Raw genomic sequence first — 57671 nt, forward strand, 5'->3', positions numbered from 1 at the left:
TATGCCGGCAAGGGCAAGATCGAGTTACAGGCACAGGGAGATGGGGCGGATCTGATTGCACGGAAGGATATTCAGATCATTTCTACGGAGGAGGCGGTGTATATCACTAGCCCGAAAGAAATAAATTTAACCGTAAATGGTTCGCAGCTTAAACTGAATGATTCGGGTGTTTTTTCGACTACCGGTGGAAAGTTTGAGGTGAAGGCTGGGCAGCATATATTTGAGGGTGGGGAGAAATCCAATTATATCTTACCTGAATTGCCAAGTATTCAATATGCTTATAGTAATAAGTTGGATGTTTATAACTTATTCTCAGAACTTGGTAATGTTAAATATTCAGTTTTATATCCAAATGGAGAAGTAAAGACTGGCTTTCTTGATAAATACGGAAGAACTGAAAGAATTAAATCCCAAAAGCAAGAAAAAGTTAAAATTATTATTGGCGGTAATGACTGGTATTACTATATTAATCGATTTGGTGGAACTATTGATGATAATACCTATATAAGATTTATTGATTTTTTGGGGGAACCTATTCAAAATTTAAAATTTAATCTTAGTAATGATCATAAAATATTAATTGAATGTAAAACAAATAGAAATGGTGAGGCAGTATTTAGGTGTCCTAAAGATGATTTTCCAATTTTGTCTGTCATGAATATGATAAGTGGAGAATTTAAGCCAATATTACGTGTAGAAAATAATTTTGTACGTGAAATAGTTCTTATAAGTCCTAAAATATTGAAAGAAGTCGAACTTTTTCAAGAAAGTGAAGAAAAAGGAGATTATTTAAGAAGTAATTATCATCAATAATCAAATGTTTAAATTAATTTTTTGAGTAATGGATATGACCAGTGAAAACAAAGACTCTCAACAAAAAGTAAACCAAAATGGAAGACCTGTTTTGGTTTTTACTAGAGAAAATCTTGAAATTACAAGTGATGCAGCCGCAAAGACCTCGGATATTTTAGGATATTTAAAAGATGGAACTTCTGTTATAGATGACTATAATTTTAGATGGGGGCTTGTTCATTCTAGAAATACTCCTATCCTTAGTAAGGAGAGATTATCAAAAATGAGAGACTTTAGATTCTATAAAGAAAATCCTGAAACAGGTCGAATTTTTAAGGGCAATCAGCACACTAAAGTTTTTGATACTAAAAAATTTGGTAGTAAGATTGATAAATTAGGATCAAAAGCAGGTAATTTTGCAGATGGAGTAGAGATAACATTAGCTGTAGTTGATAGAAATCCTGAAGAGTTTGCGACAAAATCTTCTACATTGATATTATCTAAAGCTGGTGAAAAAACAGGTGAAATAGCTGGGCTTGCTGTTGCAGGAAAATGTGCTAGAGTCGCAATCAAACGTTTAGATCCTAAAAAAGCTTCAGTTGTTGGTCTTACATGCGCAGGCGCTTCAATAGCTTTAAAATATATGTCAAAAGAAATAGGGGATCAACTAGGCCAAACAGTCGGAAAAACTAATAGTGCCAAACAGGTTGCTCAAGGTGTATTTGATGCACTAGATATTTTAGATAAGAATGAGGAAAAATTAGCAGACAAGAAGAATCAAGAGACATTAAAAATAAATCCAATGTTAGAGTGGCACATAGTTGGGGCAGATTAATCAGGAGGAGATAAATTATGATTTTAAAATATTTAGTAATTTTTTTAGTAATAAGTTCTTCTATGCTAAGTACAATTAGCTGTTCAAAATCTGACGTCAAAAAAAATAATTATCAAAATGAATCAAGTAGATTTTATGAGTTAGGTAGTAAATATTTTTTAGGCAAAGATACTCCCAAAGATTATGAAAAAGCTTTTTCTTATTTTAAGTTGGCAGCTGAAGAAAATTTACCTATTGCTCAAAATGATTTAGCAGGAATGTACTTCAAAGGGATTGGAGTTGAAAAGAATGAGGAAAGAGCCTATTATTGGTTTGATAAAGCAGCAAAAAATAATTTTCCCGAAGCTCAATATAATCTAGGGTTAATGTTTGATAATGGTTATTATGTAGGAAAAAATAGATCTAAGGCTTTATTTTTTTATAATTTAGCTTCTAATCAAGGGTATGCCAAAGCTCAATATAACTTGGCAAATGCTTATATTAAAGGAGATGGTGTTAATAAGAATATTGATTTAGCTATAAGTTTGTATGAAAAGGCGGCAGATCAAGATCTTTCTGAGGCTCAATTTAATTTAGCAAATATATATTCTGACGGAATTTTGATTGAAAAAGATAATAAAAAAGCTATTGATTTATATGAGAAATTAGCAAATAAAGGTATACCTGAAGCTCAGAATAATTTGGCTTATATGTATGCTAATGTTTATTCTGACTATAATAAAGCTAAATTTTGGTTTGAAAAAGCTGCTAGTAATGGCTATGAACCCGCAAAGAGAGCATTAAAAAATTTTTAAGACTTTCTTTTAGAGCTCAAGCTTAAGTATATTGTTAAGCCGATAATTACAATAATTATTAACTGAATTTCAAGAATAAAATTTATCATCCATGAATTTCTAAACGATAGATTCTTTTTAAGGATTAAAGCTTTTGCTTCTTTTGTTTTTGGTGAAATAAAAACAGAAACTTCATTATTCTTATTAATTTCTTTAAATAAAGATATGTTTCTGTTTTTTAATTCATTACAGTTTTCAAAAAAATTTAACCTATATAAAACTAAAAAGTCATTTTTTTTAAATTCATAAATATTATTTTTGTAATTATATCTTATTTTTACATTTCCTCGAGCACTTCTATCCATTCCTCTTCTCCATGGAGAGCTTGAACAATAAACTTTATAGTCTAGTATCTCAAAATTATTTATTTTTATCCAATTGCTGTGTGTAAAAATAAAAAAATTTGATTTAATGAAGTAAGATGATGTGATGATTAATGCTGTAAGAAAAATAAATGATAAAGTTAGAAAAAATCTCATAAAATATTTAACCACTGTTGTAAGATTGCAGGTATAACAGACCTTAATATAATTGAGTTCTTAGTCGAAATTTTATTGAATGCGTAACTATCTATCGATACTGGGTGGTTGTCAATCTTTTGATATATTTCGATATATATCGAAGAAACGGGATTTACTTTTCACTAGTCCTAAAATAATTAGTCCTAAGTGAAATTTTTTCACATTAAAAGAGGATACCAATTGGGTTTGAGGAGCGATCTTTGATAGCATAAAATTTAGAGATATTAGTACCATTTGGGCAGGATGAGTTATATCCGACTGTGTATCAGGCATAACCTGATACACAGTTAATGATTAGGGATTGGCTGCGCAACGAACTGAATTGTTTAAGTTAAGATCAAAGTAATATTTCTGATTCTTAGACTCTTTGACTAATTCAGGATCTGCCATCGGATCTATTGCATGTCTACTAATAGTTTTGCCAGTAAATGTTTGCAATGGTTGTCCATCTGCTGGTGCAGAACTTCGTACTACTTTTAAAGTTCCTATTTTAGGCCCTTGAGGATTTTTCTCTGGAGATTTGCTGTAGTATTCGGGATCATACCAGTCCAGCATCCACTCATAATTATCTGTAATCATATCGTATAGACCCAATGGTGTTGGTGGAAACTGACGTAATAGTGAAATATCTTTGTAAACTTTAAGTTTTTCTTGAGCTTGTTGTCTTTGGTCGAAACTCCAGACATTACGGCCATTATCAATTTTTCCATTATCCGTCGGATATAGAATATATTGTCCGCGGTTACGGGCTGCATATTCCCATTGTGCTTCTGTCGGTAAATCCATCTTTAAATTGAGTTGCGTACCAAGCCACTGGCAATAATTTCGAGCTTGCTGCCAGTTGGTCCCTGCTGCAGAAGAAGGAATACGATATTTTTTTGTTACTTCGTTAAAATTGCCAATAGGTTTTTGTCCTGTGACATCGGTATATACATCAAAATCGGCATAGGTGGCTTTGGTGGCACTTAAATAAAAATCATGCAGAGTGACCTTATGAAGCGGTTTGCTATCTCCATTACTGTCGTATGGGAGTTTATCAATACTATGTTCTGGTCCAAAGTCACCCATCTTAAAACTTCCACCTTTCACAAAGATCAGATTTTTTTTGGTTTTCTCAAGCAATTGTTGTAATTGCTTTTTTTGTTCAGAAGAAAGGTCTTGTTTGGTTACTGGTGTAGAAGTTTTTTGAGTAGCATCTGATTTGGCACATGCACTAAGCGAAAGGCTTGAAATTAAAAGAATTACAAGATTTTGTCTCATCATCTTTTTTATAAGTCATAACATTACGAATGTTGCATAAATTTTAAGTAAGATATGAATTCTTGAAAAGAAACTTTATGTTAAGTGATTAGAGTTAGCTGTATTTATCAATGAATAAGTTTAACAGCTTATAAAATGTCATTTAACTTTCTTTATTTGAGATAAACGGTTTTGATGAGTTCGATGCGCATCTGACCGCTGTCATGTCATTTGGGTTGAGATAATCTTTATCTGATTCATCAACTTTGGGTTCAGGATTTTCACCACTACGATAAATTGTCGTTACACTACCGCCAATTTTTAGATCTATAACACCAGCCTCCTGATAAGTACTTCGAACCGATTTGAGTGTTCCTGTCGCTGGACCTTGAGGGTTTTTCTCTGGTGAATGCTTATAATACTGAGGGTCAAACCAATCCGACATCCATTCATTCCCATCGGTTGCCATATCATAAAAGCCTAAAGGAGTGGGTGGGAATCTTCCTAAAATAGGAATAGGCATATCCACACCAACAGTTTTTTTAACTTTTTGTCGTTGTTCATCACTCCATACATTTCGTCCCGGTTCGTATTCACCATTATCCGTTGGATAGATGACATATTCTCCACGGTTTCTGGCAGCATATTCCCATTGCGCTTCGGTCGGCAGTGCCATTGGTATCCCCACTTGTTGGCCTAGCCATTGACAGTAATCGTGTGCTTGTTGCCAACTCACGCCTGCCGGAGAATTTTCTTGACGGAAAAATTTTGATACTTTTTGAGTACTGATTTTTGGCTGCATAGTCGCCTCAGTATAAATATCAAATTCATCAAAGGTGATTTTATACGCATTTAAACTAAAACTATCGAGGGTGACTTTATGTAAAGGCATGGTGGCATAAAGCCCCGTAATGGGTAATTTATCTTTACGTGTGACGTGACCAAAATCACCCATCATAAAGCTCCCGCCCTCAACAAAAATCATATTCTTTTTGGTTTTCTCAACGAGTTTTTGAATTTTTTGTTGTAATTCGGCTGAAGGCTGAGCTGCTTTGGTGGATGTTTCTGTCGATTTTGCACAGGCACTTAAAGCAAGAGTTGAAAATAGAAAAATTACAAGATTTTGTTTCATCATTTTTTTATAAGTCATAATGTTACACATATTGCATAAATTTTAAGTGGGATAGGAATTCTTGAAAAGAAACTTTATGTTAAGTGATTAGAGTTAGCTGTATTTATCAATGAACAAATTTAATCGCTTATAAAATATCATTTAACTTCTTTTATTTGAGATAAACGGTTTTGGTGAGTTCGATGCGCATCTGACTGCTGTAGAAAAATTAGGATTAACAATTTGATATAAATTATCATCCTTATCAAACTGAGGATTAGCTTCCTTACCGCTTCTATAAATTGTCGTTACACTGCCCCCAATTTGTAAGCTCTTTGCTGCACCTACTTGATATGTACTTCGAACCGATTTGAGTGTTCCTGTTGCTGGGCCTTGAGGGTTTTTCTCTGGTGAGTGTTTATAATACTGGGGATCAAACCAATCCGACATCCATTCATAGCTATCAGTTGCTAAGTCATAAAGGCCTAAAGGTGTCGGAGGAAACCGACCAAGTGTCGGAACTTTTACTCCATGAATATCGGGCATAAATTTAGTAAATTCATGTCTTTGTTCATCACTCCAAACATTTCGTCCCAGTTCATATTCACCATTATCCGTTGGATAGATGACATATTGTCCACGGTTTCTGGCAGCATATTCCCATTGCGCTTCGGTCGGCAGTGCCATTGGTATCCCCACTTGTTGGCCTAGCCATTGACAGTAATCGTGTGCTTGTTGCCAGCTCACACCTGCGGGTGCATTCGGAACGCGTAACTTTTTGGAAATTTCTTCCATTGCAATTTTTTTCTGCCCAGTCGCCTCAGTATAAATATCAAAGTCATCAAAGGTAGTCTTATACGCATTTAAACTAAAACTATCTAGCGTAACTTTATGTAGAGGCATCGTTGCATAAAGGCCAGTGATGGGTAATTTATCTTTACGTGTGACGTGACCAAAATCACCCATCATAAAGCTTCCGCCCTCAACAAAAATCATATTCTTTTTTGTTTTCTCAACGAGTTTTTGAATTTTTTGTTGTAATTCGGCTAAAGGCTGAGCTGCTTTAGTGGAGGTTTCTGTCGATTTTGCACAGGCATTTAAAGCAAGAGTTGAAAATAAAAAAATTACAAGATTTTTTTTCATCATCTTTTTATAAGTCATAATGTTACACGTATTACATAAATTTTAAGTTAGATGTAGGTGCTTGAACAGAGATTTTATGTTAAGTGATTATAATTTGAAGTATTGCCATAAATAGTTTAAAAGATTTTAACTATTTTTATATTAAACTCATATTTAGCATGTAGCTAAAATAGTTGAAATATATGTTCTTAAACTTACTTCAATTATCATAATTCACATAGGATTTTTTATCATTATCAGAAAAAATATCTGAAAGACCAGGTTCTGGTACTCCTAAAAAGCAGAATTTTTATAATAATTTTTAACTGATGATCGTGTTCTGATGAGTGTTATGAAATATCGAAAAAATCTCAGAGGAAAAGATCCTTATCCAGAAAATTATTTTGATCAAGAAAAGTAAGCCACCGTAGTGGCTTTTTTATGGATCTATTATTGAATTGGAGAGCCACCTAGTGCCTGCATGAGCGTGACATAGGCATTGTATTGGCTTTGTTTGGTATTGACCAAACTTAAGCGCGCAGTTCGCGTTGTTTGCTGCTGATCTAGTACATTTTTAAGCGCAATCGCGCCATTACGATAACGCACATCGGTCAGGCGTTCTGCTTTCTCTGCCAGTTCGAGATTTCGTTGCTGAAATTGAACTTGCTGATTCAACTCGGTACGGGCAGAAAGTGCATTTTCAACATCGGCAAAAGCCTGATACAAGGTCTGACGATACTGAATAATGGCTTTTTCATAATCGAGTTGACTAATGGCAATATTCTTCTTCATGTCATTATATTGTAAAAAAGGCAAACTCAAATTCGCACCAAGCGTCAACACTGGGTTTTTAATCAGCTCTGTGAGTGATGTGCTGCTTGAACCTAAACTTCCCGTTAGACTGATCGATGGATAATAACTGGCCGTGGTAGCATCTTTAGTTGCCAAGGTTTCGCGTAATCTCAACTCAGCTGCACGTAAATCCGGACGTCGTGACAAAATGCTGGCCGGCAATCCCGCTTGAATTTGCGGTAAATTGACCTGAGGCAAGCGCTGTGGTTCTTGGATATTTAATTGCTGTACAGGAATGTGCAACAGTACAGTCAACGCTGTGCGGGTTTCTACCAAGCTTTGCTGGATCTGGCTTAAGTTGGCTTTTTGGCTTTGGACCGATTGTTCGGCTTGTGTTAAATCCAGCCCGGAAACAGCACCTGCTTGGTATTGGGTATTCACCAAGCTATATAGTTTTTCAGAGGTGGCCAAGCTTTGTTGTGCGGTACTTAAGCTTTCATTTAAGTAAGCCAGTTGCCAATAGAGCTTCGTAGTGGTGCCAATCAGGGTTTGTGCAGTCGCTTGTAAATCTTGCGCTGTGGCCAATGCTTCCCATTTGGCTGCTTCGGTCTGACGCGCCAATTTACCAAATAAATCCAGCTCATAACTTACCCCGGCATTGAGCGAGAGGCCATTTGAACTTCTATCACCCGAGTTGACGTCAATATTCTGACTGGTCGAAACACTTGAATTAACGCGTGGGCCTTGCTGATCTGCAGCCAAGCCAGCTTTTAATCGAGCCTGCCGAAGTGTAATACCTGCAACAGCCAAATCAGTATTTTTGGCAATCACCTGATCGACCAGTTGATTGAGCTGTGTATCGCCAAATAATGTCCACCAGCGGTCGGCATAATTGGCATAATTTGATGTGGCTTGGGTCTTGTCGTATTGAAAGCTCGAAGGTGTTTGTACAGCGGGTGCATGATAGGGTGTTTTCACCATTGCAGCACAACCGACCAACGTCGAGGAGGCAACGAGCATGGCACACAGCGTAGTAAGTTTAGATGATGGCATGAGAGCTCCTCTTATTCTCTAGACAAGGCCGCAACAGGATCGAGCTGAGCAGCATTTCTGGCGGGTAAGAAACCAAAGACCACACCAATCAGGGTTGAGCAAACAAAAGCCGCAACAATCGAGGTGGTTGAATACGCCACTGCAAAATTCCCGGCGGCAACTTTGTTGATGAGTTGACCTAATCCCAAGGACAGTAATACGCCAAGCACACCACCGATTAAACACACCAGAATGGCTTCAATTAAAAATTGCTGCAAAATATCGCTTTGGCGCGCACCAACCGCCATGCGTACCCCAATTTCTTGAGTTCGTTCCGTCACAGAAACCAGCATGATATTCATAACCCCAATTCCCCCAACAACCAGTGAAATGACGGCAATGGCAGACACCAAAAGCGTCATGGTGCTGGTGGTTTTTTCAATGGTCTGACGGATACTGTCACTGTTCATGGTGAAAATATCTTGCTGACCGTGTCGCAAGGTAAGCAAGTTCACAATGGCATTTTCAGCAGCACTGGTGGAATACTGATCATTAATACGAACGATAATGCTACGCACATTCGACTGACCCAGCATACGGCTCATCACAGTGGTGTAGGGCATATAGACGTTCAGGCTATCATCTGAACCCATTGCGCTGCTTTGCGGCTCGATAATGCCGATAATTCGAGCCGGTACGCTACCCAGTAAAATCACTTGCCCAATCGGGTTGGTTCCATCTGCAAAAAACTGCTTTTGGGTGTTGGTATCAATCACCACATCTTGCGAGCGATCCCGCACGCTGACTGCATCGAAGCTTTGCCCATCTTTAAAGGTTAAGCCACGCACGCCAAAAAAGTCATTTCCTACACCATTGATGGTGGCGGTGGCTTCATTCTCTTGATAACGAATGGTTTTGGAGCTACTCACCATCGGCGAGACTGCTGTAACATAAGGTTGAGTTGCCAAGGCATCGGCATCTGTTGGAACCAGCGTTTTAAAGTTGGCGGTTTTGGAGTTGTCACCAAAGCCACGACCTTGAAAGACCGTAATGGTATTGGTACCCAGACTGCTGATATTTTCCAGAATCTGTTTCTGTGAGCCGTTTCCGAGCGCCACCACAGTGACCACCGATGCAATACCGATAATAATCCCGAGCATGGTCAGAAAGGTGCGCATGCGGTGTGCATTCATCGAAATCAGCGCCATCTGAAACGCTTCAGACAAGCGATCTAAAAATGATCGCCAAGATGACACACTTTGACTTTTACTCTGCTTGTGCGCAAGGGCGGGTGCAGCATCAGGATCTGGTTCAGCTTTTTGTGTAGCGGCGGACTCAGGAGTATTGGCGCGGTCAGCAATAATCTCGCCATCACTGATCTCAATAATTCGGGTGGCATTTTTGGCCACTTGCATATCGTGCGTTACAATAATCACGGTGTGACCTGCTGCATTGAGCTCACGCAAAATCCGCATCACCTCGACACCGCTATGCGAATCGAGAGCACCGGTAGGCTCATCGGCTAAAATTACATCGCCGCCGTTCATCAGCGCACGGGCAATCGAGACACGTTGTTGTTGACCGCCCGACAGTTGACTTGGGCGATTCTGAGTTTTACTGCCCAGTCCCAATTCGGTCAACAGTGCTGTTGCACGCTGTTTACGTTCGGCTGGATTAACGCCTGCATAAACTGCTGGAACTTCCACATTGCCTTCTGCGGATAAATCTCCGAGCAAATGATAACGCTGAAAGATAAATCCGAAATATTCACGGCGGAGCTTGGCCAGATCATCGGGTTCAAGTTTTCCGGTTTCTTGCCCACTCACTTTATAGCTGCCGCTGGTCGGTCGATCCAAACAGCCTAAAATATTCATGAGGGTCGATTTACCCGAACCAGACTGGCCGACAATTGCCACCAGTTCGCCTTCGTAAATCGTCAGATCAATATTTTTTAAAATTTGTATGGTGCTATCGCCAGCAGGGAACTCTCGTACCAGATTGCTGACTTCAAGCAAAGCTTGTTTGGTCATGCTTAGAATCCCATTGGTCCACGACGACGATTACCACTATTGGCGTTAGCAGCTGAGGTATCTGCACTGTCAGCAATCACCACCTGATCACCTGCCTTAAGCCCTGCCAAGACCTGTGCACTGACTCGGTTGTTAATACCAATCAATACTTGTTTTGGCTGCACCGTACCATCTGCATTTAATACACGCACCACACTAAGCGTGGCTTTTCCTGCTTCGACTGCCTGCTTTTGCTCTGCGGTTAAGTTCAGGCGTTCGAGTTTAGGTGCATCAGTTTTGTCTTTTCTATGGCTGGCTGTCGCCGAAGATGCAGCAGCATTTTTATTACGATTCGATTGACCCTGACCATTTGCTGAACGTGTCGATAAGGCAGAAGACGGGACCAGTAAGGCATGATTGACCGAATCTAAAACAATATAGACCTGAGCTGTCATATCAATACGTAATTTGCCATCTTCATTGGGTACATCAAACAGGGCGTTATAATAAATTGCGGTGCTACTGCTTGAACTAGATGAGTTACTAGATGAAGTGGATTCACTAGAAATTGAGTCTGGTGCCGGTTCAATCTGACGTAGTGTTGCATAGCGCTTTTTGTCATCGCCTAAAGTTGTGAAATACACCTGCTGGCCTTTTTCCACTTTCATGATATCGGCTTCGCTGACTTGGGCTTTAATCGTCATGTTCTGTAATTTTGCAATTTTCACAATCGTTGGAGCTGACTGGTTGGCGTTTACCGTCTGACCTTCTTCCGTCACAATGGCCACTACCGTTCCATCGGTCGGCGCCACAATGCGGGTATAACCGATATTGGTTTGTGCCGTCGAACGCGTCACTTTAGCCGATTCAATTTGCGCATTAATCGCTTTAATCTGAGCTTGAGCCGTTTTGTAGCTGGCTTCGGCAGATTCAAGTTCGGCTTTAGACGTGGCATCTTGTGCAAACATTTGTTGCTGACGACGATATGCCAACTGTGCCTCATTCAGATTGGCTTCTTGTTGTAAACGCTGAGCTTCTAAATTACGAATATTGGCATCTGCGGTTTTTAAACTGTTTTCCTGCGTGGTCGAATCGATTTGCGCAATCAGTTGCCCTTGTTTCACTTCATCGCCCAACTGAACGTACATCTTCTTCACCTGACCAGATACCTGTGCACCGACACTAATCAGTTTGGTGGCATCCAGTGTACCGGTTGCCAGTACCGTATTTTCAAGATTACCGTAGTTTGCTGTTTCGGTGATGTACTGCGGTTGCTGTTGCTTAGGTTTCAAAAAGAACCAAGCCAAAAGGGCAATCAGCACAATACCAATGGCAATAATCACAAGTCTAGATGGTTTTATTTTAGGCATAGCGATACAGGCAAAGTAAGAAGGACTGGCGCTAGTATAGAAGTGAAATGAGAATAAAACGTGAATATTTTTATTAATTTAGTTCAATCAAATACATTCATCAGGCTGGTTGGGCAAACAGCGAAATACCACATAATTCGGCCAGCGCCTGTAAAATCAAGTGCTCGGGGTTTTCATCCGACATGCCTTTAATGGCACTGTCGATACGTAACAATAAGGCAGGCCAGTTTAAAAAACACTGCGGATTTAAGCGACGCAGTGCCTGCTGATAATCCGATACTTTGGTTTTCCAGATTCCCAGTTGTAATGCATTTTGCGGTTGCTCAAAGAGTTGCATCAGCAGACGCATTTCTTTGCTTAATGTCCACAAAATCAGACTATGGGGTTCTCCCGCACCAATCAGATATTGAAAGATTTTGACTGATTGCGCCAGATTGCCACGTAACATGGCATCACTTAAATCGTAGGTGGTATAACGTGATTGATCTTGCAGGCAGGCATACAACTGTTCAATTTGAATCAGTTGATGGTCGGGGAAGGTATCGCTTACGCGCATGAGACTGTTTTTAGCCGCAAGCAGATTATGCTCGTGGTGTTGCATCAGCCATGTCCAAGCATCCTGATCCAGTTGTATCCCAATTTTTTCTGCTTCTTTTGCCAGAATGCGCTGACGATCTTGTGGATACTGTGCGCTCAAATGCGCAATCACGCCATTGGCTTCAACCGTTTGAAAAAAAGACGACTTTAGACTTGAGGCATCCTGTTTAGGCAATACCACCAGCAGCAGATTATGCTCATTGTGCTGCAAGTAACTTTTGAGTTGCTTGATACCGTTTGCATCGGGCTTGATGTTGCCATGCACTTCAATTGCCAGTTGCTGCGAAAAAAGCGATAGGCTATTTAAACCATTAAACACGTTTTTCCAGTCACTCACGCTGCCAATGTCATAACGCTGCCGCTCGATCTCTTGCGCCTGCCAGCTCTTACGAAAGGCATCAAGTAGATTTTGCTCGAGCAAAGGCTCCTGACCGTGAACAATCCAAGCACCACGGGCCTCATCGACCCGCTTAAGTGCTTGTAAGTAATCCAGTTTCATATGAATGACACAGCCTTAAGGCTGAGTAGTGACCTGAGGTAAACGATTGTTTGAAATCTGGCGAGCAATTTGCTGTGCCACATCATCGACAATGATATGGTTCAGATAAATCTCTTGCTGGTTGTCGGTGTTGACCGTTGCCACATCGTATTGATAGTTACGTGTTGCGGTAATGGTTCTTGGTTCTGTCAGCGCATGACCTTGACGATCTTCAATTTGGAAAGTCACAGTCAAACGCAACAGCACCTCAGTGAGTTTACCGTTCAGAAGCTGTCTGCGCGGGGTGTAATCGAGTACACGAAGCACATAGGCATCATTGGCCTGACTGATTTGTGCGCCAGACGCAGTGAGATAAACACTCAACTGCTTTTCTAGCTCCTCAGTATTGGCTGGTAAAGCCAACTGAATTTTAGTGTAAGCCATCGGACTGGCAGATGGATTCATTCCTTTCAAATGAAATCCACAGCCGACCAAGCCTGCACTTAGACCTAAAGTTAAAACAACTGCTGCTAAACGTTGAACTAAGTGCATGCTTGTTCCTCTTGACGCTTGTTAGAATTAAACCACTAGGTTAACCAGTTTGTTTGGCACCACAATTTCTTTTTTGGTTGGACCTGTTAAAAATTGCTGAATTTCCGGTAACGCTTTGGCTTGTGCCAACAGCTCATCTTTAGAAATTTCGACCGACACTTCCAACTTACCACGAAGTTTACCATTGACTTGTACAACGATGGTTTGTGTATTTCGTGTCAATGCAGACTCATCCACCGTTGGGAATTGTGCTGCAATTAAATCAATGCCGAATTCTGCCAGTAAGGTCTGACTCAAGTGCGGTGCAAATGGTGCCAGCAAGGTCAGCAAGGTTTCAATGGCTTCACGCGCAACAGCAGCATCGTCAGCAGTTTGAACTTCAAATTTGCTGGTGGCATTGAGTAATTCCATCAAGGCTGCAATGGCGGTATTAAATGCATGACGGCGCTCAATATCATCGCCCACTTTTTGAATGGTTTCATGCGTTTTACGGCGCAAGTCTTGTGCATCTTTAGATAGTTCGCCAGCAATTGGTGCCTGCGCATAGCCTTTTTCCAAAAATCCAGTCGCAAGGCGCCAAACACGCTTTAAGAAACGGTTAGAACCTTCTACGCCTGCATCTGACCATTCGAGTGATTGATCAGGTGGGGCAGCAAACATCATAAACACGCGTGCAGTATCTGCGCCGTATTGATCAATAATCGCTTGTGGATCAATGCCATTATTTTTGGACTTAGACATTTTTTCTTGTCCGCCAATCACCACTTCTTGCCCGTCGCCACTGTATTTGGCAGAGACAATACGGCCTTTTTCATCGCGTTCAAGCAAGATATCGGCAGGGTTGAACCAGGTTTTTTTGCCACTTTCGCTTTCGCGATAGAATGTATCGGCCAGCACCATGCCTTGAGTCAGTAGATTGGTAAACGGCTCATCGCCTTGAACCACGCCTTCATCACGCATGAGTTTGTGGAAGAAGCGCGCATATAACAAATGCAAAATCGCGTGTTCTACGCCACCAATGTATTGATTGACCGGTAACCAGCTTTGCGCTGCTTCTGGTTTGACCATTCCGCCAGTAAAGTCAGGAGAGGCATAGCGTGCATAATACCAAGATGACTCAACAAAAGTATCGAGAGTATCGGTTTCACGGCGCGCATGACCACTACACGATGGGCAAGTCGTTTCGTAAAACTCAGGCATTTTATTGAGTGGATTACCCGATCCGTCTGGAACAACGTCGGTCGGTAATACCACAGGTAACTGCTCTTCTGGAACCGGAACCTGACCACAGCTATCGCAGTTGATCATCGGAATTGGACAGCCCCAGTAGCGCTGGCGTGATACACCCCAGTCACGTAAACGGAACTGAACTTTCGAATTTGCTAAACCTTGTGGTTCTAATTTTGCAAGGAATGCATCAAATGCTGCTTGGAATTGCAATCCATCAAACTCACCAGAGTTGACCAGAATTCCATCTTTAGAGCCGTACCATTCTTGCCACGTATTTACCGAATACTCAGCATCATCTGCGCCTTTGGCATCAATCACTTGCTTGATCGGTAGATTGAACTTATTGGCAAACTCGAAATCACGCTCGTCGTGAGCAGGCACAGCCATCACAGCACCAGAGCCATACGACATCAATACATAGTTGGCAATCCAAACCGGAAGGGTTTCACCTGTGACCGGATGCTTAACCGATAAACCAGTCGACATGCCTTTCTTTTCAGCGGTGGCCAAATCGGCTTCGGCAACCGAGCCCATACGGCATTCTTCAATAAATGCCGCCAATTCAGGGTTATTCTCGGCTGCTTTAAGCGCCATTGGATGCTCTGCGGCAACCGCTACATAGGTCACACCCATCAGCGTATCGGCACGTGTGGTATAAACTGTTAAAGCATCGGCATAAATTTCTGGGTTAGCCGATGGGAACGTGATGTCCATGCCCGTTGAGCGACCAATCCAGTTACGCTGCATGGTCAAGACCTGTTGCGGCCAGCCATCTTTGAGCGTATCTAAATCATCTAACAGTTCTTGTGCATAATCGGTGATGCGGAAGTAATACATCGGAATATCGCGCTTTTCAACCAAAGCGCCCGAGCGCCAACCGCGACCATTTTCAACCTGCTCATTGGCCAAAACGGTTTGATCTACCGGATCCCAGTTGACGGTAGAGAGCTTGCGATAAATCAGGCCTTTTTTATACAACTGCACAAAGAGCCACTGTTCCCAGTGATAGTATTCTGGTGTACAGGTGGCAAATTCGCGGTCCCAGTCAATCGATAAACCGAGTTTTTTCAGTTGGTCGCGCATGTAGGCAATATTTTCAAACGTCCATTTTGCCGGTGCGACTTGATGTGCAATAGCTGCATTTTCGGCAGGAAGACCAAACGCATCCCAGCCCATAGGTTGCAGTACCGTTTCACCTTTGAGGCGATAAAAACGGCTGATCACGTCGCCAATGGTGTAGTTACGCACGTGACCCATATGCAGTTTGCCACTTGGATATGGAAACATCGACAGGATATAACGATGTTTTCCTTCAACAGTGTCTGCGACTTTAAATGCTTTGCGGTTTTCCCAGTCGTTTTGAACCTGAGATTCGATCGCATTGGCTTGATATTCGGCGTCAATGTGTGCGGTAGTCATAAATGTATTGGCAACAACAAAATGAAGTTAAAAAATATTGCTGCACAGCATAGCGCAAAACCCATAAAGAAGTGAATCATGTGGGCAGGTATTTTCAGGCAGATGCGTAAAAACTTGCAAAGCGATCTGAAAATAATTGAACAGGCCTCGTTTAAAAAGTGCTGCTTGACGCTGTGCGAGCCGGTGTTTTCATGTTGGGGTTGCTGCGATCAGTGATGTCGCGCTTTGATGATTCGCTAGAGATAGCAGGTGCGGTGGCTGGCGCACTGGCAGGGCTTGAATTACTCCCAAGTGATGATGTGGCTGTAGGTGTTGGCGGTGTCGTAGGGCTTGATGTAGCAGCAGAGGTGCTGGATGTTGAGCTGTACGTATCTACTTTGCCTTGCTTTTTTGCACCTTTGGGCGGTGGCGTTTTGGTGTAGTGGGTCGAACCTTGAGCATCGATCCACTTATAATAGCTTTGGGCGTAAAGCGTGTTAGTCGTAAAAGCAAAGCCGCTAAGTAGCACTAAGGACATCATGATTGAAAGGTGATTTTGTTTTATTTTTTGCATTTCAGCGCACTCGACCATGCATCATATCGAGTATTAATAGCATATTTGATCGAGAGCGAAAATAAATCCTGTGCAGGAGATGATTGCGAAAACTGTTTAAAAATTATTCAGGTTTAAATTAATGCCAAAAAATGTACTTTAAAACTTGACTTTGTAGGACGAAACATAAAAAATGCTTGCTTTAGTTTTATATGCATTTATTCGATCACCCTTCGACTAAATGACATGGTTTGCAATGGACATTTTCTCTAGCCGAGAAAATGATTTTGTCCAAGTGCTGTTTATCCCAACAGTTCTTCTACGATGCTGTAACAACTCAAACGGTTGTGAGCTCAGAAATTTTTCCTATTGCAGCAAAAACTTGGAACTATGTGTGCTATAACAATGCAGACAGTAAATGAATGAACACTATTTGTGCCTCCCATAAATAGTGATAAAGACTAGGGTGAATCACGTTGGAACTTTTATCTGGTGGTGAAATGCTCGTTCGCGCACTCGCGGATGAGGGCGTTGAGCACGTTTTTGGATACCCAGGCGGCGCAGTTTTACATATTTATGATGCGCTCTTTCAACAAGACAAAATCAATCACTATCTGGTACGCCACGAGCAAGCAGCTGGTCATATGGCTGATGCCTATTCGCGTGTAACCGGAAAAACTGGTGTTGTACTCGTCACGTCTGGCCCAGGGGCAACCAATACCGTAACTCCAATTGCAACTGCATATATGGACTCTATTCCGATGGTCATTCTATCGGGACAGGTTGCGTCACATCTTATTGGTGAAGATGCGTTTCAGGAAACAGACATGGTGGGAATTTCCCGTCCAATCGTCAAACACAGTTTCCAAGTCCGTCATGCAAGTGAAATTCCTGCAATTATTAAAAAAGCATTTTATATCGCTTCATCGGGTCGTCCTGGTCCGGTCGTAGTTGATATTCCAAAAGATGTGACTAATCCTGCTGAAAAATTTGCCTATGAATACCCAGAAAAGGTCAAGCTGCGTTCGTATCAGCCACCTTCTCGCGGCCATTCGGGTCAAATTCGTAAAGCTGTAGATGAGCTATTAACCGCTAAGCGTCCGGTGATTTACACCGGTGGTGGTGTGGTACAAGGCAATGCATCTGAATCGCTCCGAGAACTGGCACGTGTGCTGGGTTTCCCTGTAACCAATACCTTGATGGGCTTGGGTGCATTTCCGGGTGATGATCCGCAATTCTTGGGTATGCTTGGCATGCACGGTACCTATGAAGCCAATATGGCCATGCATAATGCCGATGTGATCTTGGCAATTGGTGCACGTTTTGATGACCGTGTGACCAATAATCCGGCCAAGTTCTGTTTAAATGCCAAAGTCATTCATATTGATATCGATCCGGCGGCCATCTCAAAAACCATTATGGCGCATATCCCGATTGTGGGTGCGGTACAGCCAGTTCTTCAGGAAATGCTGACACAGCTCAAGCAGCTGAATGTGTCGAAGCCAAACCCAGAAGCGATGGCTGAGTGGTGGGAGCAAATCAATGAGTGGCGTAAAGTTCACGGATTGAAATATCAAGCCGCGCAAAACGGTGAAATGAAGCCACAACAGGTGGTCGAGGCGCTTTATAAAGCGACTGATGGTGAAGCGATTATCACCTCAGACGTTGGGCAGCATCAGATGTTTGGCGCACTGTATTACAAGTACAAGCGTCCGCGTCAGTGGATCAACTCGGGTGGTCTTGGCACCATGGGGGTTGGCTTGCCGTATGCGATGGCAGCCAAACTGGCTTGTCCTGATCAGCACGTGGTGTGTATTACAGGCGAAGCGTCGATCCAGATGTGTATTCAGGAACTTTCGACCTGTAAGCAATATGGCTTAAACGTGAAGATTCTGTGCCTCAATAACCGTGCCCTCGGGATGGTTAAACAGTGGCAGGATATGAACTATGAAGGCCGTCATTCAAGCTCTTATGTCGAGTCTTTACCAGACTTTGCCAAGCTGATGGACGCCTATGGTCATGTTGGTATTCAGATTGATCATGCCGATGAGTTAGAGTCTAAGCTTGCAGAGGCCATGGCCATCAATGATAAATGTGTGTTTATCAATGTCATGGTTGATCGTACTGAACACGTTTATCCAATGTTGGTTGCGGGTCAGTCGATGCGTGATATGTGGATTTCTAAAGGGGAGCGCATTTAATGAGACACATTATTTCGGTACTCGTTGAGAACGAAGCTGGTGCGCTTTCACGTCTAGTCGGGCTATTTAGTCAACGTGGCTACAACATTGAAACCTTGAATGTTGCACCAACAGAAGATGCGACCTTGTCGCGTTTAACCCTGACCACCTATGGTGATGACCACAAAATCGAACAGATCACCAAGCAGCTAAATAAGCTGGTTGAAGTGGTCAAAGTGGTTGATCTTTCAGAAGGCGCACATATTGAGCGTGAGCTGATGTTGATCAAGGTTAAAGCCTTGGGTTCAGCGCGTGCGGAAATCAAGCGTACAGCGGATATCTTCCGTGCCGCAATTGTCGACGTGACACCGACCACGTATACCATCCAGATCGCAGGGACGACAGATAAGCTCGATGGATTTATTGATGCCTTAGCTGAAAATACCATTTTAGAAGTGGTTCGCTCAGGTGTCTCGGGTATCGCGCGTGGCGAAAAAGTATTAAGTATTTAAACCAAATTAACGTATTTTAGCGGAGAAAACAGATGCAAATTTTTTACGATAAAGATTGTGACTTATCAATCATCCAAGGCAAAAAAGTAGCAATTATTGGTTACGGTTCACAAGGTCACGCGCATGCGCTAAACCTAAAAGATTCTGGTGTAGACGTGACTGTTGGTCTGCGTGCAAATTCAGCATCTTGGAAAAAAGCTGAAAATGCTGGCTTAAAAGTTGCAGAAGTGCCTGAAGCTGTGAAACAAGCTGACTTGGTGATGATTTTGACTCCGGACGAGTTCCAGTCACAACTTTACCGTGATGTGATTGAGCCAAACATCAAAGAAGGTGCAACTTTAGCATTTGCACACGGTTTCTCTGTTCTTTACAACCAAGTTGTTCCACGTAAAGATCTTGACGTGATCATGGTTGCACCAAAAGCACCAGGCCATACAGTTCGTTCTGAATTTCAGCGCGGTTCAGGTGTGCCTGATTTGATCGCAATCCATCAAGATGCTTCAGGTAATGCACGTAACGTTGCATTGTCTTATGCCTCTGGTGTTGGTGGTGGCCGTACCGGTATTATCGAAACTTCATTCCGTGAAGAAACTGAAACTGACTTGTTCGGTGAGCAAGCGGTACTTTGCGGTGGTGCGGTTGAACTGGTTAAAATGGGCTTCGAAACTTTAGTTGAAGCGGGTTATTCACCAGAAATGGCATACTTCGAATGCTTGCACGAACTTAAGTTAATTGTAGACTTGATGTTCGAAGGCGGTATTGCGGACATGAACTACTCGGTATCAAACAATGCGGAGTATGGCGAATACGTAACTGGCGTTGAAGTAATCAACGAACAGTCTCGCGAAGCGATGCGTAATGCACTTAAACGTATTCAATCTGGCGAATACGCGAAAATGTTCATTCAGGAAGGTGCGTTGAACTATCCTTCTATGACTGCGCGTCGCCGTCAAAATGCTGCACACGGTATTGAAGTAACAGGTGCGAAATTACGTGCAATGATGCCGTGGATTCAAGCCAACAAAATCGTAGACAAAGAGAAAAACTAATTTTTCTTTTTGGTAAAAAAATCCCGTCTTGAGACGGGATTTTTTTTACCTTTTTAATTAGATAATGTGAATTGATTCATAATAATAATTAAATAACGTGTTTTATTTCATTGATTTTTAAAATAAAAAAAGGTGGATTTACGAATAGTAAAGAAGCGCTTTAATGTTAGAATCATAAGTGATCGTGTGGGTCGGATTAACAATAATAATGATGCGTTGTTGTTGCCTAACACTCTAAAAACAGCAAGCAGTTTAATAAATAATCATGGAAGTCCTTTATGGAACATGTTGATTACGACAGTACCATTGTCATCGGTTCTATTGTTCTGGCGGTGATAATCTGCTTTGTCGCAATCTCTTTGCAACAATTAATTTTTAAAAAACGTTATTTACCTTATGAAAAGATCATTATGCTGGGCTGTGGTCTGGTCCTTGGTCTTGCGATCTGGGCCATGCATTTTGTCGGTATGCTGGCTTGCCATTTACCCAAACCATATTATTTTGATCCGAGTTTAACGCTGGTTTCTTATCTGATTGCTTTTGTGGCATCGACCTTTGCAATCTGGTTAATTACTCGTGAAACCCTGCCAATTGCACGTCTGGTGATTGGTTCGGTGCTTATGGGCTTGGGCATTTCCGGTATGCATTATACTGGCATGATGGGACTGATACTCGAACATTACACCATCGACTATGATCCGTTATTGGTGGTGTTTTCGGTATTGATCGCGATTAGCGGGTCAGGACTTGCCTTTTTATTGATCTTTAAATATAAAAACGCGCAAAAAAGTAAAGTCTACCTGCAACTTGCTGCCGCAACCACCTTGGCACTTGCCATTGTCGGTTTGCATTATACCGGCATGACTGCCACGATGTTTATCGATAAAGGTTTGACTAGCGGCACTGCGCTGAATCAGACCAGTCATGACTTGCTATTATTTACAATTATTTTTATTACCAGTTTGGTATTGGTGGCGGGTTATTGCGTGGCCGTGTTGGAGTTGCGTCTTGAAGAGCGTAATAAGGCATTGCTTAAACTCAACCGCGAACTGGCCAACTTAGCTGTACATGATAATTTAACTAAATTGCCCAATCGTTTGTTTTTGATGGACTATGTTAAAGACCGATTTGCAGACCCGCACCAGCAACATGAAAAAATTGCATTTTTATATCTGGATCTAGATCGCTTTAAGTCGATCAATGATGCATTTGGCCACCATGTGGGTGATCAATTACTGATTCAGGTGGCCAATCGCATTCAAGAGCAGCTCGATGAAAACGGGAAGTTGCTCAGGATTGGAGGTGATGAGTTCCTACTGATTATCGAAAATAAAACAACCCGCCAAGTTGCAAAAATCGCAGAAGATGTTCTCAAGCATTTGCAAGAAACCTACCAGATCACCAGTAAAGAAATTAATATCTCGGGCAGTATTGGGATTGCGATTTATCCAGAACATGGTCACAACATGCAAGATTTGCTCATTAATGCCGATATCGCCATGGTCATGGCCAAAGATCAAGGCCGGAATACCTACTCGATTTTTAACTATTCGAGTGAGCAAAATGAAACACGCAGTCAATCCAAGTTAATTAATGACCTGTATAAGGCTGTTGAAGAAAAACAATTTGTGTTGTTCTATCAGCCCAAATATGACACCACGCTTAAAATTTGTGGTGTTGAAGCATTGATTCGATGGCAGCATCCTAGTTTTGGACTGCTTAGCCCGCATATGTTTATCGATGGTGCTGAAAAAACTGGCTTGATTGTTCCGATGGGTTACTGGGCACTCGAGCAAGCCTGTAAGCAAATACAAGAGTGGGAAACACAAGGTACAGCGTTATATCCAATTGCAGTCAATTTATCGGCCATTCAGTTTGAAAATAAACATCTGGTCAAGACACTACAAGACTTAATCAAAAAATACCGCATCCGGCCCAATCACCTGACGATCGAGATTACCGAGTCAACCGCGATGCGGCATATCGACTTGAGTATTTCGACCTTTGAGCAACTTCGTGCATTGGGAATCCGAATTGCGATTGATGACTTTGGTACAGGCCATTCGAGTTTTCTGTACTTAAAAGATTTGCCAGTAGATGAATTAAAGATTGACCGTGGATTTATTATTCATTTGACTAACGGTTCCAAAGAAGAGGTCATTTTAGACAGTATTATTCATCTGGCGACAAAACTCGGGTTGTATGTGACAGCTGAAGGTGTTGAAACTCAGTTACAGGCCGACATTCTAATTCGACTCGGCTGTCATCAGCTACAAGGTTATTTGCTGGGCAGGCCTATGCCTGTAGCGCAGTTAATCTCTCAAGTGGCAACAGCCGATTTTCAGACAGTTCATTCATTGTAGTACGCATGCAATACCTTATGGATAGATTCTTCTGTGGATAACCTAGAAGATATCAACAAGCATTAAATTAGCTGCCAAATCTGCTACAATTGCGACAATTTCGAATTCCCACATTTCAGTCTTGTGCCGGACGTACGTTTGATGGCCTGCTGAATTTAGATTGAAGACATCTTTCATGTTTAAAGAACAACTTGCGCGTGAAGTAAACGCACGACGTACTTTTGCAATTATTTCCCACCCCGATGCGGGTAAAACCACCATGACAGAGAAGCTGCTGTTATGGGGTAAGGCCATTCAGGTGGCGGGTATGGTCAAAAGCCGTAAATCAGATCGCTCTGCAACCTCCGACTGGATGGAAATGGAAAAAGAGCGTGGTATCTCGATTACCACCTCGGTGATGCAATTCCCATTCAAGCAGCACACCATTAACCTTTTGGATACACCGGGACACGAAGATTTCTCGGAAGACACCTACCGTACTCTAACCGCTGTCGACTCGGCGCTGATGGTGATTGACGGTGCCAAAGGGGTTGAGGAACGAACCATTAAACTGATGGAAGTGTGTCGTATGCGCGATACGCCAATCATTTCGTTTGTTAACAAAATGGACCGTGAAATTCGCGAACCGCTTGAGCTACTCGATGAAATTGAAAGCGTTTTAAATATCCGCTGTGTACCGATCACATGGCCACTGGGTATGGGACGCGACTTTGCAGGTGTATATAACCTGCTTGAAGACAAGCTTTATGTGTACAAAGCGGGCTTTGGTTCGACCATTACCGATATTGAAATTCGTGATGGCTATGATCACGCCGATATCCGTGAAAAAGTGGGTGAGCTGGCTTGGGCCTCTTTTGAAGAATCTTTAGAGCTGGTACAAATGGCCAACGAACCGTTAGACCGTGAGCTGTTCTTGCAAGGTAAACAAACACCTGTACTGTTTGGTACCGCACTTGGCAACTTTGGAGTCGATCATGTTTTGGATGCCTTTATTCAGTGGGCACCAGAACCAAAAGCACATCCTACCCAAGAGCGTACCGTCGAGGCGACTGAAGAAGGATTTAGTGGCTTTGTATTTAAGATTCAGGCCAATATGGATCCGAAACATCGTGACCGGATTGCCTTTATGCGAATTTGTTCGGGTAAATATGAAAAAGGCCTGAAAATGAATCATGTGCGCTTGGGTAAAGACGTGCGGATTTCAGATGCACTAACCTTTTTGGCAGGCGAACGTGAGCATTTGGAAGAGGCTTGGCCGGGCGATATTATTGGTTTGCACAACCATGGTACCATCCAGATTGGGGATACCTTTACCAGTGGTGAAAAACTGCATTTTACCGGTATTCCGCACTTTGCGCCTGAAATGTTCCGCCGTGTACGTCTTAAAGATCCGCTTAAATCTAAGCAGTTGCAAAAAGGCTTAAAAGAGCTGTCAGAAGAAGGCGCAACGCAGGTCTTTATGCCACAAATCAGTAATGATCTGATTGTGGGGGCAGTAGGGGTGCTACAGTTTGATGTGGTGGCATATCGTTTAAAAGAAGAATACAAAGTCGATTGTATTTACGAGCCGATCAGCGTGAACACCGTGCGTTGGGTGCATTGCGATGATGAAAAGATTTTTAATGAATTCAAGAAAAAAGCTCACGATCAACTTTCGGTCGATGGTGGTGGACACCTAACTTATTTGGCACCAAGTCGGGTCAATCTGCAACTGATGCAGGAACGCTGGCCTGATATCCAGTTCCGAAATACACGAGAACACTAAATAATGTAAAAAACAGCGTCTAAACAGGCGCTGTTTTTTCTTTTAGAGTACAGCTTTGGGTTTGCAGGAGTCGCGCATATGCGTCGATACATCTGGCTGTTAGGTCTCTGTTTGTGCATCATTGCCGCACTGTGTATATGGTTGTGGTTTGCTGCTGCACCAAAACCGCCAGCAGTTCCAGCGAAGACGCCAAGCAAAACAATACAAGTTGCTCCAATACAGAGTCAGTCTACTGCACTTCAGGTGCCAAAGCCTGAGTGTTCGTCTTCATCGACCTGTGCCCGTTTGGATGTTCAAACGCTGAAGACCAATGATCCATGGCTGAAACAATGGATTGATCTACAGATTGCAGAAGTGATCAATGAGCAGCTCAAGAAAAAAATCACGCCGCCCACTTTGGATGCAGTGTTAAAGCAATATCTGAAACAATCTAAACAATGGCAAGCACAATACTCACGCAATCGACCGTATGAACTTAAGGTAAGTAGTGCAATCGCTTATCAAAAAAACCAGTATGTGCTGTTACAAATTGGACTCAATGCCAAACAAGAAGAAATTACCATAAAGAATCGTTATTACTTTATGGTGGCCGATCGTAAAAGCAAACGTATGATTGCTGTGAATGATATTCTTCACCCAAAACAGCAAGCACAATTTGAGCAATGGGTACAGACAGCCTACAAAAAATGGCGCAGCCAACAGCCGAAAGACATACAAAAAGAAGCACCAAAACAGCTCGACTGGCGTAAGGCCGATTTGTTCTTTGATCAGGAGGGCATTGGTTTGCACTATCGTGCCAGCGAGATTTCAGAACACGCCGATCAGTTTGATCTGTATTTTACTGCACAGCAAACCAAGACGGTATTGAATCCAGCTATTTATCGAGATATGTTTTAACTCTGTATAGATATTTTAAGTAATGCTGGTCAAAGCGCAGTGGCTTGGATTAGCATCATCATATATGTAAATAAATGTGTAAGGCATTGCGTATGTTGCGATTTCAGAAGAATGCATGGATAGCCATTTTGGGAAGCACACTGGCTCTGGCGGCTTGTCAGCCTAAGCAAGCAGCAGAAGACGCTGCAAAAGCAGCATCGGCCACCGATTCATCCACTCAGGCACAGGCCTTGGCCATCGAAGGAAAAACGGTAAAACTGAATGCAGATTTACCAGAATGTGACGGCAATAATTGTCCAGAATTCGAGATCGAACGCCTGCAAAGTAATATGCCATGGATCGACCAACAGATTGATGCAGAAATTTTAAATAATTTGGCGCGTATTCTTGAAATATCCAAGTCGGTCAAAGCTGGTGATAGCGCGGCAAAGCCTGAAACCGGCGCTGCCAGTGCCGCAACGGGCGCGCAACCAGAGCAAATTACCCTTGAACAGCAAATTAAACCCTATGTGCGTTCATTTGTTGCTTTAGACAACGAAATGAAAACCTTAAGTGCGAATCATCAGTTGAATCTGATGATCAAGCCCTCAATTTTAAAATCGCAGCAACCAGTCGCCACAATTGTACTCAATACCAGTAGTTACTTGGGGGGAGCTCATGGCTCAGCCATGCAAGAATATTATAATTTCGATTTAAAACAGCAGAAACGACTGCATTTGAATGACTTACTGTTAGCCAAGCAAAAAGTAGCGCTAGAAAAGTTAGCTCACGAGGCCTTTAAAGCTTGGGTGATTGAATCGAAGCTCGCGACATCGGTAGACGAATATGAGCAGGCGTGGAAATTTAAGCTTTCGGATAATTTCTTACTCGGCGATGATGGACTTATTTTGCAATACGGTGAATATGAAATTGGCCCATATGCGGTTGGTTTACCGCGCTTGGTGATTCCATACTCACAACTCGGCGGTATTTTGAAACCCGAATATTTACCTCAAGCCAAAGGGCAGCGTTAATACAAGGATATTTTTAGATGCATCGCCTGTTTGATACGCACACGCATTTTGACGTTCCGGATTTTGATCCGGATCGCGTGGAGCTGGCTTATCGGGCGAAGGAACGTGGTGTTGAGGCATTGGTTCTGATTGGTTTTGTGGCTTCGCGCTTCGACGATCTATGCCGTGTACATGATCAAATCAATCAGCTCGATCAGGCGCCTCAAAGTTATCTGGCGCCCGGTTTGCATCCATTTTATATCAAAGAACATACCGATACAGATCTGCATCGGCTTGAGCAATTGCTGAAACAGCGGCCCTGTGTGGCAGTCGGTGAAATTGGCCTTGATACCTTTTTAAGCGAGCACAAGCAACCTGAAATATTCACTCAACAGCGTGCTTATTTTTCTGCGCAGCTCGACTTGGCAACGCAATATGATAAACCCGTTTTATTGCATATCCGTAAAGCCCATGCCGATGTGATCCAACTGCTCAAACAGCACAAATTTAAACATGGCGGTATTGCACATGCCTTTAGTGGCGGGGTGGAGGAAGCCAAAGCGCTCATTAAACTTGGTTTCAAACTAGGCGTCACTGGACAAATCACCAATCCAAACGCAAAAAAACTGCATCAAGTGGTTCAGGCTGTTGGTGCAGAGCACTTGGTGCTGGAGACCGATTGCCCCGATATGACCCCGTTATGCTGCCAGCAGTCCAATCAGACACGTACACGAAATACACCTGTTAATTTACCTTATGTCTTAGAAGGACTGGCGACATCACTCGGTTTGTCAGCAGATGAGTTGGCGCCGGTCATGTGGCAAAATGCACTGAACGCGCTACGATTAAATCAATAAAAAACAACATCCTTAAAAACAATAACCAAAACTGAACACTGTGTGTCCAAATCTGGCATACAGTAGAAAAACATCAAACAAAATCTTTAAAAACAAATAGCCAACCGGAGGATGACCGCATGGCCAGCTATAGTAAAATCAACAGTTTTAATGCATTAAAAACATTAAAAGTTTCAGGTCGTAATTACCAAATTTTTAGTCTGGCGCAGGCAGAAAAACAATTGGGTGATCTTGCGCAGTTGCCAAAATCGCTAAAAGTACTGCTTGAAAACCTACTTCGCTTTGAAGATAACCACACCGTAACGCAAGCCCATATTCAGGCACTTGTGGATTGGCAAAAAACGAAAACCTCTGAGCAGGAGATTCAATATCGACCTGCACGGGTGCTCATGCAGGACTTTACTGGTGTTCCGGCTGTCGTCGATTTGGCTGCCATGCGTGCAGCGATGGCCAAGGCAGGAGGTGATCCGGAAAAAATTAATCCGCTTTCACCAGTCGATCTAGTCATTGATCACTCGGTAATGGTCGATCATTTTGCCACAGACGATGCGTTTGAAGAAAATGTTGAAATTGAGATGCAACGCAACGGCGAACGCTATCAATTTTTACGCTGGGGACAATCGGCCTTTAATAATTTCAGCGTTGTACCGCCGGGTACTGGTATTTGTCATCAGGTAAACCTTGAATATCTGGCGCAAGCCGTATGGACCAACGCAGAACAAGGGCACACCTATGCCTTTCCAGATACATTGGTCGGAACCGACTCGCATACTACCATGATCAATGGTTTAGGCGTATTAGGCTGGGGCGTAGGCGGAATTGAAGCTGAAGCAGCCATGTTGGGACAACCCATTTCCATGCTCATTCCAGAAGTGATTGGCTTCAAGCTGACTGGTAAACTCAAAGAAGGTATTACCGCAACCGACCTTGTATTGACTGTCACGCAAATGCTGCGCCAAAAAGGTGTGGTGGGTAAGTTTGTGGAATTTTACGGTGACGGGCTGGCAGATTTACCGCTTGCAGACCGTGCTACGATTGCCAATATGGCGCCAGAATACGGTGCGACCTGTGGATTCTTCCCAGTCGATGAGATTACCCTTGAATACATGCGTTTGACAGGCCGCGATCCAGAGCGGATTGCACTGGTCGAGGATTACAGCAAAGAGCAGGGATTATGGCGTCACACTGGTGATGAGCCTGTATTTACCGATACGCTAACACTTGATATGGCCAGTGTTGAGGCGAGTTTGGCTGGCCCAAAACGTCCGCAAGACCGAGTGGTATTGTCAAAAGTTCCAGCAGCATTTCAAGCCGCTGTCGAGTTGAACTTACAACCGGCCAAACCTGAAAAACAGCGCCTAGAAAATGAAGGCGGTGGTACAGCGGTAGATGTTGAAGAAAGTCATCATGAATCCGATAAGCCGCATTTTGAACTCGATGGACAGCGTTATGATCTTCATCATGGCGATGTGGTCATTTCTGCCATTACCTCATGTACCAATACCTCTAACCCAAGCGTAATGCTCGCGGCAGGTTTGTTAGCGAAAAAAGCCATTGAAAAAGGCCTACAACGTAAACCTTGGGTGAAAAGTTCACTGGCACCGGGCTCAAAAGTCGTCACCGAATATTTGGCAGCTGCCGGACTCACACCTTATCTGGATCAGCTTGGCTACAATCTGGTGGGTTATGGCTGTACCACCTGCATTGGGAACTCAGGACCCTTACCCGATCCAATTGAAGCGGCCATTCAGAAGTATGATCTAAATGTAGCCTCGGTATTATCGGGTAACCGAAACTTTGAAGGTCGTGTCCATCCGCTGGTGAAAACCAACTGGCTTGCCTCACCACCTTTGGTTGTGGCTTATGGGCTGGCTGGTACCATTCGCAAAGATTTAACCGCCGAGCCTTTAGGTCAGGGCAAAAATGGTGAAGATATTTACCTCAAAGACATTTGGCCAAGCAGTGCAGAAATTGCAGCAGTATTGCAAAAAGTCGATACCGAGATGTTCCACAAGGAATACGCAGATGTTTTTGAAGGGGATGAAAGTTGGCAATCGATTCAAATTCCACAAAGTAAAACCTATGAATGGGCCGATGATTCAACTTATATTCAGCATCCTCCATTTTTTGAAAAAATCGATCAGCCACCTGAGCCGATTCAGAATATTGAGCATGCACGTATTTTGGCCGTGCTAGGCGATTCGGTCACCACAGATCATATTTCACCTGCTGGTAATATCAAGAAAGACAGTCCCGCTGGTCGCTACCTGCAAGAAAATGGCATTGAACCTAAAGATTTTAATTCCTACGGTTCGCGACGCGGCAATCATGAAGTCATGATGCGCGGTACTTTTGCCAATATCCGTATCAAAAATGAAATGCTGGGAGGCGAAGAGGGCGGTAACACCCTGCATATTCCGAGCGGTGAAAAACTCGCGATCTATGATGCTGCCATGCGTTATGCTGAGGAACACACGCCACTGGTGATTGTGGCAGGTAAAGAGTACGGCACGGGTTCCTCTCGTGACTGGGCTGCTAAAGGCACCAATTTACTGGGTGTAAAAGCAGTCATTGCCGAAAGCTTTGAGCGTATTCACCGTTCTAATCTGGTTGGAATGGGAGTTTTGCCGCTACAGTTTGTCGATGGTCAAACACGACAATCTTTAAATCTGACCGGTAAAGAAGAGCTGTCTATTTCTGGTTTATCAGACGAGATTCAGCCGCATCAACAGCTTGACGTGAGTGTAAAACGTGAAGATGGATCGACTGAGAGCTTCAAAGTACTCTGTCGTATCGATACACTGAACGAAGTTGAGTACTTTAAAGCTGGCGGTATTTTGCATTATGTACTGCGCAACCTGATTGCAGCTTAAACATTATTGAGTTCACTTTTTAAAGGCCTTTGTTATGATGACAAAGGCCTTTACTGTTGGGCTAACAATCGGCAGCTAAAACCAGTAAAATATCCGGTCTTTAAAATGAACTGATTTGAGCCGTATGACCGACTTCCACGACGATGAATATGAACGCCGTTTTGCAGGCGTTGCCAAAATTTATGGTGATGAAGCATTTCATCATTATGAACAAAGCCATGTCATGGTCATTGGAATTGGCGGTGTCGGGAGTTGGGCGGTTGAAGCCTTGGCGCGCACGGGAATTGCTCAATTAACGTTGGTCGATATGGATGTGCTGGCTGCATCGAATATTAACCGTCAGTTGCCTGCATTATCATCGACCTTGGGGCAAGAAAAAGCAGCGATCATGGCGGAGCGTTGCCGTCAGATCAACCCGCGAATTCAGGTCAATGTGATTGATGATTTTTTATCGGCCGATAATGTTGCAGATATATTGGCTGATCAACCCGATGTGGTGCTGGATTGTATTGATGATGTCAAAGCCAAACTTGCACTGATGCTGCACTGTCGTTTCAATAAGATTTCGTTAATTGTGTCTGGTGGAGCAGGTGGCAAACTGGATCCGCTTAAAATTCGCGTTGCAGATTTGTCTAAAACCGAACAAGACCCGATGCTGGCCAAGCTAAGAAGTCAGTTGCGGGCCAAAGGCATTTGTAAAAAGCCCAAAGAGAAGTTTGGCATTACCTGTATTTATTCGATTGATAATCCATTTTCCAGTGCAGAGGTGTGCGCAGCGGCGGGATTACGCTGCGGCGGATATGGCTCTGCGGTGGTCGTGACATCAAGCTTTGCCATGGTCGCCGTGGCAGAAGTGCTTAAAAAGCTCGATCTGAAAAATCACAAAATCAAACAGCACGCATAAATTTAGACGAATAATCCGCTTTAATTGTCGTCGTCTGCGCCTGGTCTAAAATAACTGTAGCTCACGTCATCATCGCGATATACGTTGTAGCTCGGTTGTTTGTAGTCAGAAATCCACTGGCTGCCACTATAACCTGCGATATGACCATATACATGGTTTTTGGTGCGCTTAATAATATAAATATCGCCGACTTTTGGGTGGTCAAATGCAGGTTGAATTTGGCGATAGCCAATTTTCTTTAACGTATCTCCCCAGTCCGAAGCAGCGACAGGATGGCTCTGAATCTTTGCGCCCGCAGATTCTAGGGCAATACGAACCATCTTGGCGCATTTAGCCGTGCTGGTAAATCCACTCATTGTTTGTAATTTTGAGACAAATTTATGCACATCAATCTGACTACGTCCTGCTTTTTCAGAGGAAAAAGAAAACGGACCAGATGACCGGCTTGAAGATTCAATAATTGTTCTTTCTGTTGTGTTCTGCGTTGGATAATAATCGGCAGCTTGTCCGTCATAAATCATGGTTGAACTTCATCCCTACGTTTTTTAAGTCGCTGTGCAAATGATGTAATTTCCTGACCGGCTCATCCTACAGGTCGAATCTTAAAGAATTTTTTAAGCTATGTAATAATATTTCACAAAGTGGTTATTTTTAAATCAATTGCACGTTAAATCAGACGCTTAGTGCTGTGAAAAAAGAGATGAATGAAGATTTTTTAGACAATTGTTTGTACGAAGCACATAAAGAAGTGCCATGACGAAAATTGGAAGTCATGACACTATTTTGATTTAAACACTTTGCTCAATACTGACCGTATCGCGACGGCTTAAGCTTTCTGCCATCTGATGCAGTGCCCGATCAATATCATGCAGAGTTTTGGCGTTTCCACCACTTAATGCTTGTCGCCATTTACGTGCACCCGGCAAGTTCTGGAACAGGCCTAAAATGTGGCGCGTGATAATCGACAGTGGTGCACCTTCAGCCAATCGTTGTTCGATATACGGGAGCATTTTGTGCATGATTTCAAATCGATCTGGAGGCGTCAGGTTCCACAACTGCCCCAGTTCTGCCAGTAAGTAAGGATTATGATACGCTTCGCGACCAATCATCACGCCATCAACATGTTGTAAATGCTGCTGTGTTTCCGCAACGCTTTTAATGCCACCATTGATTTCGATATAGAGATTTGGGCGTTCTTGTTTGAGTCGGTATACATCTTCGTAGCGTAGCGGCGGAATTTCACGGTTTTCTTTAGGCGATAACCCTCTAAGTATGGCAATTCTGGCATGGACAACAAAATGGCGGCAGCCAGTCTTTGCCACGGTATCTACAAAATTCAGCATTTCATCGTAAGACTGCATGTCATCAATGCCAATACGATGCTTAACGTGTACAGGAATATCAACGACCTGTTGCATTTGTGCAATACATTCGGCCACGAGATCGGGTTCTGCCATCAGACATGCGCCAATTTTATTGTTTTGTACACGGTCACTTGGACAGCCAACATTGAGATTGACTTCATCATAGCCCCAATCTTGTGCCATTTTGGTACATTCGGCCAGATCTTTGGGATTTGAACCACCCAGTTGTAGCACAATAGGATGTTCTTCATGGCTGTAATCGAGATGGCGTTTGGCATCACCAAATAAAATCGCGCCTGTCGTGACCATTTCGGTGTACAACACCACATTCGGATTAAATAGGCGAGCAAAAAAGCGGTAGTCCTTGGTCGTCCAATCCATCATCGGGGCAACCGAAATACGGGGCTTTAACGTCTCTAGTGATGATTTCATGAAAACAGATCCAAACAATGAGTGTGCAACAAGGGCACAAATTATACGCGGTTTATGCTAAATCCCCAAATTGTGCAATTGGGGATGTTTCTCACGCCACATTGGGTTTTTTATTCCGATACAGCAAATAATCTAAAAGCGCAAAGAAGGTGGCAAAGACGGCCAGTGCCAAACCTGCCATGCAGGTATATACCCATCCACCATGATTCCATGCATAGGTACCAATCGCAGAACCTGTTGCAGCGCCACCAAAATATAGCGTCATATAAATGGCATTCAGGCGAGATTTGGCATTGGGACGAATTCGAAAAATAATATTTTGATTGCACGAATGCACAAATGCCAAACCGAGATTCGTCGTGGCAAAGCCAATTAAATACAGCCCCAATCCAGCCGAAGAAAAATAAAAGATCACCCAGCTTAAAATTAAAAAACCACAGCCCAGAAAAGTAAACAGCGTTCCATAGCCACGATCGGCATATTTCCCTACAAACTGGGAAGACAAAGCCCCAAATACTCCCACCAAGCTCACCAAGCCTATCCACATATCTTGCAAATGAAAGGGTGCGGAAGACAGATACACGGCAATGGTCGAGAAAATCACACTCATCGAAGCAAATGCACCCGCGCCTGCATAGGCCCGAATCGATAAGCGCTTTTCACTCACCAACAGTTCAGCCATCGATTTAAATACATCGCTGTATTTCATTCGAATGCGCATGGCATAAGGCAGTTCGGATTTTAGTTTAAAGGCTAAAATAAAGATGAGTACTGCACTAACCACATAAATCAGTTTCCAATGGACCAATTGCGACAGTAACCCTGACAAGCTGGTCGAAAGTAAAATGCCAACCAGCAATCCACTCATTAAGAATCCAACCACTTCGCCTATTTTTTCAGGCCGCACGGTCATGGTGGCAAACGGAATCAAGACTTGAGCTGCAACCGAAAACAGCCCCGTAATCACGGTTCCGATCCAGAGCATGGTTAAATTCACGGATGTAGCACAGATCAAAAGTCCTACACCAGCCAAGGCCATCAATAACGGAATGAATTTGGTTTTATTGACAATATCGCCCAGAGGCACAATCAAAAGTAGGCCAAAAGCATACGACATTTGCGCAAAGGTAACGGTTAACTGGGCTTGGGCTGTGGTAACCCCAAAGGCATGTTGAATCGAATTGATTAGTGGTTGGCAAAAGTAGTTTGCGCCCGCAGTCAGACCACATGCAAGCGCCATCAACCAAAGTAATTTTTTATTCTGGCTAATATCAGATGTTTCTTGCATGGAATATTCTCATCTCACATGGTTTAAATGATTGCGGTTAAGTCCGTAAGTTTATTGGTTTGCCACTCGGTTCACCTGACGGAAAATGCAGATATCAGAGTTCAAAAAGCAATTACGGTGTTTATGTAGTGACACAAGATAAATTCAGAATGTCATTCAAAAATGAATTTAAATCGATCTTACGACTAGACGATTACGACAGTCTGAATGAATAGCATCAAGCTTAGGTTGATGCTGAGGAAGTTAAAGCATGCTGATTATATCGTGTTTTGACTTTCGCATCATGAAAATCGGCAAGATTTTCATCTGTTGAGAATTGAATCTGAATAAAGCTCTTTTTTAGTTCAATGACGTAAATTAAACCCGCAACGTGTAAGCACCATCACACGTGATCGATTAATGTTTTAATCGGCTTTTGCCTAAGCTAATCATTAAAACACCGATGATATTGAGCCCACATCCGATCCATTGCCAAAGATTTAAATGTTCATTGAGAAACAAGACAGCGAGTATAATGGTAAGAATGGGGCCAATTGAGGCAATCATGGCAGACTGTGAAGCCCCCAAGCGCTGAATACTTTGCATTAATAAAGCCGTTGGTAAAACGGTAACGAAAAAACCAAGACCAATGCCATATAGCCAAACACCGGTTGGCAACTGCATGAGTGTGTGTATAGGGTGTGTAGTGCCAACGAAAAAATGAAGCAATGTGCCTACGCAGGCTACGCTCAGCGCCAAACCGTTAAAATTCCATGAACCAAATTTTTTAATAAGATGAGGGGTCAATAATAAATACGCTGCAAACGCGATGGCACTGGCAAATACGACGCTACAGCCGATCCACAGATTGCCCTGACTTGGTGCGATTTTGCCTTCTTGTAGCATGACCAGAACCGTTCCTCCATAACTCAAAAAAATGGCAAACCAAGTTTTTGCATTTAATTTTTGACGATAAATTAAACTTGAGGCCAAAACAGTGAGCGTGGGATACAAAAATAAAATAATGCGTTCAAGTGAAGCACTAATAAACATCAGCCCCACAAAGTCTAACCAGCTGGCGAAATAATAGCCCAATAGCCCAGCAAAAACTAAAATGAGCCAATCTTTTATATGAATGCCTTGATTATGATGCCGATTTAACCAGCAAATAAGTATAAAGAAGGGTAAAGCACTTCCCATTCGAAGCACCATTAAGGTGGTTGCATCAACCAAAGGAGAGAGGGCGTAAGCCTGTTTGATAAAAATGGCTTTGGTGCTGAATAAAAAAGCAGCAAAAATGGCACACAGGGATCCTGTTTGTACCGAATTCATTGAAAATTTCATCTAAAAAATAGCATCTTGAGTCGTTTTTTAATTTTTAGTCAAACTCTCCTATTTTATAGATTTAAGGTATAAAGATGAATCATTAGTTCAAAATATAGGTATTTATTAAATAAATAGTGGGTGGTAATTTAAAAAAGTTCAATTAGAATCCAAAAAATGAACAAAACATAACCTGGGGGAGAACATCGTTTACTACGGTGTTTGTACTTAAGAAAATTAGCTTGAGGAATGCTCATGCAGATCGGAATCCCAACAGAAACGATCGCTGGTGAAAATCGTGTCGCAGCGACACCAGAGACAGTGAAAAAGTTGATCAGTGCTGGCCATCGCGTCTTGATTGAGCGTGGAGCAGGGGTAAGAGCCGCGTATATCGACAGCGCTTATGAACAGGTAGGCGCTACCATTACGGAAGATGTTTATTCGGGTAGTCAATTGATTTTGAAAGTTCGAGCACCTCAAGGTGACGAAATTCAAAAGTTAGCTGCACATACAACCGTTGTGGCGATGTTTGATCCATATCGAAATCCAGACCTAGATACCTTTGCCAGTCAAAACGTATCTGCATTTGCTCTAGAGTTGTTGCCACGTACGTTGTCTCGTGCGCAAAACATGGACGTGTTGTCTTCTCAAGCCAACTTGGCGGGTTATAAGTCGGTTTTGCTGGCAGCAGCAGAATACCAGCGCATGTTCCCGATGCTCATGACCGCAGCAGGTACTGTAAAACCTGCACGTGTGGTGATTATGGGGGTTGGGGTGGCAGGCCTTCAGGCGATTGCCACAGCCAAACGCTTAGGGGCAGTGGTTGAAGCCACCGATTTACGCCCAACGGCTAAAGAGCAAGTCGAATCGCTTGGGGGTAAGTGGTTAGATGTACCGATGTCACCTGAAGAGCAAGCGCGTGCCGATGAAGCTGCCAAAAATGGATATGGCTGGACGCCGGGTGAGCAGTACATCAAGGATCAGGCAGCCATTGTCGATAAAGCAGTGTCCAATGCCGATATCGTCATTACGACTGCGCTATTACCGGGTCGAAATGCACCACGTCTAATTAAAGCGGAAACCGTGGCCAAAATGAAACCGGGTTCAGTCATTTTGGATATGGCCGTCGAAACAGGCGGTAATGTTGAAGGCTCTAAAGTCGGCGAAACGGTATTCACCGAAAATGGTGTGAAGATTTTAGGTGTTCCAAATATTCCATCGACCTTGTCGACAGAAGCTTCAGCACTATACGCACGTAATGTATTCAATTTTGTTGAAACACTGTTTGATCAAGACAAGAATTTTGCCATCAATCCAGAAGAAGAAATTCAAAAAGCCCTATTGGTCACTCATGGCGGTCATGTACTGCTCAAGCGTGGTTAAGGAGAATACTCATGGTTGAAACGATTACAATTTTCGTCCTTGCCATCTTCGTAGGTTATTACGTGGTATGGGGCGTTACGCCTGCATTGCACACACCGCTGATGGCGGTCACGAATGCATTGTCTTCCATTATCATCGTGGGGGCGATGATCCAAACCGTGGGTTTACCCATGATTGGTGTAGAAGGCAGTGTCGATTTTCAAAGCATCAATGTCGTGAGTGTATTGGGTGCTATTGCGGTGTTCTTGGCCAGTATTAACATTTTTGGTGGCTTCGCTGTAACAGCGCGCATGCTTGAAATGTTTAAGCCGAAGCAGAAAAAATAAGAGGACGAAAACATGGAATTTATTCGAGCAAACGCAGAGTGGTTCTACCTGATCGGTGCAGTCCTGTTTATTATGACGCTTCGCGGATTGTCTGGACCTAAAACAGCAATTTCGGGTAACCGCTACGGCATGATCGGTATGGCGATTGCGGTATTAACCACGTTCTTTGTGGCTGATCATCCTGTGGTTTGGATGATTGTGGGGGCGATGGTGCTGGGTGCAATTGTGGGGATTGTGCGCGCACGGACGGTACCAATGACACAAATGCCAGAAACGGTTGCACTGATGCACTCCTTGGTGGGTCTGGCAGCGGTACTGATTGCTATTGCGGCAATTTTGCACAACAACCAATTAACAGTTCTGTTTGAACAAAACGAAGCAGCGTTGACTGCTGCGGGCGTTCAGCATGCACACATGAGCCCAGTACATTTGTTTGAGCTGTTTGTAGGTTGCTTTGTCGGCGCAATTACTTTTACTGCATCGGTTTTTGCCTACGGTAAACTGGCTGCAAAGAAATGGGCCAAAACCATTTCTGGCGCTTGGGTAAAGCCAGTGCAGGCCATTATCTTTATTGCAATGCTTGCCTGTGGTTTTTACTTCTTCTCGACGGGCAACATGACGGCGTTCTGGGCAATGACTGCACTGGCACTGGCCTTTGGCTGGGTCTGGATTGCGCCTGTCGGTGGCGGTGATATGCCAGTGGTGGTGTCACTTCTCAACTCATTCTCTGGATGGGCGGCAGCAGGGATTGGTTTTACATTAGAAAATAACATGCTGATTGTAGCAGGCTCTCTGGTGGGTTCATCGGGTGCGATTCTGTCTTACATTATGTGTAAAGCCATGAACCGTAACATTTTGAATGTCTTGTTTGGTGGCGCAATGGGCGGTGCTGCGGTTGCGGGTGCTGCCAAAGGTGAGCAGGTTCAACGTAACCATCGTTCAGGTTCGGCAGATGATGCAGGCTTCTTGATGTCGAATGCAGATAGTGTGGTGATCGTACCAGGTTATGGTATGGCGCAAGGTCGTGCACAAAACGCAGTAAAAGAACTTTGTGAATTGCTCAAAGAGCAAGGCGTAAAAGTGCGTTTCGCAATTCACCCTGTGGCGGGGCGTATGCCGGGCCATATGAATGTATTGTTAGCAGAAGCAGATGTGGCATACGAAGATATTCTGGAAATGGATGAGATTAACTCTGATTTTCCAGCAACCGACGTCGTGCTTGTGATTGGTGCCAATGACGTCGTCAATCCGGCTGCGAAAGATGACCCAAGCTCTCCAATTTATGGTATGCCGATTTTGGAAGCACACAAGGCACGAACCATTATGGTGATCAAACGTTCAATGGCAACAGGTTATGCAGGTCTGGATAATGATTTGTTCTATAACGAAAAAACCATGATGATTTTTGGTGATGCCAAGAAAGTGGTGGAAGATATGACCAAAGCCATTAATGGCAATGGTCACTAATCTGAGCTAAAACGAAAACCACCTGCGGGTGGTTTTTTTACGAATGAATAAAGCTTTATTTTATACGCATCGATGTATGATGGGTTTATATGCGATGATGTTGGTATTGGCGTGGATTATTTTTATACAACATGGCAAGTCGGACACGATTACTGTTTTAATTTTACTGACTGCCATCTACGGTGGCATGTTCTTTTTGCATCTTAAGGCTTCAAACGAAGTGAAAAACGGCACTGAAGTAAAAAAAACATTATCGCAAGGCTTAGGTGTGAGACTAAATCTTAATCATAAAAAAGCGACCATTCAGGTCGCTTTTTTATATGCTTAACTTTAAGCTATTGCTTCTGGTGCATTGCGCCACAAGCTTTCAAGGTCGTAAAATTTACGAGCAGTTGGCAACATCACATGTACCACGACATAACCTAGATCGATTAAGATCCACTCGGCGTCGCGTTCGCCTTCGATTCCGATCGGGCGATAGCCTGCTTTACGTGCTTCGTCTGCAACGTTGTCTGCAAGGGCTTTAACATGACGGGTAGAAGTACCACTGGCAATCACAATGGCGTCTGCAACATTGCTGATGTTACGAACGTCAATTTCTAAAATATCTTTTGCTTTTACATCGGTGAGCGCATCATGTACGACTTTTAGGCAGCCTTGTACATTCTGCGACGTAGAATTCATGGCGAGATCGTGAGAATTAGAAGCGCTGGGCGATGGTTCTAAATTCATAAAGGGTATAGTTTCCTGACAATTACTCATTGTTTAATATAGCGTCTTTACGCCCGAATTTCAATTTTTCCTGTCGGTTGAGTTTGAAAAAAAATGTTTAAAAAACTGTCAATTCAAACTAAGTGTTTACATCATCAGAGAAATATTTTGATTTCCAGTCAAAAGAGTCGCTCGATGATGCGCGTGGCCGATATTCTGCGCCAATAAAACCCGAATAATGACTACTTTGTAGCCAAGCAAATATCTGCTCAAAATTGAGCTGGCCTGTGTCGGGTTGGTGGCGACCGGGACAATCAGCAAACTGAATATGTCCGATGTCGTGAATGTTTTCTTTGAGTTCTTCTAATACATCTTCGCCCATCATGGCGATATGATAACAATCGTATTGTAGCTTGAGTGCAGGGTGATGAACCGCTTCAAGCATCTCTTGAGCCTGTGCCGTGTTTTGAATTAAGAAGCGTGGCATATCGGTACCATTGATCATTTCAATCAAGGGTTGAATATGATGTGTGCTTAACAGGTTGCAGGCAAGTTTAAGATTGCTTGCCAAAGTATTCAGGCAAGGCAATAGATCGTAGTCGTATGGCTGCTTGCCCGCCAAAATATTCACCCGTGGCACATCTAATGCGGTGGCATAATCAATCGCTAACTGCAAAGCCTGCGCAAAAGCCTGCTCTTGGCCGGGTACACCCGCCAGACCATTTCCACCTTGCATTAAATCGCCAGCAGGTACATTGATCAGACATAAATCGAGTTGGTGATCATGCAACTGTGTCTGAATTTGCTCAATAGACAGCTCATACGGAAACTGAATTTCGATGTGCTGAAAGCCATGTTGGCGCGCCAGCGCAAAGCGTTCAATTAAAGGTACTTCCGTAAAGATCATGGATAAATTAACAGCCAACTGACTCATCATGAATATCCTTTTCTGTTAGTGATTTACATCATCTACATGTTTGATCATAGTAGCTAAATCTTGCTGTGCATAGCCATTTTCTTGGTGCGCTTGTAACTGGCTCAAGGCTTGTATCGCAACTGGAATATGCAGGTTACAGCGCTGTGCCAGCAGCACCGCATTGTTTAAGTCTTTGGCAAGGGTTTGGACTTTCCATTGCACCGGCTCAAAAACCTGCTTGGCCATGCGCGGTGTCAAAATCTGAAATGGCTTGGAGTCTGCAAATCCGTTCGCCAGCGCGGGTGCCAGCAAAGTGGTATCTACACCGGCTCGACCAGCCAGTGCTACAGCCTCAGCAATCAGAGCGCTGTTGGCCGCGACAATGAGTTGATTGCAAATTTTGGTTGCTTGCCCAGTTCCGACATCTCCCATACGGGTCACACGTTGTGACAAGATGTTATAGAGTAGATTCAAGTCTTGAATCACAGCAGGATCACCACCGGCAAAGATCACCAAGGTGCCTTGTTCAGCGCCGGCTGTCCCGCCCGAAACAGGTGAGTCAATCCAGATCACTTTATGCTGTGCGGCCTGTTTGGCCAGTTGGTGAGTCGCCTCAACCGACAAGCTTGAAAAATCGACAATTACTTGCTCGGCTTTCAAATACGGCTGCATTTGAGCAAAGACATCATGCATGGCGGCATCGTCCGCAACACAGGTTAAAATGAGGGGGTAATTGCCCAGATCTTCAAATTTAAGCAATTCAGCGCCCATATCCAGCAATACATCGCATGCACTTTGAGTTCGATTCCATACCGCGACTTGAAAGCCGGCCTGAATCAGTCGGGTCGCCATTCGGCTACCCATAAGTCCCATACCTATAAATGCAACGGGCGTGTGAAGATCAAAGCGCATACATCAGTCCTTGTTTATTTATATTGTCGAGGCAGAAATTCCACCTCTGGGTGTTTGTCTTTTTGCCGAGCAAGGCGGCTGTTCTTACCCAATAATAACTTTAATTGCCAAAGTTTCTCTAGCCGTAATGCACGATGAGGTGCATGTTCCATGGCATTTAAAACTGACTTGGCTGCGGCCACGGCATCTGGAGAGCGCTGTAGAAATTCAACAGCTAAATGCTCTGCAGCTTGATGTGGCTCCTCTGCAAGATGAGTAACCAATCCGACGGTTTTTGCATATTGAGCATCGAAAATACGTGCGCTTAAAGTGAGTTCTTTGGCCAGATCTGGCCCGACCAGTCCTTTTAGTGAGCGTGTAAGCCCCATGTCGGGAACCAGTCCCCAACGGCTTTCCATGATCGAAAGCTGGGTATCTGGATGCGCAATGCGAATATCGGCAGCCAGAGCCAGTTGCATACCAGCACCAAAGCAATAACCTTCGAGTACCGCAATCACTGGAATAGGCAAGCGTTGCCAAATTAAAAAAGCTTTTTGAAACAGACTTTCGCCCGGTTTGATCAGCTCCCACGCGGCATAGGCTCGATTTTTAGGGTTATTTAAATCACTTAAATCAATCCCTGCACTAAAAACCTGCGCTTCACCTTTTAAAATTACACAGCGAATATGACGATCTTTTTCTATGGTTTTGGCCGTCACAATCAGCTCACGTAGCAAAGCAAAGCTCATGGCATTACGTTTTTCTGGTCGGTTTAAGCGCACCTCTGCAATACCATTTTGTATGCTGAGTTTGATCAGTTCCATGTTTGAGCACTCGTGTTCATTTAAATTGTTATTCAGCTCAGCATAGCATGTGCTTCAAAATTAACACGAACACATCAGTCACAGGGCTTGAGCTAATCACGCTCAGACAATATATGCTTGGCCGCACCCTCAACTTCACGAATACTTAAGTTGAGTGCTTCAAACCGTATCTGAGTTTCCTGAATAAACGCAGCATCTGCCTTGCGGCGTTCTTTACGCAAAGTCGAGACAAACTGTTCAAATTCGCCGGCTACCTGTTGCAGTTTCGGGGTTCCCACATAGCGCGTTGCACCATATAAACGATGCAAAACATGTTCAAGCTGTGGAAAATCCTCCAGCTCGATGAGTTGCTCCATTTCGTTCAATTCAGTATCAAAACTATCGACCAGCATTTTAAGGAGATCGAAGGCCAAATCTTCTTTATTGGCTGCAAGCTGTAAACTTTGCTGCCAGTCTAAAATAGACGGGTCGAGTGCATCGATCAAAATTTGATGCTCATTTGCTGCTGGGCTATCAAAATCGGCTTTGCTCCACTGATTCAAAATGTGAATGATCTGTTCCATCTGAATCGGTTTGGTCACGTAGTCATCCATGCCGACTTTTAACAGCTTTTGCTTTTCATCAGCCAGTGCATGCGCGGTCAATGCAATAATCGGTAGGCGCATGTTGTTATCTAGTGTCGATTCAAGTGAGCGGATGGCACGCGTGGTATCGATGCCCGACATAACTGGCATTTGAATATCCATGAATACCAAATCAAACGGCTTTTCTTTTTGTTCGATGCGTTGTTCGATAATATTTAAAGCTTCCTGACCGCTAAGTGCTTTGGTGGTGGTGACATTCAGCTCGCTCAACAACGCCTCAAGCACAATCAGGTTAGGTAGATGATCATCGACCGCCAATACATGCAGGCCCCGGCCATTAAACTGTTCGGGTTGATGCTCAAAAATCGGCTGGTTACTCAGAAGCTGAACCAGTGCGCTTCGACTCAGCGGCTGATATAACGGTCGTGCACGATAGTCATTGAGCATATTTGGCTCAAGTGCCATCTGGTAGCCATACACCGCTAAATTACCGGTATAGCGCTGGCGAATCTCTTTGAGCAGCGCTTGGGTATCGCCACTATGATCGACAATCAGCCAAGTATTTTCTTTTGAGCTCAAATGATTCAGACGGCTAAAGAGTTCCAAAATCGAAGTGATTTCGGTGTGATTGACGCGATAGTTTTCGAGATAATGCCGCAAAATATTAGCTGTGGCTGGATGGGCAAGATACGACACCACATGCAGTTGAGGAAATTGCGGGTACTCTGGAATAATATCGTCTTCGGTTTTAAATTGTGCAGTAAACCAGAATGTTGAGCCTTTTTCGGTTGGTGCACGTTCTTGGTTGTCTTCAAAACCAATATGACCGTGCATGAGTTGCACCAGCTGTTTGGAAATGGCAAGTCCAAGTCCTGTACCGCCAAACTGACGTGTTACCGATGCATCGCCTTGTGAGAACGACTCAAACAGTTTCTTGCGGTCGGTACCACTTAAACCAATGCCACTGTCCTGCACACTAAAATGTAGCAGGCACTGACCAATATCATCGTGTTCCATTCGAACCCGAACGATAATTTCACCATCTGGGGTAAATTTGATCGCATTGGAAATCAGATTGGTTAAAATCTGTTTGACGCGTAGCGCATCTCCATTCACGATTTCAGGAATGTTATCGCCATAATAAAAGGCCATATCGATATGCTTTTGTGCCGCCAGCGGCGAGAGCATATCCATCACATCAAAAATAGCTTCTTCTAAATTAAATGCCGCCGTTTCAAGTTCAAGCTTACCGGCATCGATTTTTGAGAAGTCGAGTACATCGTTAATCAGCGCCAGTAAATGTGCCGATGATTTACGAATGGTTTGCAAGTATAAACGTTGCTCATTACTTAAGCTTTGCTGACGCAGTAATAAATGGATAAAACCATCGATACTATTGAGTGGAGTACGCAACTCATGGCTGATATTGGCCAGAAAAACCGATTTGGCCTGATTGGCTGAAATGGCCTGATCACGCGCTTGGCGATAGGTAATATTTTGCACTTCAAGTGTATCGAGTGTGCGACGCAAATCGTCTTCGGTTTGCTCGGTATGTTCTTTTAGCTCTAAGAAACTAAAGTGTAAGCGTTTGACCACATTGGCAATATCACGCTGTAGCAAGCGCAGCTCGCCAGTACTGTTAATTACCATATGCTGATCGAGCGTATCGGCATTGAGGCGTTGCAATTGCATCCGAATCTCGTACATCGGCGCAATCCAGCGCCGTGAGTAAAAGTTCAAACACAGCAGCAATAATAATAAGGTGATCAAGGCCGTGACAATCAATACGGTGAAAACCCGATAATGGGCAATCTGTAGCGGTTGATTGTCCATTTCCACCACCAGCCACATCGGTCGATTATTGCTGGATTGAATGCGCTGGCCGTAAATATTGTTGTGGTTATGGCTGATGGGGCCAAAAAAGATCATATCTGGAATTTTGGGCCAAAAGCGCGTATCGCGATAGCCGATGCTTAACGAGACTTGGCCTTTTTGATCGATAATCGCGGCACGTTTCAGGTAGCGTTCGTTGTACATGCTTTGCATGATCCGAAGTGCCTGATCGTACTGGTCGGGACGTAATTCTACCAGTCTGAGTAAATTGCTGGCGGTATGTTCATAGCGTGTTAATAAGGCAGCGGCAGTATGACGCTGCTGAGATTGGGCGGCTGCACCAGTTTCATTGAGGACCAATACGGTTCCCACCGCGGCCAACACTAAAATTGGAACAAAAATCAACGCGATTAATTGACCATAGGCATGGTTTAACTGTAAGCGTTTGGATAACTTTTTATTAAAATTTGACATAGCCCAATCAGATCTATCCCGATGAGCGGCATATTAGCATGCTTTGGGTCAAACTGATGGTGCTTTAATCATCCCCAAGAAAAAGCTGAGTGAAAGGAGTGCAGCCGAGGTGTTTTTTTCATACAATAGGCGTCACCTTGATTTGGGTGTTAAGCATGAACACAGCAGAACCTGATTTTTTAGCCGATGAGTTTTTGTTAGACCATTATGTTGGAAAGACGCCGTTGGTGCGTTTACAGCGTGTTGGCGCACAGACACAAGCGACCATTCTGGCAAAACTAGAAGGGAATAACCCGGCTGGTTCGGTAAAAGACCGCCCTGCATATAACATGATTATGCAAGCTGAAAAACGCGGTGACATCAAACCGGGCGATACCTTAATTGAAGCCACCAGTGGCAATACAGGCATCGCTCTGGCGATGGTCGCCGCTATGCGTGGCTATAAAATGAAGCTGATCATGCCCAACAATATGAGCCAAGAGCGCAAAGATGCAATGCTGGCTTATGGCGCTGAGCTGATTGAAGTGACCCAGCAACAGGGCATGGAAGGCGCCCGAGATATGGCGCTTCGTTTGCAGGCAGAGGGCAAGGGTGTGGTCTTGAACCAGTTTGGAAATCCAGACAATGTTCAGGCACATTATCTGACCACCGGCCCAGAAATCTGGTCGCAAACGGGGGGCAAAATCACGCATTTTGTCAGCTCTATGGGAACCACAGGCACCATTATGGGCGTGTCGAAATATCTAAAAGAACAAAATCCTGAGATTCAGATTGTGGGTTTACAGCCATCTGAAGGCTCAAGTATTGCGGGTATTCGTCGCTGGCCACAAGAATATTTACCGACGATTTTTGAACCGTCACGTGTCGATCGTATTATTGATATTCCACAAATCGAAGCAGAAAAAACCATGCGCCGTTTAGCGCGTGAAGAAGGAATTTCGGCGGGCACATCTTCGGGTGGCGCGGTTTGGGCATCGCTTAAAATTGCTCAAGAGCAGCCAGATGCCGTGATTGTGTGCATTATTTGCGACCGTGGTGATCGTTATCTGTCGACCGGACTATTTTCGGTGAAAGACTAATTTTACTCGATTTGTGAGAATAAAATGCGTTTTCCCACGTTGGTTTTCGACATTGAAACCTTGACCGATTTAAAGGCCGGAGCGCATTTGTATCATCTGGATTTACCACAAGATGATCTAGAGCAGGCCTTAACTAAATTGCGTCGTCAAGAATCTGGAACAGATTTTCAGCGTCTAGCACTACATGAAATTGTGTGTATTTCTGGTCTATGGATCGATGAACAAGGCTTACGCTTGTTTTCGTTTAGTCAAGAACATTGGAGTGAAGCCGAGCTACTGGCCAAGTTTCTCTCTATTTTTGACAAGCGCCATCCGACCTTGGTGAGCTGGAATGGTTCACAATTTGACTTGCCGGTAATTTTGTTTCGCGCCATGTATCATGGACTTTCTGCACCCAGTTTGTTTGATCAGGGTGAGTTAGACCAACAAAAGCGCTATAATAACTATCAGAACCGTTATCACCATCGTCATGTGGATTTAATGGATGTGATGGCCATGTTTAATGGTCGTAATTTTCAGAAACTTGATGATGTCGCCTGCGTGCTGGGCTTACCCGGCAAGCGTGGTGAAAATGGCTATCATGTGCCTGCTTATGTTCAGCAGGCCGAGTGGCTGAAGCTGAGCAGTTATTGCGAAGGTGATGTGCTCAATACATGGCTGATTTATTTGCGCTGGTTATTGCTTAAAGGGCAGTTGCAGCGTGAAGAACATCAAGGCTGGATTCAGGCTACAATTGGATATTTGCAGCAGCAGCCCCAACAGGCTGACTTTTTAGCGGTTTGGCAACGCACTGCGGCACATACCACCTTTACTTCACATGATTTTCCTGAACAGCAGGAAGAAGGTCTCTTTTGAAAAAGCAAGCGCCATCTCGTTCTCCATCTGTCACGCGCTATACGTTTCAGATTGAATCATTTTCACATGAAGGACGAGGGATTGCACATTTCGGTCAGTCTAATGACCACCCGCTAGACAAGCACGGTAAGAAAGCATTTATCCGTTATGCACTTCCGGGCGAAACCGTTTTGGCTAAAATTACCCACGCCACCAAGCGCTTTGAAGAAGGTGAAGTGCTGGAAATCTTAGAGGGTAAATCATCGCTTCGCGTCGATCCAATTTGTCCTCATTATGGCGTATGCGGTGGTTGCAGCATGCAGCATATTGCCGCTTCAGAGCAGATCAAGATCAAACAAGATGTTTTAAAGTCGCATTTACAGCACTTTGCAGGACTCGATGTGCAAGAATGGCTTGCGCCCATTCGTTCAGATCGTGACGACTACCGCCGTCGTGCTCGGATAGGCGTACGCTACATCGCCGCCAAAGATCAGTTGGTGATGGGGTTTCGTGAGCATGCCAGTAATCGTTTAACCCCGATTCAGCAGTGCCCAGTGCTCGATCAAGCCTTATCTTCAGCTTTGCCAGAGCTGAATCAGTTGATCCAATCTTTGTCGGCCAAAGCTGAAATTGGACATCTGGAACTGGCCATGGGTGATCAGGATATTGCACTGGTGGTACGTCACTTAGGTGCACTTGGCAAAACAGATCGTCAGGCATTGCTTGCATTTTGCCAGCAAAAAAATTGGCAACTTTATGTTCATGCGGGTCGCAGTGAACAGCTTAAGCGCTTGGACGAGCCTCAAGCAACGATGCGTTTGAGTTATGCCTTACCCGAATTCAATCTGAATTTTAACTTCGCGCCGTCTGATTTTACTCAGGTGAATGCTGGGGTGAATCGTCAAATGATTGCCTTGGCATGTAACTTGCTAGATCTGAAAAAAGGTGAACGGGTGCTGGATTTATTTTGTGGTTTAGGCAATTTTTCTTTGCCTATGGCGCAATGTGTTGGGCAGACCGGGCATGTGGTTGGCGTAGAAGGCAGTGACAAAATGGTTCAGCGTGCCCACGAAAATGCGGCACTCAATGCGATACAACAGGTTGAATTTTTTTCACAAGATTTAACAAAAGACTTCTCGCATCATTCTTGGGCGAATCAAGGATTTGATGCATTATTGATTGATCCTCCTCGTTCGGGTGCACTGGAAATTATGCAGTATATTTCGAACTTTGAGGCCAAAAGAATCGTTTATGTATCATGTAATCCAGCAACACTGGCAAGGGATGCAGGTGTGCTGGTACAAAAAGGTTACCAGTTGAAGAAAGTAGGCGTCATGGACATGTTTACACATACAGAACATGTTGAGTCGATTGCTTTATTTGAGAAAATTCAAGAGATAAACGATTAAAAAATGAGTTATAACACCATAGGAGATTGGTATGGTCACAGTACGTGAGCAGTTGCCTGAGCGACTTTCAGAGTTAGCTGAGGAAACGACTGTAGAACATGCCGAAAAAACCCAGCTCGACTTGGCCGCTTGGGTGAAGCGAGTGGGGGATATTTTAGACGGGGCTGAGCTAAAACAACTTGAAAAAGTCGCTCAACTCACCTTAAAGAGTGAGCTTGAAAGCACTGTCAATCATCCATCTAATACCTTTACTACGGGTATTGGAATGGCCGATATTTTGGCGCATTTGCATGTCGATGAAGACACCTTATCCGCTGCTGTACTGTATCGAAGTGTTCGTGAGGGCGTGATTCCGCTTAATATTGTTCAAGAAAAATTCGGAGAGCATGTCCATAGCTTGGTCAAAGGCACTTTGGCCATGGGTAAGCTTTCTGAAATGATTGAAAAGAACAAACGTCTGGAAGATCATTTTAATAATAATCAACGTGAGCATCTGTCTGGCATATATAAAATGCTGATCGCCGTGACAGAAGATATTCGTGTGGTACTGATTAAGCTGGCAGAACGAACCTTTGCCTTACGTGAACTGGCTAAATCTTCACGTGAGCGTCAAGAGCGTGTTGCTCGTGAGATTCTCACCATTTACGCACCTTTGGCCCATCGTTTAGGGATTGCCCAGTTAAAATGGGAGCTCGAAGATCTGGCCTTTCGCTACTTGGCTCCAGAGCGTTATAAAGAAATTGCTTCATTATTAAACGAAAAACGCCTCGAGCGCGAACAGTATATTCAGTTTGTGATCTCGAAGCTCAAAGGTGAATTGGGTGAATACGGCATTGAGGCCGAAATCACGGGTCGGGTCAAACACATTTATTCGATTTATCGAAAAATGAAGAGCAAGAACCTCAGTTTTGATCAGCTTTATGATATTCGCGCACTTCGTGTATTGGTCAAAAATGTGCCTGAGTGCTATCACTCGCTCGGCATTGTGCATCAAATTTGGCGGCATATCCCGCACCAGTTTGATGACTATATTACCAATCCGAAAGCCAATGGTTATCGCTCTTTGCACACGGCAGTGATTGCAGAAAACAAATCGCTGGAAGTGCAAATTCGAACCCATGAAATGCACCAAGAAGCCGAACTCGGCGTGTGCTCGCACTTTAACTATAAAGAAGGCGCGAAAAATACCGATCACTCGTTTAATCATCGTTTACATTCATTACGTTCGGTGCTCGAGCATTATCAAGAACGTAACGATTCGACGGTGCATAAAAACGATGATGACACCGAAAATTTTGAAGAAATCCAGAATTTTGAAGATTTTGAAAAAATTTATGTGTTTAGTCGTGATGGCGATATCAGGGAGTTGCCACGCGGTTCGACTGTTCTCGATTTTGCCTACCATGTACATACCGAAGTCGGGAATAAATGCTACGCTGCGCGTGTCAATCAGCGTTATGTTCCGCTGACTTATACCCTGAAAACCGGTGAACAGGTCGAGATTTTGACCAAAAAAGACCGTGAGCCGAACCGTGACTGGTTGGTGAATTCTTTAGGTTATATTCGTACCTCACGTGCCAGAGACAAATTACGCCACTGGTTCCGTCAGCAAGATCGCAGTAAAAACTTGGAGATTGGCAAGGACATCCTGAACAAGGAACTGTCTCGTCTGGCCATTCATCCTAAAAGTATCGATCTGAATGATTACTCGTCGCACTTTAATGTGAAGTCCGGCGATGACATTATGATTGCCTTGGTCAGTGGTGATATCAGCCTACATGCACTGATCAATCAGATTAATCGTCAGATGCATCTGGATCAAGACGAGCCTGAGCTGGTGCTCAAACCGACCTTGAATCCGCGTGCCAGCCATACCTTATCGGCGCATGGTATCTTGATCGATGGTCTGGATAACGTCGAGCTGCATATTGCCCAGTGCTGCCAGCCCGTACATGGTGAATCGATTGGTGGATATATCACTTTAAATCGCGGTGTGAGTATTCACAAGATTGGCTGTCCAGATTATCAGCGTATGATTAAACTGGAGCCTGAGCGTGCCGTTGAGGCCGATTGGGAAATGCAGCCAACACGAGGTCAAAGCGTACAGATTGTCATTGATGCTTATGATCGTCGTGGTTTACTCAAAGACCTCACGCAAGTGATTTTTTCTGATCAAATCAATATCCGTCAGGTCAATACCATTTCAGAAGCCGATGGTATTGCCAATATGAAACTGTTGATTGAAGTGAAAGGGCTGGCTCAACTGTCACGTTTGTTGGCACGTTTGGAGCAGCAACCGGGTATCATTAGCGCACGTCGTCTGATACAAGGCAACTAATTCAAAATCATAAAGAAGGTCTGCATTGGCAGGCCTTTTTTATATCTATTTTATTTAGTCGCGTCGAGAGAGCCAGAGGTTGCTCAAGCGATTCAGCACCTGCGGACTGAGCTTGGATAGCTGAAACATGATCTTGGCCTTAAAACCCACTGGGGTATGGGTTGGGCATAAACCGCGATCTGTGGCTTGGGCCAAGCGAAAGACCTCGCGTGCAACATCCTGAGCGCTCAATTGCACCCCCATATGCTCAATACTGGCTGCATTCATCTGCTCGACCATGGCGGTTTGAACAAAAAGCGGCATGACATCCAGTACGCGTATTTTGTATTTTGACCACTCGACATCGAGTGCTTCGGTCAGTCCACGCACGGCAAACTTACTGGCTGAATACGATGCCAGATCAGCCTGCCCATAAATTGCCGAGGCGGAAGAGAGATTAATCACACGTGCATGGTGCGCTTTTTGAAGGTAAGGCAAGGCAGCATGACACCCATTGAGCACACCCCCGACATTGATTTGATGTGTACGCTGATGATGGGCGATCGGGGTGTCTTCAAATGGCCCCGAATACAAAACACCGGCATTGTTGACCAGAATATTCAGTGCTCCAGCCCAAGTTTCAAAATTTGCCAGTGCAACTTGCCAAGCTGAGTAATCACAAACGTCCAGATATCCTGCAAACGCGCGCTCACCAAGCTCACGCTGTAAAGCCTTGACCTGTTCAACTTGCACATCAAACAATCCGACATAATAGCCGTGTTGATAAAAAATTCGAGCAATTTCGGCGCCAATCCCTTGCCCTGCACCTGTAATAAAAACAGTTTTGTTCATCATTGCACTCATTATTTTAAGATGAATCGGTTGTGATCTTACGCCGAGTTTTGGCATCATGGCAAGGGTGACAATCTCGTGCCTGCTGGCGCTGCCTTACAAGTTTTTAAAGGAACGAAACATGGATCAATTACTACAGATTATGCGTACCTTACGTGAAAATTGTCCGTGGGATCGTGAGCAAACCCCTCAGCGCCTCACTCGCTATGCCATTGAAGAAGCATATGAAGTTGAAGCTGCCGTGCAGAGTGGAGATCTCAAAGAGATTCGTGAGGAACTGGGAGATTTGCTTTTACAGGTGGTGTTTCAGTCACAGATGTATCAAGAGCAAGGTGCATTTGATTTTTACGATGTGGTGCAAACCCTGACAGAAAAACTGATTCGTCGCCATCCGCATGTGTTTGATGCGGCATCATTCAATGCGCTTACGCCTGAAGAGGTGAGCCATTTATGGCAGCAGATCAAACACAAAGAAAAGCAAGGAAAACCACGATCCAGACTAGATGAGACCAAACCAGGGCCTGCACTCAATCAATCACAGGCGATTCAAAAAACGGCTGCTCAGCTTGGATTTGATTTTGAAACGCCTCAAGATGCGTTTGAAAAACTCAAAGAAGAACTGAATGAGTTTGAGCAGGCCATGCAGGAGCAGTCACCCGATCACATTTTTGAAGAATTTGGTGATTGTTTATTTTCTTTGGTGAATGTTGGACGTAAACTAGGCCTCTCCAGTGAAGCTGCATTGCTGGCCACGATTCACAAATTTAGACAGCGCTTTGCTTATATAGAAGCGCAAGCACAGCATCAAGATAAAGTGCTTGAAGACATGACGCTCCAAGAGATGGATCAGTTGTGGGATCAGGCCAAAGAATATTTAAAAACGGTTCATACATGATGATTCGAATTTTTTATAGCGCCTTGTGCGCGCTACTGACCAGTTTACTATTCAGTTCAAGTTTGTATGCTCAGGCGTTTGACCAGCAATACCAAGCGTGGAAAAGCCAGCAACAGGCACACGACGCACGACTACAGTCATCTCACTCCAATTATTATTTAGCCAAACCTTCCTTGCAGGCAAACGCAGGCCCTAAAGTGAATATCAATACTGCGACAGCCAAAGACTTGCAGCAGTTACATGGGGTAGGAGAGAAAAAGGCACTCTCAATTGTAGAGTATCGCCAGCAATACGGACGCTTTAACTCAGTAGATGATTTACAGAAAGTGAAAGGTATTGGGCCTAAATTCATTGAAAAAAATCGTCATCGCTTGGCCATTTAAACTGTGTTGAGCGATCTAGATGAACCTGTTAAAGCAGTGAGAGAATCAAATTGCCCTTTACTCAGGTTAGAGATATGATTAGCAACATCTTATTATTAACGTCCTGACGTAGGAGACAGCGTCTTTTGCAAACTTTGCGCGCGTCAAAATGTGGGCTATCAACCACACAGTTACCTGCTTCAATTTTAGATGTGATCGATAGTCTCACCAAAGCAGGCTATGAAGCATACATTGTGGGTGGGGGAGTTCGAGATTTAATGCTCGGGCTTAATCCAAAGGATTTCGATGCTGTAACCAATGCAACACCTTCACAGGTCAAAGAGGTTTTTGGGCGTCGATGCCGTATTATTGGTCGTCGTTTTGAGTTGGCACATGTCTATTCTGGGCGTGAGCTGATTGAGGTTGCGACCTTTCGAGCACCACCCAAAAAAGCGGTGACCAGTGCTTCGGGCATGATTTTACGTGATAACAACTGGGGAACCATCGAGCAAGACTTTGCCCGACGCGATTTCTCTATCAATACGCTGTACTATCAGCCACGTAAAGGGATTGTGCTGGATTTTTGTGATGCTGTTGCCGATATCAAAAGTAAAACATTGCGTCTGCTAGGTGATCCTACACAGCGTTTTGAAGAAGATCCGGTGCGCATGCTCCGAACATTGCGCTTTGCTGCAAAACTCGACTTTACGATCGACCCAGAGATTCTCAAAATTTTTGATGTCGAGATGACTCAATTGCTGCGCGATGTATCACCACATCGACTTTATGATGAATCACAAAAGCTCTTTACTATGGGGCATCTGGCACGCGTGTTGCCGATGCTGATTGAGTTTGATATCTGGCGTCAATTGTTTGCCGATGTCAAACCCGATATCACCCCGTTCATTGAGCGTGCTGCGCGTAATACCGATCAGCGTATCCAGATTGGAAAAACCATTAATCCGGCGTTTTTCTATGCTGTACTGTTGTGGCGTTCATTTTCAGATCGCTGTGAGTTTTATTTGCAAAAAGGTGTAGTGCCTGCCGAAGCGCGAGCGCAGGCTGGTCTGGATGTGTTAAAACGCCAAGCGACCCGTACTGTGATTCCACGTTTTGCCGAAACCTTTATTCGTGAAGTGTGGGAGATGCAAACCCGACTGCTCAATCCAAAACCACAGCAAATTGAAGCTTTAGCCGGGCATGCACGTTTTAGAGCAGGCTTTGACTTTCTACTACTGCGCGAAAAATCAGGCGATTCAACCACCGAAGGTATGGGCGAGTGGTGGGATCAGTACCAGTTGCTTAATGCAGATGGCAAAGAAGCCATGATCGCGAAGTACAATCGTCAGCGTGCTAAATCGCGCCGTAAGCAACAGCTTGATCCAGTCGATACACGTGAAAGTTTAGACATCGAGCCATTGGTTGATGTGCCTGAACCACGTAATCGTCGTGACCGACGTGCACAAAGCAAGCCTGAATCACGTGAGCCACGTCATCAGGGGGCTACGCAGTCGCGTGCAACTGAGAGTGGGGTATCTGCCGATCATCCTATTCTTAAGCGCAAGCGCGTTCAGCGTGATCTACAGCACGTGGTTTTCGGGCCGACACAATGAGTTACACCACGTATATTGGGATGGGCAGTAATCTGGGTGAGTCACGTGAGATTCTGCGCAGCGCTGTAGAGCAGCTGAAACAGCTTGGACAGGTTCGAGTTTCACGGTTGTATGAAAGCCCACCCATGGGGCCGCAAGATCAACCGCATTATTTAAATGCAGTGGCACAGCTTGAAACAACACTTAACCCGCTTGAACTACTCGATCATTTACAGCAGTTTGAACAGGATGCAGGACGTGTGCGTTTGCGCCACTGGGGTGAGCGCACCTTAGATCTGGATTTGCTGTTGTATGCTGATCAAGAGATTCAGCATGAGCGGCTTACGGTTCCACACGTCGGGCTTTTGGAGCGCGATTTTGTGGTGGTGCCCTTATTGGATCTGAATAAGAACCTTGTCGTAAAAGGTCAACATTTAAATGAGTTAAAGCTGGCACAGGCGCCGTCGCTGACAGTTTTGGCAGCGAGTGACTGGGCTGAATAAGCGCGTTTCTATGTGGAAACGTCGATAGAGGACATCGTAATGATTAGTCTAAGTGACTTAAAAAAATTTAAATCGCAGGGGCGTAAGTTTTCGTGCCTGACTTGCTACGATGCAAGCATGGCCAAAGCCATGGAAATCGCTCAAGTCGATTCGATTTTGATTGGTGACTCTTTGGGTATGGCCATCCAGGGGCATGACTCGACACTACCTGTTACGGTCGAAGATATGGCCTATCACACTGCGGCAGTTCGTCGTGGTAATCAGCATGCCTTTATCATGACAGACTTGCCATTTATGAGTTATGCCACCTTACAAGATGCCCTGAAAAGTGCCAAACAGGTCATGCAGGCAGGCGCCCAAATGATCAAGATTGAAGGCGGAGCATGGCTGAGTGAATCGGTTCGTGTTTTGACACAAAACGGTATTCCTGTATGTGTACACTTAGGCCTTACACCACAATCGGTCCATGTTTTTGGTGGCTATAAACTGCAAGCGAAAACACGCGATGCCGCAGATCGTCTGATTGCAGACTGTCAGGCTGTGGTTGATGCGGGTGCTGCGATCTTATTGCTCGAATGTGTGCCAGCACAGCTAGGCGAAGAAATTGCACAGCTCTTTCCTGAAGTGCCCGTGATTGGCATTGGTGCAGGCAACCAGACCGATGGTCAGGTGCTGGTGGTGCAAGATATGCTTGGACTTACCTTTGGCAAACTGGCACGTTTTGTCCGTAATTTTATGAAAGAACAATCCGGCGAGACGGCAATTGTGGATGCCATGAAAGCTTATCACGCTGCAGTTCAAGACCAGAGTTTCCCTGCACCCGAACATACTTTTCAGGTAGAGCTGTAATTTATGAAAACCGAAACCACGATTCAGGGATTAACAGCTTCACTTCATCCTGCACGTAGCTCAAGAAAGATTATTGGTTTTGTACCAACCATGGGGAATTTGCATCAAGGACATTTGAACCTTGTTCGCGAAGCAAAAAAACTGTGTGACATTGTGGTGGTCAGTATTTTTGTCAATCCGATCCAGTTTGGTGAAGGTGAGGATTTTGAAAACTATCCGCGGACATTAGAGCAAGACAGTCATCTGCTGGCCGATGTGGGCTGCGATATCTTGTTTGCACCTACGGTTGAGCAAATGTATGGCAAGCAGCCACGTTTAACCAATATTTCGGTGGCCGAGATCACTGATGATTTATGTGGTAAGTCGCGTCCTGGACATTTTGATGGTGTGGCTGTCGTGGTCACCAAGCTGTTTAATATTGTGCAGCCCAATGTGGCGTTTTTTGGTCAAAAAGACTATCAACAGCTCGCAGTGATTCGTCAATTGGTTCAAGACTTAAATCTGCCGATTGATATTATTGGCGTGCCAATTGCACGTGCAGCAGATGGGTTGGCGCTCAGCTCGCGTAACGGATATTTGTCTGAGGCCGATCGTCAAACCGCACCGACCATCTATCAAGCCTTAAAACATGCAGAAGTACAATTGCATGCAGGTGAGACGCTAGAGTCGGTATTGGCCACCATCAAAGCGACATTGAGCAATGCCGGTTTTAAGGTCGATTATGTGGAAGCGCGACAGCCAAATTTGCAGCCTGTCTCAAATTTTGATCGAGATCTGGTGCTGTTTATTGCAGCCAAGCTGGGCAATACGCGACTTATCGACAATTTGCAGGTCAAGTTTAAGGCATAATTTCGACAGGACAACCATGCCATGAAACGTATTCTTATCGTCACAGGTCAATCAGGTTCCGGAAAATCCTCGGCACTACAGGTGCTTGAAGACTTGGGTTACTACTGTATAGATAATTTGCCTTTGGCATTGTTGCCAGAAATTGTCGCCAAGCTGGATCATGAAAATAATCTGGAGCAACTGGCTCTTGGGGTAGATGTGCGAAGCACGCGCGCAGATATGCAGGAATTTGACCTGGTGTTTGAGCAATTGCAAAAGCATGGAACGGTCGATGTGATTTATTTGACGACACAAGATCAGGAACTAATTGCCAGATTTAGTGCGTCGCGTCGTCCGCATCCGTTAGCCAATCGCTTTAAAAGCCTAACAGAATGTATTCAGGAAGAAAAACAACTGCTGCTTCCGATTCAGTTTCGCTCGACTGTGCACATCGATACCACCGATAAAAGCGTGCATGATCTGAAACATACGCTGTTGTCTAAATTGGGCCAGTCCGACAAACTGATTCTGATCTTGCAGTCTTTTGGTTACAAACATGGTATTCCACTCGATGCAGACTATGTTTTTGACGTACGGCATTTACCAAATCCGCATTGGGATTTAGAATTACGTCGTTTTTCGGGTTTAGATGAACCTGTTCGTCAGTTTTTGGAAGCCAGTGATCAAACCAATGAAATGTTTGATGACGTATTTCACTTTCTGGACAAATGGTTGCCTGTTTTTGCAGAAGGGCATCGTCATTATATGACGATCTCGATCGGCTGTACGGGTGGTCAGCATCGTTCAGTTTATATTGTAGATAGACTAAAAAAAGCGCTTGAGGCAAAATGGTCTATTCAGGTCTTACACAGAGAAATGAAGCACTGGTCATGATTGATACCACGCTAGATGTCATTAACAAACTTGGCTTGCATGCACGCGCATCTGGAAAGCTGATTGAAGTCACCACCAAGTTCCGCTCGTCTATCCAGATTGGTAAAGGCGATAAACTGGTCGATGCAAAAAACATTATGTCCTTACTGATGCTCGGAGCCGGTAAGGGAACCACTTTGCGTTTAGTGATTGAAGGTGCGGATGAAGAAAAAGCACAGGAAGAAATTCAGGCACTATTCGCTGCAAAATTTTATGAGGCAGATTAATCGTGGCACGTCGTACCCAGCGTTTTAATGAAGATGATTTCGATTCTTTAGAAGGACGTGCGAGCAAAACTGAGCAAAAAAAAGCTGTACAGCGTATGGCAGCATTGGGTGAGCAACTGGCTCAGCTTTCGGCAAAACAGATTCAAAAACTCCCAGTAGATGAACGTTTGATTGATGCCTTGCTAGATGTTCAAACTATTAGCTCATTCGAAGCAAAACGCCGACAGTATCAGCGCATCGGCAAATTACTCCGTAATGAAGATGAAACGGTGATTTTATCGTATCTGACGCCTCAACAAGGTGCAAAGAAACAAGCACAGTTGCAACGTTGGGTTGATCG

General features: G+C 43.9%; 51 protein-coding genes (1 of these 51 running past the window's edge). 31 read left to right on the forward strand and 20 right to left on the reverse strand.

The genetic code is table 11. The features are described from left to right. The 3 genes from QLG00_RS03770 to QLG00_RS03780 all read left to right on the forward strand — a co-directional run. Positions 1–813: DUF2345 domain-containing protein (locus tag QLG00_RS03770; RefSeq protein ID WP_282470522.1), on the forward strand; the 813-nt coding region annotated here is incomplete at its 5' end. A gap of 34 nt (positions 814–847) precedes the next feature. Beyond that, a complete protein-coding gene (locus QLG00_RS03775) occupies positions 848–1627 on the forward strand; it encodes a hypothetical protein (RefSeq protein WP_282470523.1) in 780 nt (259 codons plus the stop codon). Positions 1628–1644: 17 nt separating this feature from the next. After that, positions 1645–2421 (forward strand): tetratricopeptide repeat protein, encoded by a 777-nt coding sequence (locus QLG00_RS03780; protein ID WP_282470524.1) that lies wholly within the window; start codon positions 1645–1647, stop codon positions 2419–2421. On the opposite strand, the gene QLG00_RS03785 is transcribed toward QLG00_RS03780, so the two are convergent. The 10 genes from QLG00_RS03785 to leuS all read right to left on the reverse strand — a co-directional run bounded on the left by QLG00_RS03785 (position 2418) and on the right by leuS (position 15932). Then, positions 2418–2765, reverse strand: a complete 348-nt coding sequence (locus QLG00_RS03785; protein ID WP_282470525.1) for a hypothetical protein — start codon at positions 2763–2765, stop codon at positions 2418–2420. The two genes, QLG00_RS03780 and QLG00_RS03785, sit on opposite strands and share 4 nt — an antisense overlap. A gap of 510 nt (positions 2766–3275) precedes the next feature. Further along, positions 3276–4244, reverse strand: a complete 969-nt coding sequence (locus tag QLG00_RS03790; RefSeq protein WP_282470526.1) for an SUMF1/EgtB/PvdO family nonheme iron enzyme — start codon at positions 4242–4244, stop codon at positions 3276–3278. A gap of 139 nt (positions 4245–4383) precedes the next feature. Continuing rightward, positions 4384–5370 carry an SUMF1/EgtB/PvdO family nonheme iron enzyme gene (locus tag QLG00_RS03795; RefSeq protein ID WP_282470527.1) on the reverse strand — a complete coding sequence of 329 codons (987 nt, stop codon included), beginning with the start codon at positions 5368–5370 and terminating at the stop codon, positions 4384–4386. A 123-nt stretch (positions 5371–5493) separates the two neighbouring features. Next, complete coding sequence (locus QLG00_RS03800; RefSeq protein WP_282470528.1) at positions 5494–6492, reverse strand: SUMF1/EgtB/PvdO family nonheme iron enzyme; 999 nt, start codon at positions 6490–6492, stop codon at positions 5494–5496. A 411-nt stretch (positions 6493–6903) separates the two neighbouring features. Further along, complete coding sequence (locus QLG00_RS03805) at positions 6904–8298, reverse strand: efflux transporter outer membrane subunit (protein WP_282470529.1); 1395 nt, start codon at positions 8296–8298, stop codon at positions 6904–6906. Positions 8299–8309: 11 nt separating this feature from the next. After that, positions 8310–10307, reverse strand: coding sequence for a MacB family efflux pump subunit (locus tag QLG00_RS03810; RefSeq protein WP_055414598.1), 1998 nt, complete (start codon positions 10305–10307; stop codon positions 8310–8312). 2 nt (positions 10308–10309) lie between these two features. Next, positions 10310–11656 (reverse strand): MacA family efflux pump subunit, encoded by a 1347-nt coding sequence (locus tag QLG00_RS03815; protein ID WP_282470530.1) that lies wholly within the window; start codon positions 11654–11656, stop codon positions 10310–10312. Between the two features lie 100 nt (positions 11657–11756). Beyond that, positions 11757–12752 carry a DNA polymerase III subunit delta gene (holA, locus tag QLG00_RS03820; RefSeq protein WP_055414599.1) on the reverse strand — a complete coding sequence of 332 codons (996 nt, stop codon included), beginning with the start codon at positions 12750–12752 and terminating at the stop codon, positions 11757–11759. A gap of 15 nt (positions 12753–12767) precedes the next feature. After that, on the reverse strand, positions 12768–13283 hold the full coding sequence (gene lptE / locus QLG00_RS03825; protein WP_282470531.1) for an LPS assembly lipoprotein LptE: 516 nt from the start codon (positions 13281–13283) through the stop codon (positions 12768–12770). 27 nt (positions 13284–13310) lie between these two features. Beyond that, positions 13311–15932 carry a leucine--tRNA ligase gene (gene leuS, locus QLG00_RS03830; RefSeq protein WP_282470532.1) on the reverse strand — a complete coding sequence of 874 codons (2622 nt, stop codon included), beginning with the start codon at positions 15930–15932 and terminating at the stop codon, positions 13311–13313. Positions 15933–16123: 191 nt separating this feature from the next. Between leuS and QLG00_RS03835 the strand changes: the two genes are divergently transcribed. The 11 genes from QLG00_RS03835 to QLG00_RS03890 all read left to right on the forward strand — a co-directional run bounded on the left by QLG00_RS03835 (position 16124) and on the right by QLG00_RS03890 (position 30856). After that, complete coding sequence (locus tag QLG00_RS03835; RefSeq protein WP_282470533.1) at positions 16124–16354, forward strand: hypothetical protein; 231 nt, start codon at positions 16124–16126, stop codon at positions 16352–16354. A 586-nt stretch (positions 16355–16940) separates the two neighbouring features. Next, positions 16941–18665 (forward strand): acetolactate synthase 3 large subunit, encoded by a 1725-nt coding sequence (locus QLG00_RS03845; protein WP_004940576.1) that lies wholly within the window; start codon positions 16941–16943, stop codon positions 18663–18665. Further along, positions 18665–19156 (forward strand): acetolactate synthase small subunit, encoded by a 492-nt coding sequence (gene ilvN / locus QLG00_RS03850; protein ID WP_004940575.1) that lies wholly within the window; start codon positions 18665–18667, stop codon positions 19154–19156. Before QLG00_RS03845 ends, ilvN begins: the two co-directional genes overlap by 1 nt. A 32-nt stretch (positions 19157–19188) precedes the next feature. Beyond that, positions 19189–20205 (forward strand): ketol-acid reductoisomerase, encoded by a 1017-nt coding sequence (ilvC, locus tag QLG00_RS03855; RefSeq protein ID WP_004940573.1) that lies wholly within the window; start codon positions 19189–19191, stop codon positions 20203–20205. 278 nt (positions 20206–20483) lie between these two features. After that, positions 20484–22568, forward strand: a complete 2085-nt coding sequence (locus QLG00_RS03860) for an EAL domain-containing protein (protein ID WP_282470534.1) — start codon at positions 20484–20486, stop codon at positions 22566–22568. Between the two features lie 175 nt (positions 22569–22743). Beyond that, complete coding sequence (locus QLG00_RS03865) at positions 22744–24333, forward strand: peptide chain release factor 3 (RefSeq protein ID WP_025095861.1); 1590 nt, start codon at positions 22744–22746, stop codon at positions 24331–24333. 78 nt (positions 24334–24411) lie between these two features. Further along, positions 24412–25230 (forward strand): hypothetical protein, encoded by an 819-nt coding sequence (locus tag QLG00_RS03870; protein ID WP_111812465.1) that lies wholly within the window; start codon positions 24412–24414, stop codon positions 25228–25230. A gap of 92 nt (positions 25231–25322) precedes the next feature. Continuing rightward, entirely contained in the window at positions 25323–26243 is a 921-nt protein-coding gene (locus QLG00_RS03875; RefSeq protein ID WP_076033041.1) for an RsiV family protein, read from the forward strand. A gap of 17 nt (positions 26244–26260) precedes the next feature. Continuing rightward, positions 26261–27079, forward strand: a complete 819-nt coding sequence (locus QLG00_RS03880) for a TatD family hydrolase (protein ID WP_111812466.1) — start codon at positions 26261–26263, stop codon at positions 27077–27079. Positions 27080–27198: 119 nt separating this feature from the next. Then, positions 27199–29952, forward strand: coding sequence for an aconitate hydratase AcnA (gene acnA, locus QLG00_RS03885; protein ID WP_282470535.1), 2754 nt, complete (start codon positions 27199–27201; stop codon positions 29950–29952). A gap of 124 nt (positions 29953–30076) precedes the next feature. Beyond that, on the forward strand, positions 30077–30856 hold the full coding sequence (locus QLG00_RS03890; protein WP_048766336.1) for a tRNA threonylcarbamoyladenosine dehydratase: 780 nt from the start codon (positions 30077–30079) through the stop codon (positions 30854–30856). Positions 30857–30876: 20 nt separating this feature from the next. Here QLG00_RS03890 and QLG00_RS03895 read toward each other — a convergent pair whose 3' ends face one another. From QLG00_RS03895 to QLG00_RS03910, 4 genes are all read right to left on the reverse strand, one after another. Continuing rightward, positions 30877–31377 carry a hypothetical protein gene (locus QLG00_RS03895; protein ID WP_119026006.1) on the reverse strand — a complete coding sequence of 167 codons (501 nt, stop codon included), beginning with the start codon at positions 31375–31377 and terminating at the stop codon, positions 30877–30879. 267 nt (positions 31378–31644) lie between these two features. Beyond that, positions 31645–32652: a tRNA dihydrouridine(20/20a) synthase DusA gene (dusA, locus tag QLG00_RS03900; protein WP_282470536.1), complete on the reverse strand. Its 1008-nt coding sequence runs from the start codon at positions 32650–32652 to the stop codon at positions 31645–31647. A gap of 91 nt (positions 32653–32743) precedes the next feature. Beyond that, the gene (locus QLG00_RS03905; RefSeq protein WP_111812468.1) at positions 32744–33940 is read right to left on the reverse strand and encodes an MFS transporter; all 1197 of its coding nucleotides are present in this window, start codon (positions 33938–33940) and stop codon (positions 32744–32746) included. Positions 33941–34336: 396 nt separating this feature from the next. Further along, positions 34337–35263, reverse strand: coding sequence for a DMT family transporter (locus tag QLG00_RS03910; protein ID WP_282470537.1), 927 nt, complete (start codon positions 35261–35263; stop codon positions 34337–34339). A 234-nt stretch (positions 35264–35497) separates the two neighbouring features. Between QLG00_RS03910 and QLG00_RS03915 the strand changes: the two genes are divergently transcribed. From QLG00_RS03915 to QLG00_RS03930, 4 genes are read left to right on the forward strand one after another with little or no spacing between them, the layout of a single operon-like run. Beyond that, entirely contained in the window at positions 35498–36625 is a 1128-nt protein-coding gene (locus QLG00_RS03915; protein WP_004945345.1) for a Re/Si-specific NAD(P)(+) transhydrogenase subunit alpha, read from the forward strand. Between the two features lie 11 nt (positions 36626–36636). Further along, a complete protein-coding gene (locus QLG00_RS03920; protein WP_004940548.1) occupies positions 36637–36951 on the forward strand; it encodes a proton-translocating transhydrogenase family protein in 315 nt (104 codons plus the stop codon). Positions 36952–36963: 12 nt separating this feature from the next. Next, positions 36964–38418: an NAD(P)(+) transhydrogenase (Re/Si-specific) subunit beta gene (locus QLG00_RS03925; RefSeq protein ID WP_004945351.1), complete on the forward strand. Its 1455-nt coding sequence runs from the start codon at positions 36964–36966 to the stop codon at positions 38416–38418. A 43-nt stretch (positions 38419–38461) separates the two neighbouring features. Then, positions 38462–38746, forward strand: a complete 285-nt coding sequence (locus QLG00_RS03930) for a hypothetical protein (RefSeq protein ID WP_282470538.1) — start codon at positions 38462–38464, stop codon at positions 38744–38746. A 2-nt stretch (positions 38747–38748) separates the two neighbouring features. Here QLG00_RS03930 and rsfS read toward each other — a convergent pair whose 3' ends face one another. The 5 genes from rsfS to QLG00_RS03955 form a co-directional block, all read right to left on the reverse strand. Further along, positions 38749–39150 carry a ribosome silencing factor gene (gene rsfS, locus QLG00_RS03935; RefSeq protein WP_004940540.1) on the reverse strand — a complete coding sequence of 134 codons (402 nt, stop codon included), beginning with the start codon at positions 39148–39150 and terminating at the stop codon, positions 38749–38751. Between the two features lie 118 nt (positions 39151–39268). Then, positions 39269–40063, reverse strand: a complete 795-nt coding sequence (locus QLG00_RS03940) for a TIM barrel protein (protein WP_282470539.1) — start codon at positions 40061–40063, stop codon at positions 39269–39271. Between the two features lie 18 nt (positions 40064–40081). Next, positions 40082–40957, reverse strand: coding sequence for an NAD(P)-dependent oxidoreductase (locus tag QLG00_RS03945; RefSeq protein WP_282470540.1), 876 nt, complete (start codon positions 40955–40957; stop codon positions 40082–40084). 14 nt (positions 40958–40971) lie between these two features. Next, on the reverse strand, positions 40972–41760 hold the full coding sequence (locus QLG00_RS03950) for a crotonase/enoyl-CoA hydratase family protein (protein WP_004940535.1): 789 nt from the start codon (positions 41758–41760) through the stop codon (positions 40972–40974). 92 nt (positions 41761–41852) lie between these two features. Beyond that, on the reverse strand, positions 41853–44651 hold the full coding sequence (locus tag QLG00_RS03955) for an ATP-binding protein (protein WP_004940532.1): 2799 nt from the start codon (positions 44649–44651) through the stop codon (positions 41853–41855). 155 nt (positions 44652–44806) lie between these two features. Here QLG00_RS03955 and cysM point away from each other — a divergent pair, with 155 nt between their 5' ends. Genes cysM through QLG00_RS03975 form a run of 4 tightly spaced genes read left to right on the forward strand, consistent with a single transcriptional unit; the run spans position 44807 to position 50311 of the window. Continuing rightward, entirely contained in the window at positions 44807–45730 is a 924-nt protein-coding gene (cysM, locus tag QLG00_RS03960; RefSeq protein ID WP_025096089.1) for a cysteine synthase CysM, read from the forward strand. A 24-nt stretch (positions 45731–45754) separates the two neighbouring features. After that, on the forward strand, positions 45755–46585 hold the full coding sequence (locus QLG00_RS03965) for a 3'-5' exonuclease (RefSeq protein ID WP_004940527.1): 831 nt from the start codon (positions 45755–45757) through the stop codon (positions 46583–46585). Beyond that, positions 46582–47973, forward strand: coding sequence for a 23S rRNA (uracil(1939)-C(5))-methyltransferase RlmD (gene rlmD, locus QLG00_RS03970; protein ID WP_282470541.1), 1392 nt, complete (start codon positions 46582–46584; stop codon positions 47971–47973). Before QLG00_RS03965 ends, rlmD begins: the two co-directional genes overlap by 4 nt. A gap of 31 nt (positions 47974–48004) precedes the next feature. Beyond that, positions 48005–50311: a bifunctional (p)ppGpp synthetase/guanosine-3',5'-bis(diphosphate) 3'-pyrophosphohydrolase gene (locus tag QLG00_RS03975; RefSeq protein WP_004940517.1), complete on the forward strand. Its 2307-nt coding sequence runs from the start codon at positions 48005–48007 to the stop codon at positions 50309–50311. A gap of 54 nt (positions 50312–50365) precedes the next feature. On the opposite strand, the gene QLG00_RS03980 is transcribed toward QLG00_RS03975, so the two are convergent. Further along, entirely contained in the window at positions 50366–51142 is a 777-nt protein-coding gene (locus QLG00_RS03980) for an SDR family oxidoreductase (protein ID WP_004945373.1), read from the reverse strand. Positions 51143–51263: 121 nt separating this feature from the next. On the opposite strand from QLG00_RS03980, the gene mazG reads away from it, so the two are divergent. The 9 genes from mazG to yjgA form a co-directional block, all read left to right on the forward strand. Continuing rightward, a complete protein-coding gene (gene mazG, locus QLG00_RS03985) occupies positions 51264–52037 on the forward strand; it encodes a nucleoside triphosphate pyrophosphohydrolase (protein WP_004945376.1) in 774 nt (257 codons plus the stop codon). After that, a complete protein-coding gene (locus QLG00_RS03990; protein ID WP_055415587.1) occupies positions 52034–52420 on the forward strand; it encodes a ComEA family DNA-binding protein in 387 nt (128 codons plus the stop codon). Before mazG ends, QLG00_RS03990 begins: the two co-directional genes overlap by 4 nt. Positions 52421–52545: 125 nt before the next feature. Then, positions 52546–54012, forward strand: coding sequence for a polynucleotide adenylyltransferase PcnB (gene pcnB, locus QLG00_RS03995; protein ID WP_004940506.1), 1467 nt, complete (start codon positions 52546–52548; stop codon positions 54010–54012). Continuing rightward, complete coding sequence (gene folK / locus QLG00_RS04000; protein ID WP_208477378.1) at positions 54009–54494, forward strand: 2-amino-4-hydroxy-6-hydroxymethyldihydropteridine diphosphokinase; 486 nt, start codon at positions 54009–54011, stop codon at positions 54492–54494. Before pcnB ends, folK begins: the two co-directional genes overlap by 4 nt. 39 nt (positions 54495–54533) lie before the next feature. Continuing rightward, positions 54534–55343, forward strand: a complete 810-nt coding sequence (panB, locus tag QLG00_RS04005) for a 3-methyl-2-oxobutanoate hydroxymethyltransferase (RefSeq protein ID WP_004940501.1) — start codon at positions 54534–54536, stop codon at positions 55341–55343. Positions 55344–55346: 3 nt separating this feature from the next. Beyond that, the gene (gene panC / locus QLG00_RS04010; RefSeq protein ID WP_004940498.1) at positions 55347–56192 is read left to right on the forward strand and encodes a pantoate--beta-alanine ligase; all 846 of its coding nucleotides are present in this window, start codon (positions 55347–55349) and stop codon (positions 56190–56192) included. A 21-nt stretch (positions 56193–56213) separates the two neighbouring features. Further along, a complete protein-coding gene (rapZ, locus tag QLG00_RS04015) occupies positions 56214–57065 on the forward strand; it encodes an RNase adapter RapZ (protein ID WP_004940495.1) in 852 nt (283 codons plus the stop codon). Further along, entirely contained in the window at positions 57062–57331 is a 270-nt protein-coding gene (locus QLG00_RS04020; protein ID WP_025096094.1) for an HPr family phosphocarrier protein, read from the forward strand. Before rapZ ends, QLG00_RS04020 begins: the two co-directional genes overlap by 4 nt. 2 nt (positions 57332–57333) lie before the next feature. Beyond that, a protein-coding gene (gene yjgA / locus QLG00_RS04025; RefSeq protein ID WP_004940489.1) for a ribosome biogenesis factor YjgA crosses the window boundary here: on the forward strand, positions 57334–57671 show its 5' portion. 196 nt of this gene lie beyond the right edge of the window; 338 of the gene's 534 nt are visible here — the first part of the coding sequence; its start codon is at positions 57334–57336; the stop codon falls past the right edge of the window.

It is taken from the genome of Acinetobacter sp. V89_7 (assembly GCF_029967895.1).
In the GTDB taxonomy this organism is placed as follows: Bacteria; Pseudomonadota; Gammaproteobacteria; order Pseudomonadales; family Moraxellaceae; genus Acinetobacter; species Acinetobacter soli.

Excerpts from the sequence above, each read along its gene's own strand:
- QLG00_RS03775 (WP_282470523.1), top strand. The coding sequence starts at position 848 with ATGACCAGTGAAAACAAAGACTCTCAACAAAAAGTAAACCAAAATGGA.
- QLG00_RS03780 (WP_282470524.1), top strand. The coding sequence starts at position 1,645 with ATGATTTTAAAATATTTAGTAATTTTTTTAGTAATAAGTTCTTCTATG.
- QLG00_RS03785 (WP_282470525.1), bottom strand. The coding sequence starts at position 2,765 with ATGGATAGAAGTGCTCGAGGAAATGTAAAAATAAGATATAATTACAAA.
- QLG00_RS03790 (WP_282470526.1), bottom strand. The coding sequence starts at position 4,244 with ATGATGAGACAAAATCTTGTAATTCTTTTAATTTCAAGCCTTTCGCTT.
- QLG00_RS03795 (WP_282470527.1), bottom strand. The coding sequence starts at position 5,370 with ATGACTTATAAAAAAATGATGAAACAAAATCTTGTAATTTTTCTATTT.
- QLG00_RS03800 (WP_282470528.1), bottom strand. The coding sequence starts at position 6,492 with ATGACTTATAAAAAGATGATGAAAAAAAATCTTGTAATTTTTTTATTT.
- QLG00_RS03805 (WP_282470529.1), bottom strand. The coding sequence starts at position 8,298 with ATGCCATCATCTAAACTTACTACGCTGTGTGCCATGCTCGTTGCCTCC.
- QLG00_RS03810 (WP_055414598.1), bottom strand. The coding sequence starts at position 10,307 with ATGACCAAACAAGCTTTGCTTGAAGTCAGCAATCTGGTACGAGAGTTC.
- QLG00_RS03815 (WP_282470530.1), bottom strand. The coding sequence starts at position 11,656 with ATGCCTAAAATAAAACCATCTAGACTTGTGATTATTGCCATTGGTATT.
- holA (WP_055414599.1), bottom strand. The coding sequence starts at position 12,752 with ATGAAACTGGATTACTTACAAGCACTTAAGCGGGTCGATGAGGCCCGT.
- lptE (WP_282470531.1), bottom strand. The coding sequence starts at position 13,283 with ATGCACTTAGTTCAACGTTTAGCAGCAGTTGTTTTAACTTTAGGTCTA.
- leuS (WP_282470532.1), bottom strand. The coding sequence starts at position 15,932 with ATGACTACCGCACACATTGACGCCGAATATCAAGCCAATGCGATCGAA.
- QLG00_RS03835 (WP_282470533.1), top strand. The coding sequence starts at position 16,124 with ATGTTGGGGTTGCTGCGATCAGTGATGTCGCGCTTTGATGATTCGCTA.
- ilvN (WP_004940575.1), top strand. The coding sequence starts at position 18,665 with ATGAGACACATTATTTCGGTACTCGTTGAGAACGAAGCTGGTGCGCTT.
- ilvC (WP_004940573.1), top strand. The coding sequence starts at position 19,189 with ATGCAAATTTTTTACGATAAAGATTGTGACTTATCAATCATCCAAGGC.
- QLG00_RS03860 (WP_282470534.1), top strand. The coding sequence starts at position 20,484 with ATGGAACATGTTGATTACGACAGTACCATTGTCATCGGTTCTATTGTT.
- QLG00_RS03865 (WP_025095861.1), top strand. The coding sequence starts at position 22,744 with ATGTTTAAAGAACAACTTGCGCGTGAAGTAAACGCACGACGTACTTTT.
- QLG00_RS03870 (WP_111812465.1), top strand. The coding sequence starts at position 24,412 with ATGCGTCGATACATCTGGCTGTTAGGTCTCTGTTTGTGCATCATTGCC.
- QLG00_RS03875 (WP_076033041.1), top strand. The coding sequence starts at position 25,323 with ATGTTGCGATTTCAGAAGAATGCATGGATAGCCATTTTGGGAAGCACA.
- QLG00_RS03880 (WP_111812466.1), top strand. The coding sequence starts at position 26,261 with ATGCATCGCCTGTTTGATACGCACACGCATTTTGACGTTCCGGATTTT.
- acnA (WP_282470535.1), top strand. The coding sequence starts at position 27,199 with ATGGCCAGCTATAGTAAAATCAACAGTTTTAATGCATTAAAAACATTA.
- QLG00_RS03890 (WP_048766336.1), top strand. The coding sequence starts at position 30,077 with ATGACCGACTTCCACGACGATGAATATGAACGCCGTTTTGCAGGCGTT.
- QLG00_RS03895 (WP_119026006.1), bottom strand. The coding sequence starts at position 31,377 with ATGATTTATGACGGACAAGCTGCCGATTATTATCCAACGCAGAACACA.
- dusA (WP_282470536.1), bottom strand. The coding sequence starts at position 32,652 with ATGAAATCATCACTAGAGACGTTAAAGCCCCGTATTTCGGTTGCCCCG.
- QLG00_RS03905 (WP_111812468.1), bottom strand. The coding sequence starts at position 33,940 with ATGCAAGAAACATCTGATATTAGCCAGAATAAAAAATTACTTTGGTTG.
- QLG00_RS03910 (WP_282470537.1), bottom strand. The coding sequence starts at position 35,263 with ATGAAATTTTCAATGAATTCGGTACAAACAGGATCCCTGTGTGCCATT.
- QLG00_RS03915 (WP_004945345.1), top strand. The coding sequence starts at position 35,498 with ATGCAGATCGGAATCCCAACAGAAACGATCGCTGGTGAAAATCGTGTC.
- QLG00_RS03920 (WP_004940548.1), top strand. The coding sequence starts at position 36,637 with ATGGTTGAAACGATTACAATTTTCGTCCTTGCCATCTTCGTAGGTTAT.
- QLG00_RS03925 (WP_004945351.1), top strand. The coding sequence starts at position 36,964 with ATGGAATTTATTCGAGCAAACGCAGAGTGGTTCTACCTGATCGGTGCA.
- QLG00_RS03930 (WP_282470538.1), top strand. The coding sequence starts at position 38,462 with ATGAATAAAGCTTTATTTTATACGCATCGATGTATGATGGGTTTATAT.
- rsfS (WP_004940540.1), bottom strand. The coding sequence starts at position 39,150 with ATGAATTTAGAACCATCGCCCAGCGCTTCTAATTCTCACGATCTCGCC.
- QLG00_RS03940 (WP_282470539.1), bottom strand. The coding sequence starts at position 40,063 with ATGAGTCAGTTGGCTGTTAATTTATCCATGATCTTTACGGAAGTACCT.
- QLG00_RS03945 (WP_282470540.1), bottom strand. The coding sequence starts at position 40,957 with ATGCGCTTTGATCTTCACACGCCCGTTGCATTTATAGGTATGGGACTT.
- QLG00_RS03950 (WP_004940535.1), bottom strand. The coding sequence starts at position 41,760 with ATGGAACTGATCAAACTCAGCATACAAAATGGTATTGCAGAGGTGCGC.
- QLG00_RS03955 (WP_004940532.1), bottom strand. The coding sequence starts at position 44,651 with ATGTCAAATTTTAATAAAAAGTTATCCAAACGCTTACAGTTAAACCAT.
- cysM (WP_025096089.1), top strand. The coding sequence starts at position 44,807 with ATGAACACAGCAGAACCTGATTTTTTAGCCGATGAGTTTTTGTTAGAC.
- QLG00_RS03965 (WP_004940527.1), top strand. The coding sequence starts at position 45,755 with ATGCGTTTTCCCACGTTGGTTTTCGACATTGAAACCTTGACCGATTTA.
- QLG00_RS03975 (WP_004940517.1), top strand. The coding sequence starts at position 48,005 with ATGGTCACAGTACGTGAGCAGTTGCCTGAGCGACTTTCAGAGTTAGCT.
- QLG00_RS03980 (WP_004945373.1), bottom strand. The coding sequence starts at position 51,142 with ATGAACAAAACTGTTTTTATTACAGGTGCAGGGCAAGGGATTGGCGCC.
- mazG (WP_004945376.1), top strand. The coding sequence starts at position 51,264 with ATGGATCAATTACTACAGATTATGCGTACCTTACGTGAAAATTGTCCG.
- QLG00_RS03990 (WP_055415587.1), top strand. The coding sequence starts at position 52,034 with ATGATGATTCGAATTTTTTATAGCGCCTTGTGCGCGCTACTGACCAGT.
- folK (WP_208477378.1), top strand. The coding sequence starts at position 54,009 with ATGAGTTACACCACGTATATTGGGATGGGCAGTAATCTGGGTGAGTCA.
- panB (WP_004940501.1), top strand. The coding sequence starts at position 54,534 with ATGATTAGTCTAAGTGACTTAAAAAAATTTAAATCGCAGGGGCGTAAG.
- panC (WP_004940498.1), top strand. The coding sequence starts at position 55,347 with ATGAAAACCGAAACCACGATTCAGGGATTAACAGCTTCACTTCATCCT.
- rapZ (WP_004940495.1), top strand. The coding sequence starts at position 56,214 with ATGAAACGTATTCTTATCGTCACAGGTCAATCAGGTTCCGGAAAATCC.
- QLG00_RS04020 (WP_025096094.1), top strand. The coding sequence starts at position 57,062 with ATGATTGATACCACGCTAGATGTCATTAACAAACTTGGCTTGCATGCA.